The following is a 57,671-nucleotide window of genomic DNA, read 5'->3' on the forward strand; positions in this document are numbered from 1 at the left end:
AAGACTAACCCACCCTACGAGCTACGAGACCTACACGTCCCCGTAGGCCGTCTCGACCGAGCGCGTGGCGCGGCCATAGCCCATGATCATGAAAAGCGCACCAATGATCGAGAGATTCTTCAGCGCGTCGACCAGCATCTTGGCGTTGTCAGGCGCCGGCTGATTCCAGAAATCGTAGAACAGGACGGTCGACACCACCATGTAGATGATCATCAGCATCGCAAAGAAGCGCGCACCGAAATTCAGCGCAATCATCAGCCCCGCAATAATCTCGAGCCCACCGAGCCCGATCGCCAGAAGCTGCGGTGTGGTCATCGCGGTCGCCGTCTCGACCTGCTTGGCGTAGGGCGCGATCACGTCAGGCACCACGACCTTGGTGGCGATGAAGTCAGCGGTCGCCTGGATGGCAAAGAACTTGGTCGCGCCCGTGTAGATGAACAGCACGGCGAACAGGATTCGCCCGAAAGTCACGAACGCTGGCATGGTCGGCCTCTTGGCTCAGGCTTTTTGAAATCGGCGTCTTGACGGGAACACCGAGCGATTATGAAGAGTCGTGCGGCGGTTTACAAACGGGGAAATGGCGAACTGTTTTGAAAAGATCGAGGTGCGGATGCGCCGGAGGTGCGCTCCCTCGCCCGCTTGCGGGGAGAGGGTTGGGGTGAGGGGGAGCCTCCGCGNNCGCGGAGGCTCCCCCTCACCCGGATCGCATCTTACGATGCGATCCGACCTCTCCCCGCAAGCGGGGCGAGGTGAAGAACCGCCGCCCTTACGTGAACAACGTCGGCTGCTGCCGGGCCGCGCGCTCCTGCGCTTCGACCACGGCGACCGCTGTCATGTTGAGGATGCCGCGCGCGGTGACCGAGGGGGTGAGGATGTGGGCGGGCCGCGCCGGGCCGATCAGGATCGGGCCGACGGGCAGCGCGTCCGCCAGCGACTTGATCATCTGATAGGCGACGTTGGCGGTGTCCAGCGTCGGCATGATCATGATGTTGGCCTCGCCCTCGAGCTTGGAGTGCGGCAGCACCATCTTTCGCGCCGCAGCCGAAAGCGCGGTGTCGCCCTGCATCTCGCCGTCGGCCTCGATCTCCGGATGCTTTTCCTTCAGCAACTGGGTCGCGCGGCGCATCTTGCGCGAGGAATCGGTGTCGTAGCTGCCGAAATCGGAGTGCGAGACGAAGGCGATCTTCGGCTTGATGTTGAAGCGCTGGACGTGGACCGCGGCGAGCGAGGCGATCTCGGCGAGCTCTTCGGCGCTCGGATTGGGCCGCACTTGCGTGTCGGCGATGAAGAACGCGCCCTTGCTGGTGATCAGCAGCGCCAGCGCGGCATAATCGCTAACGCCGGCCTGGAAGCCCACGATCTCGCGGACATGACGCAGATGATGCATGTAGCGGCCTTCGACGCCGCAGAGCATGGCGTCCGCCTCCCCGCGCATCACCGCCAGCGCCGCGATCACTGTGTTGTTGGTGCGCACCACCGTGCGTGCCGCATCCGGCGTCACGCCGCGACGGCCGGCGACCTCGACATAGGACTGCACGTAGGAACGGTAGCGCGGATCGTCTTCGGGATTGACGAGATCGAAATCCTTGCCGGCGCGGATCTGGAGGCCGAAGCGCTTGATGCGGGCTTCCACCACCGAGGGACGGCCGACCAGGATCGGCCGCGCCAGCTTCTCTTCCAGCACCACCTGCGTGGCACGCAGCACGCGCTCGTCCTCACCTTCGGCGTAGATCACACGCACCGGCTGGGTCTTGGCCTTGGCGAACATCGGCTTCATGACGAGGCCGGAGCGGAAGGCGAAGCGCTCGAGCAGCGCGGTGTATTCGTCGAAATTGGTGATCTGCCGCGTCGCGACGCCGGACTCCATCGCAGCCTTGGCCACAGCGGGCGCGATGCGCAGGATCAGCCGCGGGTCGAACGGGCTTGGGATCAGCGAGCCGGGGCCGAAGCCCTGCGTCTCGCCGGTGTCAAAGCCTTGCGCGACCGCATCCGACGGCGCCTCGCGCGCAAGCTGCGCGATGGCCTCGACGGCGGCGTGCTTCATCTCCTCGTTGATGGCGCTGGCACCGACATCGAGCGCGCCGCGGAAGATGAAGGGAAAGCACAGGACGTTGTTGACCTGGTTCGGGTAGTCGGAGCGGCCGGTGCAGATCATCGCGTCGGGACGCACCTTGCGCGCCTCTTCCGGCATGATCTCCGGGGTCGGATTGGCGAGCGCCATGATCAGCGGCTTGTCGCCCATCGCCTTGGCCATCTCGGGCTTGAGCACGCCCGGGGCCGACAGGCCGATGAAGATGTCGGCGCCGCCGATGACGTCGCCGAGCGTGCGCTTGTCGGTCTTCTGCGCATAGACCGCCTTCCAGCGGTCCATCGTGGTGTTGCGGCCCTCATGCACCAGGCCGTCGATGTCGCAGACCCAGATGTTCTTGCGCTGCGCGCCCATCGAGACCAGCAGATTGAGTGTCGCGATGGCGGCAGCCCCTGCCCCCGACGCCACGATCTTGACGTCCGAGAGCTTCTTGCCGTTCAAGCGCAGGCCATTGGTGATGGCGGCGGCGACGATGATCGCGGTGCCGTGCTGATCGTCATGAAAGACCGGGATCTTCATGCGCTCCTTCAGCTGCGCCTCGATCTCGAAACATTCCGGCCCGCGGATGTCTTCCAGATTGATGCCGCCGAAGGTCGGCTCGAGCGCCGCCACGGTCTCGACCACACGCTCGATGGTGTCGGCGGCGATCTCGATATCGAACACGTCGATGCCGGCGAATTTCTTGAACAGGACCGCCTTGCCTTCCATCACCGGCTTGGACGCCAGCGGGCCGATATTGCCGAGGCCCAGCACCGCGGTGCCGTTGGAGACCACGGCGACCAGATTGGCGCGGGCCGTCAGCGTGGCGGCCTCAGACGGGTTCTTGGCGATCTCGGTGCAGGCAGCGGCTACGCCCGGAGAATAGGCCAGCGCCAGGTCGCGCTGGTTGGCGAGCGGCTTGGTCGCCTGGATCTCGAGCTTTCCGGGGCGCGGCAGACGGTGATAGGCCAGTGCCGCTTGGTGGAGATCATCAGAATAGGACGACATGCGGTCTCTGCCTCGCGTTACCGGCCTCAAAATGCATCATCCGGAGCAGCCTTCCAAGCGGAGGGTATTTCCGGCTCATGGAAACGGGATGAAGCACGGCCGGCGCCCCGGTGGCAACATCCGATTGCGGCCCCATCAACAGGGCGCATGGTCAAATGTTTGACAGCGCTAGCTTTCCCTAGACCTCGCGACGTTTCCCGAATATGGCAGGTTGCGCAGTGCACAACGAGCAACTGGAGCTGGGAATGAAGCGGATTCTGATCGGCCTGATCGCAGTCGCCGTGCTTGCCGCGGGCGGATGGTTCGGCTTCAACCTCTACGCAAAGCATCGCGTCACCGCCGAGATCGAGACGGCCTTCGAGCAGATCCGCAAGCAAGGCGGCAAGGCCAGCCACGGCAAGATCGGGTTCGATCTGCCGAGCCGCACCCTCACGATCGAGGACATCGCCGTCGATCCCGGCCAGCAGTCGCAGATGCATATCAAGATTGGCAACGTCAGGGCGACCGGCGTGCGCCAAGGCGACGAGGGCCAGTTTTCTGCCGATACCATCGAGGTCTCGGGCATCGAGTGCGCGATCGACAGTACCGTCGGCCCGTCGCAGATGAAGGCCGGCTATAGAGTCGCGCAGGCCACGATACGGGATTACAGCGGGACGATCAGGGCCCGGGCCTTGCCGCCATCAAACGCCATCACCGATCTCTATCGCTTCGGTCTCGAACAGTTCAGCAGCGTCTCGGCGTCTTCAATTGAGGTGCCGACCGTTGCCGTCACCGTCGTCAGCAAGCCCGATACCGCCAAGCCGGAAGATGGGGATCTCACCTATTCGGGCCTGGTGATGAAAAATCTCAGGCACGGCAAGGTCGAGGCGACCAAGGCGGACCGGCTCACCTTCGCGTTCAAGAAGGTGCAGCCGGGCAAGCCCGGCCAGCTGACGGGAGAACTGTCGAACCTGACGATGAGCGATTTCGATGCCGCCGGCATGCTCGCTGCGTTCGATCCGCAAAAAGCGAATGACGACACCACCCATCAGCTCTACAGGCAGGTTTCGGCGGGACCTTATACGGTGACGTCCGGCGACGTTCGCCTCCAGGTCGACGGCTTCTCTATCGACGATATCGCGGTGCAGCCGTCGAAATTCCGGATGGCCGAGATGCTTGCCATGCTGCCCCAGGACCCGTCGGCGCCGCCAACGCCGGCTCAGGCGCGTGAGATGATGGAGAAACTCGCCGACTTCTATGAGGGCCTCCACATCGGCAAGATCGAGATCGGCAAGACCTCGATCACGACGCCGCAAGGAACAGGCAGCATCAATGTGGTCCGGTACAAGGACGGCGAATTCGCAGTCCAAGGCGTCGACACGCCGTCCCCGCAAGGGCAGTTCAAGATGGAGCGCTTCGCGCTGAAGTCATTCAGCACGACGAACCTGGTACGCTGGGCAGCAAGCCTCACCATGCCCGGGCGGACGCCCTCGCCGGATCAGATGTTTGGGCTTTTCGGCGTGCTCTCAGGTGCAGAGATCAAGGGCGTGACTGCGCCCTTCAAGACCACGAAGAAGCTCGTCACGGTCGACACGCTGAGCCTGGACTGGGGGCAGCTGGTCGGCTCGATCCCGAGCAAGGCGCATCTGGTGGCCAAACTTGTCACGCCCACCGATCCGTCCGATCCGAAGCAGCTTCCATTGATTGCCGCCGGCATCGACAAGCTCGCGATCGACCTCGATCTCGGGGCAGCCTGGACCGAGTCCTCCAACAGTTTCGCTCTGACGCTGGCAACCCTCGACATCGGAGGCATCGCAAAAGCGCAATTGCGTATCGCGCTCGACAATGTGCCACGCGAGCTGTTTTCGACCGACCCCGCTCAGCTTATGGGCCAGGCGGCCCGGATCGAGGCTGACACGCTCGAGTTCTCACTGCGCGACAATGGCGGCGTCGATCTCGTCGTGACGCAGTTCGCGCGCACGCAGAACGTCAGCCGCGACGCCGCACGCGGAGCCATCGTGGAGATGATCCGGGCGCAGGGCGAGAAGGTCGCGGCTTCCAATCTCGATGCGAAGGTAGTGGTCGATGCGATCGCAAGCTTCGTCGCGACCTCGGACCAGACGCTCACCATCAAGCTGACGCCGCTCGGCAAGATGCCGGTGCTTCAGCTCATGGATGCGCTGAACAGCGACCCGATCGTCGCGCTGGCGCAGTTCAGGATCGAGGCATCGACGGGGCTGTAGGGCGCAACTGCCGGTGATCCTCGTAGCCCGGATGGAGCGAAGCGCAATCCGGGACAATTCCGTCCGCGCGCGAGACCCCGGATTACGCTTCGCTCCATCCGGGCTACGTGACTAGCGAAAATCCCTCCTCGTCATTGCGAGCGCAGCGAAGCAATCCAGAGTCTTTCCGCGGAGGGATTCTGGATTGCTTCGCTGCGCTCGCAATGACGACGTTGAAAAACCTAACGTGATATCGGCCTGGCCGACTCGCGGAGAGTCCCCCTCACCCGGATCGCATCTTCGATGCGATCCGGCCTCTCTCCGCACGCGGGGAGAGGCGAAGCAAGATCACTTCTGCGGCAGGTTCACCCGCACATGCAGCTCGCGGAGCTGCTTGGGGGTGGCGTCCGACGGCGCGCCCATCAGCAGGTCCATGGCCTGCTGGTTCATCGGGAACAGCGAGATCTCGCGCAGATTGTTGGTGCCGCACAAGAGCATCACGATGCGGTCGACACCGGCGGCCATGCCGCCATGCGGCGGGGCGCCGTACTGGAAGGCGCGGTACATGCCGCCGAAGCGCTCGACCACTTCCTGCTCGCCATAGCCGGCGATCTCGAACGCCTTCACCATCGCTTCCGGCACGTGGTTGCGGATGCCGCCCGAGGCGATCTCATAGCCGTTGCAGGTGATGTCGTACTGAAACGCCTTGATGGTCAGCGGATCCTGGCCCTTCAATGCGTCGAGGCCGCCTTGCGGCATCGAGAACGGGTTGTGCGAGAAGTCGACCTTCTTGTCGTCCTCGTTGTACTCGTACATCGGGAAGTCGACGATCCAGGCGAGCTCGAACCGCTCCTTGTCGGTGAGGTTCAATTCCTCGCCGACCTTGTTGCGGGCCAGACCTGAAAACTTCCAGAACTTGTCGGGATCGCCGGCGACGAAGAAGGCGGCATCGCCCTCCTTGGTACCGATCTGCGCGCGGATTGCAGCGGTGCGCTCCGACCCGATGTTGTTCGCAAGCGGGCCGGCGCCCTCGCCGCCTTCGCGCCACATGATGTAGCCGAGGCCGGGCTGGCCCTCGCCCTGCGCCCACGAGTTCATGCGGTCGCAGAAGGCGCGGCTGCCGCCGCCCGCCGCCGGGATCGCCCAGACCTGGTTCTTGGGGTCTTCGAGCATGCGCGCGAACACCTTGAAGCCGGAGCCGCGGAAGTGCTCGGAGACGTCCTGCATCTCGATGGGGTTGCGCAGGTCCGGCTTGTCGCTGCCGTATTTGCGCAGCGCTTCGGCGAACGGAATCCGCCGCCAGTTCTTGCTCACCGGCTTGCCCTTGGCGAACTCCTCGAACACGCCGGTGATGACGGGCTCCATCGCCGCGAAGACGTCTTCCTGCGTCACAAAGCTCATCTCGACGTCGAGCTGGTAGAACTCGCCGGGCAGACGGTCGGCACGCGGGTCCTCGTCGCGGAAGCACGGCGCGATCTGGAAGTAGCGGTCGAAGCCCGACATCATCAAGAGCTGCTTGTACTGCTGCGGCGCCTGCGGCAGCGCGTAGAACTTGCCGGGATGGATGCGCGACGGCACCAGGAAGTCACGCGCGCCTTCCGGCGAGGACGCGGTCAGGATCGGCGTGTTGAACTCGAAGAAGCCCTGCCCCTCCATGCGCCGGCGCATCGACTTGATGATCTCGACGCGCGTCATGATGTTCTGATGCAGCTTTTCGCGGCGCAAATCGAGGAAGCGATACTTCAGGCGGATGTCCTCGGGATATTCCTGGTCGCCGAACACCGGCAGCGGCAGGTCGCCGGCCGGACCCAGCACCTCGATCTCGCTGACATAGATCTCGATCTTTCCGGTCGGCAGATCGTCATTGTCGGTGCCTTCGGGGCGGCGGCGGACCTTGCCGTCCATCTTGACCACGAATTCCGAGCGCAGCTTTTCGGCCTGCGAAAACGCCGGCGAGTCCGGGTCGACCACGCACTGGGTCAGGCCGTAATGGTCGCGCAAATCGATGAACAGCACGCCGCCATGGTCGCGCACGCGATGGACCCAGCCCGAGAGGCGGATGGTCTCGCCGATGTTGCTCTCGCGGAGCGCGCCGCATGTATGTGACCGGTAGCGATGCATGGTCGTCCCAAAATGATGTCGGAGGATCGAATCGGACGACTGAGCCAGCCGGTCCGACGTTGCGGCAGGGTTTACCCGACGAGACCGGGGGCGGCAACCGAGGGAACGGCCTGTTTTGGGGTCGGAAGCGCCCATTTTTGGCCAATCCAGGCCCGAGCCTTTGCCGATCAGCGTTCCAGCCCTATCTTGAGGCCATGACAGTCCATTTCCCGTTCCAGAACTCGTATTCGGCGCTGCCGGACAGCTTCTTTGCCCGCGTCGCGCCGACCCCCGTATCCGCACCCCGGCTGATCAAGCTCAACCGGCCGCTGGCGGTCCAGCTCGGGCTCGATCCGGACCTGCTGGAGACCCCGGAGGGCGCCGAGATCCTGGCCGGAAAGACGGTTCCCGCGGGAGCCGACCCCATCGCCATGGCCTATGCCGGCCACCAGTTCGGAAATTTCGTGCCCCAGCTCGGCGACGGAAGGGCGATCCTGCTCGGCGAGGTCATCGACAAGAGCGGCCTCCGCCGCGACATCCAGCTCAAGGGCTCGGGCCCCACCCCGTTCTCCCGCCGCGGCGACGGCCGCGCGGCGCTCGGGCCCGTGCTGCGTGAATACATCGTCAGCGAGGCGATGTTTGCGCTGGGCATCCCGACCACGCGCTCGCTCGCAGCCGTCATCACTGGAGAGCCCGTGATCCGCGAGACCGTGCTGCCCGGCGCGGTGCTGACGCGCGTCGCCTCGAGCCATATCCGGGTCGGCACCTTCCAGTTCTTCGCGGTCCGTCGCGACACCGACGCGATCCGCCGGCTCGCCGATCACGTCATCGCCCGCCACTATCCGGACCTGCTTCACGCCGAGCGGCCCTATCACGCCCTGCTCGCCGGTGTCGTGGCACGCCAGGCCGAGCTGGTCGCGCGCTGGCTGCTGGTCGGCTTCATCCACGGCGTGATGAACACCGACAATTCATCGATCTCGGGCGAGACCATTGATTACGGCCCCTGCGCCTTCATGGACGCCTACAATCCTGCGCAGGTGTTCTCGTCGATCGACGAGATGGGCCGCTACGCCTATGCCAACCAGCCGCGCATCGCGCTGTGGAATCTGACGCGGCTCGCCGAATGCCTGCTGCCGCTGTTCGGAGACGAGCAGGAGAAGGCGGTCGCGGAAGCGCAGGACATTCTCGGCGCCTTCTCTGAGACATTCAGCGCGGCCTATCAGGCGGGCCTGCGCAAGAAGGTCGGCCTGTTCACCGAGCGCGACGGCGATGAGGCCCTGATCCAGGATTTGCTCGACGCCATGGCCAAGAACCAGGCCGACTTCACCCTCACCTTCCGCAAGCTCGGCGATGCCGCAGGCGATCCGGCCGCCGACGATGCTCGCGCACAATTCATGGACCCCGCAGCCTTCGACGACTGGGCCAAGCGCTGGCACGAACGCACGGCTCTGGAGCCGCAGAGCGCCGCCGTGCGGCAAAGCGCGATGCACGCCGTCAATCCCGTCTTCATCCCGCGCAACCACCGCGTCGAGGCCGTGATCCAGGCTGCCGTGAATGACGACAATTACGCGCCGTTCGAGGAATTGGTGAAGGTGCTGGCGACGCCGTATCAGGACCAGCCGGAGTACGCCGCCTACGCCGATCCGCCGCTGCCGGATCAGCGGGTGTTGCAGACGTTTTGCGGGACGTGAGGCGGGCGCAGGCTCGCCGCTACCTATAATTGGTTCAACGGTGGATTTCGCTTTCGGCTAATCCACCATGCATATGCTCGCGCTGTGGACACGTCCGGTCCCCGGGAACCGCTGTCATCAAACTGAAACACACGCGCTCTAACGGCCTGTCAGGGCCGTCTTGCCGGAGGCGCCCATCCTCCAAAACCCTGACAAGCGCGCCATGCCTTTCAAATTCATCCACATCACCGACACGCATCTCGCGAACCCCGGGCTGAAGCTCTACGGCCTCGACCCGCGCGCGCGGCTGGATGCGGCGATTGCCGACATCAACAAGCACCAGTCGGACGCCGCCTTCGCGGTCGTGACCGGCGACCTCACCCATTGGGGCGAAGCGGAGTCCTACGCGAACTTCGCAGACGCGATGGCGGCGCTGAAAATGCCGTACATCGCCATGGTCGGCAATCACGACAAGCGCGTGGCCTGTCTCGACGGTCTGAAGGCCGCGCCGCGCGATCCCAACGGCTTTGTGCAGGGCACCCGCACCACCGAGCACGGCCTGTTCGTGTTCCTCGACACGCTGGACGAGACCAGTCACGCCGGCGAGATGTGCGCAAAACGCTTCGACTGGCTTTCGAAGACGCTCGCCGCGGCGCCCGCTGACACGCCGTTCGTCGTGTTCATGCACCATCCGCCGTTCCCGGTCGGCGTGCACGCGATGGACGAGATTGCACTGGCGCAGAGCGCGGAGTTCGCCGAGGTGATCGCGCCGTATCGTTCGCGCATCCGCCATCTCTTCTTCGGCCATGTGCACCGTCCGATCTTCGGCAGCTACGGCAAGATCCCGTTCTCGACGCTGCGCGGCACCAACCACCAGGTCTGGTTCGAGCTCGATGCCACCGCCACCGACCATCTGGCGAGCCACGAGCCGCCGGCTTACGGCGTCGTGCTGATCGACGATCAAAACCTCGTCGTGCACAGCCACGACTTCCTCGACACCAGTCTGCGCTTTCCCTTCGAGCCCCCCGCGGGCGTGGACGGCCGCGACTATGCGCTCAACTTCCCGGCGCGGTGACATGAGCCTCGCTGAACCCGCGGCTCTCCCGGTCGCGGCTGCGGTGCCGCCGCGCCTGCATATCGTGACGCGGTTCACCACCCGTTTCAAAGCTTCGCTGCCGGCCTATCTGCTGCTGCTGCCCTCGCTGGTCTTCCTCGCGCTGTTCACCTATGGCGCGATGGGGCGCGTGCTGATCGACGCGCTCTACCAGCGCGCCACGCCGAAGGCACCGCTGCGCTTCGTCGGCCTCGACAATATCACCGCGGTGCTGGCGGACCCCGCCTTCACCGGCGCTGTCATCAACAACCTCATCTACGCCATCGGTACCGCCGTCCCGAGCATCGGCCTCGCGCTGCTGTTTGCGCTGGCGTTGGCGCGCACCAACGTCGTGACCAGCGCGCTGCGCGCCGCGCTGTTCCTGCCGGTGCTGATCCCGATGGTCGCGGCCTCGGCGCTGTTTCTCTTCATCTTCCTGCCCAATGTCGGCCTGCTCGACTATTACATCGGCCGGCTGCTGCCGGTGGTGCCGAACTGGCTCGGCGATCCCGACATCGCGCTTTATGCGATCATGATCATCACGATCTGGAAGAACGCCGGCTACTACATGCTGTTCTTCCTCGCCGGCCTCCAGTCCGTGCCCGAGGACGTGATGGAAGCAGCCCACCTCGACGGCGCCGGGCCATTCACGCGCTTTCGCCACATCATCCTGCCGGAGCTCAAGCCCACCTTCCTGTTCGTCACCGTGATCGCCATCCTCAATGCCGTGACGCAGGTCGACCATGTCTTCGTCATGACCAAGGGCGGCCCGTCGAACGCCACCAATCTCGTGCTGTTCTACATCTACCAGCAGGCGGTCGAGCATTACGACATCGGCAAGGCCTCGGCGGCGACGCTGCTGACGCTTGCGGCCTTGATGGCCCTCACCGCGCTCTCGTTCCGCACCATGGCCAACCGCGAGGGCGGCGCATGAAGCTGATCGACCAGCTCTACAAGGATGCCCCGCTCGCCACCCGCAACGAGATCACGCCAAAGCTCGGCTTCGCGCTGACCCTGCTGCTCGCGCTCGCCTGGCTGATCCCGTTCCTGTGGATGGGCGTGGCAACGCTGCGCCCGGCCTCCGACGGCATCAATTTGATGGCCGAGCTGATGCCGAGCCTCAAACCCACGCTCGACAATATCAGGGATGCCTGGGAGATCGGCGATTTCCCGCGATACTTCCTCAACACCACGATCATCTGCACCGGCATTTTGCTCGTGCAGTTCGTCACGATCACGCTCGCAGGCTTCGCCTTTGCGCGGCTCGACTTCGCCGGCAAATCGCTGATCTTCTATCTCTTCCTCATGCAGCTCATGCTGGTGCCGGTGCTGCTGATCGTGCCGAATTTGCGGATCATCGCGCAGTTCGGCCTCTATGACACGCTTGCCGGCGTCATGATGCCGTTCTTCGCCTCGGCCTTCGGCACCTTCCTGATGCGCCAGGCGTTCGAGGCCATTCCGACCGAGCTGGAAGACGCCGCGCTGATCGATGGTGCCAGCCTGATCCAGCGCATACGCCACATCTACGTGCCGCTGTCGATCCCGAGCTTCTCGGCCTTCGCCATCATCTCCGTCACCAGCCACTGGAACGACTTCCTGTGGCCGCTGATGGTGATCAATTCGCCGGACAAGCGGCCGCTCACGGTTGGCCTCTCCGTCTTCACCGCGACCGCGGAAGGCACGCAGGCCTGGGGCACCATCGCCGCCGGCACGCTGATGGTGATCGCGCCGCTGCTCATCACCTTCCTCGTTTTCCAGAAGCGCTTCATCAGCTCTTTTGTCACCTCAGGCATCAAATAGGAGATTTCTCGATGCTGTTCTCCCGCAGGCTCATGCTCGGCCTCGCCATCGCAGGCACTTTCGCCAGTGCCATCGCCGTCCCGGCGATGGCCGAAGGTCCGACCGAGATCGACCTGTTCTTCCCCGTTCCCGTCGACGGCAAGCTCGCCCGCGACATGGGCACCTTGATCAAGGAGTTCAACGACGGTCATCCCGATATCAAGGCGACCGCCGTCTACACCGGCTCCTACGACGACACGCTGATCAAGACGCGCGCCTCGATCAAGGCCGGCAAGCCGCCGTCCGCCGTGATCATGTCGGCGAACTTCCTGCTCGACATGCAGATCGAGAACGAGCTCACCAATCTCGACAGCCTGATCGCCGCCGACGGCAGCACCAAGGACAAGTTCCTCGGCCAGTTCTTCCCGGCGCTGCAGGGCAACGCGGTGATCGACCGCTCGGTCTATGGCGTGCCCTTCCACAATTCGACGCCGTTGCTCTACATCAACGCCGACCAGGCCAAGGAAGCCGGCCTCGATCCGAACAAGCCGCCGCAGACCTGGGCCGAACTCACCGACTGGGCCAAGAAGCTGACCAAGCGCGAGGGCGACAAGGTCACGCGCTGGGGCATCGCGATCCCCTGCGCCTACGACTATTGCGGCTGGATGATGGAAACGCTCACCATGACCAATGGCGGGCGCTACTACAACGAGGAGTTCGGCGGCGAGGTCTATTACGACACGCCCTCGATGCTCGGCGCGCTGACCTGGTGGAGCGACCTCGTCAACAAGCACAAGGTCCACGCCCCCGGCGCCACGCCTGGACCTGCCGTCAGCACCTCCTTCATCTCCGGCAACGCCGCGATGATGATGCTGTCGACGGGCTCGCTGACCTATGTGCGCGAGAACGCCAAGTTCAACTACAAGGTCGCCTTCATCCCGCGCAACGTCCGCAACGCCGTGCCGATCGGCGGCGCATCGCTGATCATTCCGGCCGGCGTCGAAGCCGACAAGCAGAAGGCCGCCTGGACGCTGATCAAGTGGATGACCTCGCCCGAGAAGAGCGCCTGGTGGAGCCGCGCCACCGGCTACTTCGCGCCCAACATGGCCGCCTACAAGACGCCTGACATGGTCGACTTCCTCAACAAGAACCCGGACGCCAAGACCGCCGTCGAGCAGCTCGACGTCGCAAAACCCTGGTTTGCGACCTACAAGACCGTGCCGGTGCGCAAGACGCTGGAGGACGAGGTGATGCTGGTCCTCAACGGCAAGAAGCAGCCGAAGGAAGCCCTCGTCGCCGCCCAGAAGGCCGCCGACGAGACGCTCAAGCCGTACAATGCGGAGACGTCGCTGAAGCTGCCCTGAGCGCTGGCGAACTAGATCAGAAAGCTTCGGCGTCCCGTCATGCGGGGCGCCGAAGTCGTTTCGGTGGCCGCCGCGCCGGGTCAGTAGAGTTTTGTGCCGTTGCTCTTCACAACCGTCACATCATGGCCCTTGGCGGTCATGCACTGCTTGTAGACTGCCCCCTGCGCGTACGTTGCCTTGCGCGCCGAGAAGATTGCCTCTGTAGTGCCCGCTTCAGCAAGGCAGGCAGCCCGAGCGCTCGCGTAACCTTTGCCCGCAGCAAGTGCCGACGAACCAGTGCAGCCGATTGCAGCCAGGATCAACACGATCGAAATCAACTTCTTCTTCATTTCCATCCCCTGAATCAAAACGCGCGCAAAGCTATTCGTTCAATCAACGCGTGTAAAGACGACGCGGGCGATAAGGTCGTGGTCAATCAATCCCCGTCGGGACTGCCCGAAGGCCTCGTCTAGCTGCGCTTCCCGTCGAGCCTGAAGACCATCTGGGCTCAGATCGTCACGACGATCTTGCCGAACTGCTCGCTCGACTCCAGGAAGCGATGTGCTTCGACAATGTCCTCGAACCGAAACGTTCGGGCGATGATCGGCTGCAACGCGCCGTCCGCCAACCCGTCGAGGATGAAAGCCTTGGCCCGCGCGAGCCGTTCGGAATCGCGGGTGATCTCGTGCACGAGGTAGCCGCGCAAGATCAGGCTCTTGGTCAGCACGCTTAAGAGCGGAAACGGCGTCGGCTCGGGGCTCAACCCGCCATATTCGATCAAAATGCCGCCCGGCGACATCGACGCCGTCAGCGGCTCGAACGCGGGTCCACCGACCGCGTCGAAGACCACATGGACACCGTTTGGTCCGGCGATCTCTTCCAGTCGCGCGAGGATGTCCTCTTCATCCGAGACAACGACGTGAGCCGCGCCGGCATCGAGCAGCGCGCGCCGCTTGGCCGAGTTCCGTGTCAGCGCAATTGGGATAGCGCCGATCCGGTTGGCGATCTGAATGGCCGCGAGCCCAACGCTGCTCGATGCCGCCGTGATGATGACGACGTCACCTCGTCCAAGGCCAGCGATGTCGATCAGCGCGCCGTAGGCCGTGAGATATTGCATCCACACCGCAGCCGCCGTCTCGAAGCCAAGCTCTGGCGGATTCTTCACGACGAGCTCGGCGGGAAACGTCGCGAGCTCGGCATAGGCCGGCCATCGCACCATCGACAGCGGCGGCACGATGGTGACGGCATCGCCCGGCACGAAGCCGGCGACATCCTCTCCGACAGCCTCGACGATGCCCGACGCCTCCAGCCCAAGGCCGGACGGAAACGTCGCGGTCTCGATATAGGTCCCCCTCCGCAACAGGGCCTCCGCACGGTTGAGGCCGAGCGCCTTGACCCGGATCTGCACCTCTCCGCGTCCCGGCGGCGCGACGTCGACAGTCTCGATATGCAGCACTTCGGGGCCGCCATGCCGGTGAAAGCGAACGATTCGCGCCATGGGATCCACTCCAAAACAATTGAACTGAATGGAGCTATGCCGCGCGTTGGGAAGCGGATAAATCGCAGAACGAAGCGAACAGTCGAAACCAGGAGTTTTCAATCATGGACCGCCTGACCAGCATGGCCGTGTTCGTCAAGGCGGTCGATCTTGGCTCGTTCGCGGCCGCGGCCGACGCCTTCGAGATGTCCGGGCCGATGGTCGGCAAGCATGTGCGCTTCCTCGAAGAGCGCCTTGGTGTCCGCCTCCTCAACCGCACCACACGCCGCCAGAGCCTGACTGACGCAGGGCAAGCCTATTACGAACGCTGCCGCGCCGTGCTCAGCGAAGCCGAGGCCGCCGACGCCGTCGTCGCCGACGAACTCTCCGAGCCGCGCGGCCGGCTGCGCGTGACCATGCCCGCCCTGCTCGGACGGCACTGCATCGCTCCCTTGCTGATGAAGCTCGCGCGCAAATATCCGCATCTCGAGCTCGATCTTTCATTCGGCGACCCGATCGCCGACATCATCGAGGCCGGCTACGATCTTGCGATCCGGACCGGCGATCTCGACGACCAGTCCGGCCTGATCACGCGGCGCATCGCGAGCCAGCGCATGGTGGTGTGCGGCGCGCGCTCGTATCTGCGCGCCAGCGGCAAGCCGAAAACGCTCGACGATCTCGCCGCGCATCAGGCGATCATCTATCGCCGCTCCGGGCGCGTCCGACCTTGGCTATTCCCGCAAGCGGGCCAGCCTCCGCGAGAGATCATGCCTTCAGGCAGGCTGAGGCTCGATGATCTGGAGGCGATCGCCGATGCCGCCGCGCAGGGCATGGGTCTGGCCTGGCTGCCCTACTGGCTGGCCCGCGACCGACTCGACGCCGGCGCGCTGGTCGGCCTCTTCCGCGGACAACCAGAATTCCTGTACGACTGCCACGCGCTGTGGCCACGCTCGCCCCGCTTGCCACCAAAGGTTCGCGCCGCTGTGGATACCTTGGCCGCGGCCCTGCCGAAGCTCATGACGTGACGGTGGGCCCCTGCACCGTTAACCCCCCGTCCACCATCCGGGTCGACCCGCCGGCGGTAACCATTTGAATTAACAGACCCTCAACGCGCAGCCGACAAATCTAACGGTGTTTCTGGAGATTTCCGCCGTGGATTTGCTGGTTTTCGAGTTCCTGGGGCTGGCGCTGGTTGGCATGTGCCTGATCGTCGTGGCGGTGCCCCGCGCCCGCAAATCCTCGCACCGGATCCGCTACGAATAGGAATTTCGGCGGAAAAGAGCGATTCCAGTCCGAATGCAAGGCTCGAATTCGCTTAGAGCCCCTTGACATCACAGCGCTTTCGGCAGAACGGCTGATACCAAGTGTCATGGGCCGTTCATGGATTTGATTACCACCACCGCTGACCTCGCGGCTGCCTGCAGCCGGCTGGCCAAGCACCCCGTCATTACCGTCGATACCGAGTTCCTGCGCGAGACCACCTATTACCCGCTGTTGTGCGTGGTGCAGATGGCCAGCCCCGAGGAAGCGATCGTCATCGACACCCTGGCCGAGGGCATCGACCTCAAGCCGTTCTTCGAGCTGATGGCCAATGAGAGCGTGCTGAAGGTGTTTCACGCCGCGCGCCAGGACATCGAGATCATCTGGCACCAGGCCAACATCATCCCGCATCCGGTGTTCGACACCCAGGTCGCGGCGATGGTGCTCGGCTATGGCGACAGCATCGCCTATGATGCCCTGGTCGAGAAGGTCACCGGCCACCGCCCGGACAAGACCCATCGCTTCACCGACTGGTCGCGCCGGCCGCTGACCAAGGAGCAGATGCATTACGCGGTCTCCGACGTCACGCACTTACGCGACGTCTTCGCCGCGCTCGACGCCGATTTGAAGAAGCGCCGCCGGAGCGAATGGGTCTCCATCGAGATGGAGGTCCTGACCTCGCCCAAGACTTACGACTTCCATCCCGAGCGTGCCTGGGAACGGCTGAAGACGCGGGTGCGCAAGCCGAAGGACCTTGCCGTACTGATGGAGGTCGCCGCCTGGCGCGAGCAGGAGGCCCAGAGCCGCGACGTGCCGCGCGGCCGCGTGCTGCGCGACGAAGCCATCAGCGACATCGCCACCCACGCGCCGAACACGCTGGAGAAGCTTGCCCATCTGCGCTCGGTGCCGAAGGGTTTTGAGAAGTCCAAATGGGGCGCGGACATCGTCGCCGCGGTCGAGCGCGGGCTGGCGCGGGACCATTCCACGCTGCCGAAGCTGGAGAAGCCGCGCAACAACAACAATGGTGCTGCGACCGTCGAGCTGTTGAAGGTGCTGCTGCGCATGACCGCCGAGCGCCATGCCGTGGCAAGCAAGGTGATCGCGACCGTCGATGATCTCGAGGAGATCGCAGCCGATGACGAGGCCGACGTGCCGGCGCTCCGCGGCTGGCGCCGCGAGCTGTTCGGCGACAACGCGCTGAAGCTGAAGCGCGGCGAGCTGGCGCTGGCGATCGAGAAGGGTCGCGTGATCGGGGTTCAGCGGGTCGAGGCGGTTAGCTCCCGAACCGCCGACGCGAAATAGCCGTTAGCCCGTCAGGTGCGAGGCGTGCGGTGCAAAGCACCGCGCGGGGAGCCTCGAAGGATGAACGCCCCCGTTCCTGCCATCTGGGCCGTCGCCCTTCGAGGCTCGCCGAAGAGGCGAGCACCTCCAGCGACAACGGCTTCGCCGTTGCGCGGGGGTGACGGTGATAGACTGAACGCTCGGGCTAGGCGCTCCCTTACGCCGGCGTCAGCTTCGCCACTTCCGGCTTCATGTCGTTCAACACCCCAGTGATCGCAGCGATCAGCTCGTCGATCTGGGTCTTGGTGACGATCAGTGGCGGGCAGATGGCGATGGCGTCCAGCATGTTGCGCGAGATCACTCCGCGCTCCTGCAGCATGCGGCTCGCCATGCCGCCGACGGCGCCAGGCGTCGCGGCTGCGGTCTTGCGGCCCTTGTCGAGCACGAGCTCGAGCGCTGCGATCATGCCGACGCCGCGGACCTCGCCGACCAGCGGATGGCTGGTGAGCTCGCGCAGCTTGCCCTGCATGTAGCCGCCGAGCTCGGCGGCATGCGCGACCAGGCCGCGCTCCTCGATGATCTTGAGGTTTTCCAGCGCAATCGCCGAGCCGACCGGATGGCCGCCCGCGGTGAAGCCGTGGCCGAGCACGCCGATCTTGTTGCTCTCGTCTGCGATCGGCTCGAACATGCGGTCGTTCATGATGATCGCCGAAAGCGGGAAGTAGCTCGAGGTGATCTGCTTGGAAACCACGATCGCATCCGGCTTGATGCCGTAGGTTTCGCAGCCGAACATCTTGCCGGTGCGGCCGAAGCCGCAGATCACCTCGTCGGCAATCAGCAGGATGTCGTACTTCGTCAAAACCTTCTGGATCTTGTCCCAATAGGTTGCCGGCGGCACGATCACGCCGCCCGCCCCCATCACCGGCTCGCCGAAGAAGGCCGCGATCGTATCAGGCCCTTCCTTCTGGATCAGCGCATCGAGCTCCTCGGCCCGGCGCGTGGCGAAGGCTTCCTCGCTCTCGCCGGGCGCGCCGTCCTTGTAGAAATGCGGCGAGCCCGTGTGCAGGATGTTCGGCAGCGGCAGATCGAACGAACGGTGGTTGTTGGGCAGGCCCGTGAGGCTCGCCGAGGCAATGGTGACGCCGTGATAGGCGCGCATGCGGCTGATGATCTTCTTGCGCTGGGGCTGACCGAGCGAATTCGAACGATAGGCGATCAGCTTCAGGACGGTGTCGTTCGCCTCCGAGCCGGAATTGGTGAAGAACACCTTGCTCATCGGCACCGGCGCGAGCGCGACCAGCTTCTCGGCGAGGTCGATCGAGGGCCCGTGCGATTTGGCCGAGAAGGTGTGATAGAACGGCAGCGCCAGCATCTGCTTGTGCGCGGCCTCGACCAGCCGCTTCTCGTTGAAGCCGAGCCCGACGCTCCACAAGCCCGCCATCGCCTCGAAATAGCGCTTGCCCGACGCATCGAACACGTAGGGCCCCTCGCCGCGCTCGATTACCAGGGGACCTGCCTGCTGATGTGCGCGCGCATTGGTGTAGGCGTGGAGCTGGTAGGCCACATCCCGGGCTTCTTGCGAATTGGGCAGCATGGACATTTGCGGGATTCCTTACGTCATCACTTGGCCGGCGCGGCCAGCATCATCACTTGATTGTCAGGTTACTTGGCTATTGCGACGGGTCGAAACTTGCAACGTCAATTCGTCGGCAGCAAGCGCTCAGCAGCGATGCACAAAGCCGCACACAAGACAGCGCTCAGGCCGCGCCGTCGTCATTTCCCGCGTTGTCGGCCGCGGCTTCCCGCACCTCGACCAGCGCCATCGACAGCAGATAGACGGTCGTGGACAATCCTACCCGGCGCGCCGTCTCGACGGCACGCGACAGGTCGCTGGCCAGCTCCTTGAGCTCGTCCTCCCGAGACAATGTCCCACCCATCCATCCGCCGATCGCGTCTTTCTCAGACTGCGACGGCGCCGCTGGTTCTGATCAGTTCGGCGCTGGACTGGAGTGTAGCAAAGTTGGCGATGACATTCACCACCGACTGCCTGTAGGCGGCCGCCTCGCTTGTTCCCGGCTGCCGGCAGGCCACGGCATCGACGACCACCTGATAGCGGTGGCTGCGGTGGAATCCTTCGACCACGGTGGCCAGGATGGTCTCGTCGAGGGAAAAGCCTGTGACCACGCAGCGCACATTGCGGATGCTGGACATGTAATCCACGAAACGCGACGAGCTGTAGGCCGACGGCAATGGGTGCTCGAACGTCATCTCGCCCGGACGCGGCCTCGTCTCCGCGATCCAATCGGTCAGCCTGGATGACGGATTGAACCACGTCGCCTGCGCGATGCGCTTCAAATGCATCACCGGCCAGAGGTTGTGGCGCCACAGCGTCAACAATTCAAGGCAGTGCAAAGTGGCGGCGTCGCCATCGAGAATAACGTGGCGACGCCTGGGGGTCAGATATTCAACCTGGAGATCCGCGCAGACCAGGACCAGCGGATCGTCGGGGATGGAGGCCGGCATCGTTTTGCGTAGAGCTGCACCAGTTTCAGCGGTCGGCGAGTGCGAGGTCCCGCAGCGGCGACGTCACCGCCCGCCCCGCCGAGGCATCGAGCACGCCCGGACGGTCCCAGTCGCCCTCGGGGCGGATGATCACGTAGGGATCGCTGTCCAGCGTGATGGCGTCCGGTCCTGGCTCGATCTCCAGCAGCATTTCCGTGTAGGAGAAATCCGAGAAGGTGATCTTGCGATTGTGGCCGAGCGGCTTGGCGCCGAAATGAGCCCAGAAATCGACCAGCCGGTCCTGCGCCTGACCATAGATCTTGCGGAACCCCTTGCGCTTCACATAATCGACGCTGGCCTGCACCAGCTTGAACGCGATGCGCGAGCGCCGATATTGGTGACGCACCGCAAGCCGCTCGACCTTGGCGAAGTCGCCGAAGAAGCGCACCCGCAAACAGCCGGCCGGCTCATTGCCGATGTAGCCGATGAAATGTGCGGCGACCATGTCGTTGCCGTCGAACTCCTCATCGAACGGACAATCCTGCTCGGCGAGATAGACCGCGGAGCGAATGGCCGTGACCAGCATGAGGTCGTTCGGATCGCGCGCAAGGCGAATGGTGATGGCGCGGGAGTCAGGCTTGGCGAGAGGAATCCTAGTGCCGTGCATCTGAAAAACTCCTTGCTTGGATGATCGCGCCCGGCATGAGCATCGGCTGCCGGTGCCAGGGGCGCTCGTAACACCAGAGGTCGGGCTGGAAGCTCGAAATAGGCGCGAAGCCCGTCGCCTTCATGATTTCACGTCCGGCCACGGTTGACGGCTGCGCATAGCAATCCGCGCCGCGAAACCTTATCTGCCGGAGATGAGCCGCGGCCTTGCCGAGACCGGCGATGCCGCGGCCGGTCGTCGCAATCGCCCAGATGTAGATCGCCGAAACACCCTCATTCGGGGAAGCGAGGTATTGCGTCTCGGGCGCCGTCAGACCGATATCGTCGAGCAGCAATGCATCATGCCCGCGGTCGTTGAGAAACAGGAAGGCCATGCCGCCGAGCAGATGGCCGTTCCGACTGAACGTCAGGATGCTCTCGGGATCGAAGGCGAAATACTTCGCAAGCTCCATCGCCCCGATCTGCACGCCCGGCACCAGGCGGTGCGCCATTTCCGAGAGCGCGGCGATTTCCCCGAATTGCGCGCAACGGACCTCCACCTCGTCGCTCAGCGGCAAGGCGTCGAAATCATGCCTTGCGGCAAACGAGCCCCTTTCCATACTCATGTCGTCCCTCTATCGTTCGGGGGTTTTGTACGCCGCTATGAGGAGAAGCTTAGCGGGTGGAGATCAGGAGTATGCAGCAACTATTGCACCGGGGTGCTGCATTGATGCAGCACCATGAAGAAGCGCTAAATGCGTCTTGGGACGATTTGAAGCTATTTTTAGCCTGCGCGAAATTTAAAAGTTTCCGTAATGCGGCCGAAGAGCTCGGGCTCACCTCCACCACATTGATGCGCCGGATCGACCGGCTCGAAGAGAGCATCGGCTGCAAGCTATTCCTGCGCGACCAGAGCGGGCTCACGCTCAGCGACGAAGGCACCGCGATGATCGCCGACGTCGCGCATATGGAGCGTCACGCCTTCAACGTCTTCCGCCGCGCCTCGCGATCCCACAACGACACGTCGGGCACGGTGCGCGTCGCGGTGACGGAGGGCCCCGGCAATTTCTGGATCCTGCCGCGGCTGATCGATTTCCAGAAGACCTACCGCAAGATCACCGTCGACCTGCGTTGTGCGATGGAGCAGGCCGACGTCGCGCGGCTGGAGTCGGACATTGCGATCCAGCTCGAGCCGCCGACCAATCCCGATCTCATCGTCGCCAAGCTCGGCCGGCTGCACATCTATCCCTTCGTCTCCAGGGACTATGCGGACCTCTACGGCGTGCCGGCGACGCTCGCCGACTTGCCGAGCCACCGCATCATCAAGCAGAGCGCGCCGCAGGTCGACGACGGCGCCTATGCCCGCGTGCTCGGGTTAAAATCGCTGGAAGGCATCGTCGGGATCAAGACCAATTCGTCCGTCGGCGTGCTCTACGCAGTCGAACGCGGCGCCGGCATCGGCTTCCTGCCGACGGTGTCGATCGCGCTCGGTGCACCGCTCGTCGCCGTCGACCTCGGCGTCAGCCACCACGCCGATCTCTGGCTGACCTATCACAAGGAGTTCCGCGGCTCCGAGCGGCACAAGATCGTGGTCGACTGGCTGAAGCGGATCTTCGACCCCAAGACCCATCCCTGCTTCCGCGACGAGTTCATCCATCCGAACGCGCTGGTGCCGATGATGACGGCCGCGCGCGAAGGCTTTGGATTGTCCGGATACGTTGCAGCGACGCCGAAATAAGCGAAGCAATTATTTGAGCATGATCTCCGCGCAAACGCGTTCCGCATTTGTCGCGAGGGAAAACCGCTGCACACTTTTCCGGATCATGCTTGTCACCACCGATATTCGAAGCCGATCGTGCCCTGGTGCGACGTCAGCTCGTTGCGGAACTTGCCGTCGTAGTTGACGTAGAGCCGCGCGGTGTTGGTCAGGCTGAGTGATGCCGAGGCGCCGGCGTCCATGCCGTATCGGCTCTCGCCGATGCCGGGGACGATGATGTTCTGGGTGCCGAGGCTGACCTGGACCGCGCCCAGATCCTGATAGAAATTGTCGACGAACTTGCCGTAGGCCGAGAGGTCCAGGATCTTCTGGTCGAAGATGAAGTAGCGCCCGATCTCGGCGCCGATCATGACGCGCGCGCGCGCGATCGCGCTCGAGCCGACGTTGAGCGGATCGAGTCCGCCCGCCTCCTGGAACGCCGCGCCGGTGGCCCGCACATATTCGAGCGCGCCCTTGGGCACGACGCGCATCTGGTCCTTGGTCCAGTAATAGCTGATCTCGGTCAGCGCGCCGTCGACCGCGGCGCGATAGCCCGCCGTCGCCAGGCCAAAGCCGGTGTCGCGGCTGGAATGGACCTTGCCGAAACCGTGCACCACCGCAAAGGCCCAGGTCCACGGTCCCTTGTCGACGGAGCCGTTGAAGCCGATCTGGGTCAGGTCGAGCGTCGCCGACTGCAGCGCGAGCGGCACATCGATGTCGGTATGGCTCTGGTCGACGGAGAAGCCGAGATTGACGCCCGGCGCCACCCGCGCACCGAACCCGGCGACGCCGCCGAACGTCTTGCGCTTGTCGCCGACGAAATCGCCCTGCGGATCGGTCCGGACCGAAACGCCGTAGCCCTCATACCAGGTGCGGTAACGCGGATCCTCCGTGCTCAGCGAGGCTCCGCCACCGCCAGAATTGGTGCGTGACGTCCGGTTGAAACCGTTCGACGCCTGGTTGCCGAGCCGCTCCAGAAATCCCGAACCAAGATTGAGCGTGGCATTGCCGGCGGACTGGTCGTAATTGATCGACGTCGGGACCGGGATCGGGGTCGGAGACGGCGTGGGCGTTGGCGTTGGTGTTGGCGTCGGAGTAGGCGTCGGGCTCTGCGCAAAAGCCGGCGTCGCCGCCGACATCATCACGACGAATGCCAAGGCCATCGCAATCGCGGCCGCGACCCGGCGGACGCGGTCCAGCCCGATCGTCTGCCGTGTTCCGGAGGGCTGCGAGGGGCAGCTCATGATGACAAATCCTGAAGCGAATGACGGCGCGCAAAAATGCAACACGAGCTGAAGCGCATGCGGCGATTTGTGCTGAAGTGCCACGGAGGGTCAACCGGTTGCTACGCCTTGGCCGGGGCGATTGCCCCTGATTGTGCTTCCGCGGCCACAGGTCGAAATTAGCGCGTGGGACATCCGCGGTGCGGTCTTGAAATTCGCGCGCGGCTTGCTAGCGCGCGGTTTTCGTGTTGGAATACCGCACACAATCGGAATTGGCCGCTCGGCTGTGCGTTTCGCGACAGACTCAAGACTCGAACAGACTTCCGGAAGCCCGTTTGTGACGTGGCACGCGAAAAGCGGCCGCGTCCTTTTTGTATCTAGCGGAGGAGACTAACGATGCCACAAAAGGGCACCGTCAAATGGTTCAACCCGACCAAGGGCTATGGGTTCATCAAGCCGAACGGCAGCGATAAGGACGTGTTCGTCCACATCTCCGCCGTCGAGCGCGCCGGACTCTCCACCCTCAATGAAAACCAGGTGGTTGAATACGACCTCGTGGAGAACCGCGGCAAAGCATCTGCGGAGAACCTCAAGGTCTCCTGATTTCTCTCAAAGCCAAAGCGCGAGAGATCATGACGTTGCCCCCGGCTCTGCCGGGGGATTTTGTTTGAGGGCCACCGAAACGCGGCCGCGCTTCAGCTCGCCACCGGCGCGACGAGAAAATTTTCCGACGCCGAACTGCCCGCCGTCCTGCAGACATCGCCCTCGATCTTGACCTTGCCGGTCGCAAGCAGGCTCAGCGCTGCGGGATAGATGCGATGCTCGACTTCGAGGATGCGCTCCGACAGCGTCTGCGCCGTGTCGTGATCGCTGACGGGAACCGCGCCCTGCATCACGATCGGACCGGCGTCGGTCTCGGGGATCACGAAGTGCACCGTCGCGCCAGACAGTTTGACGCCGGCGCGCAAGGCCTGGCCATGCGGGTCGAGGCCGGGGAAGGACGGCAGCAGGGAGGGATGGATGTTGAGCATCCGTCCGTACCAGGCCCTGGCGAATTCGGCGGTGAACAGGCGCATGAAGCCGCCGAGGCAAATCAGCTCGATGCCGTGCTGGTCGAGCGCGGCCTGCAGCACCGCCTCGAAACCGGCGCGGTCCTTGCCGAACGGCTTGCTCTCGATCACCTGCGTTTTCACGCCGGCCGCCTTGGCCCGTTCGAGGCCGAGCGCATCGGCCTTGTTGGAGATGACGAGCGAAATCTCCGCCGGGAAATCCGCAGCAGCCGCTGCCTTGATCAGCGCGGACATGTTGGAGCCGCGGCCGGAGATCAGGATGGCGACGCGGCGCTTCATCACAGCGCCAGTCATCACAATGCCATGTCGAGATGGCCGTTATAGACGACGCGGTGCTCGCCCTCGGCCGGGATCACGCTGCCGAGCTGCGCCACGGTCTCGCCGGCATCGGTGAAGACCCGCACGACCTCGTCGACCTTCTCAGGCTCGACGATCGCGATCATGCCGATGCCGCAGTTGAAGGTCCTGAGCATTTCGAGCTCGGCGATGCCGGCTTGCGCCGCCAGCCATTTGAACACCGGCAGCACCGGCAGGCGCGCCAGATCGATGCCGACGCCGAGATGGTTCGGCAGCACGCGCGGGATGTTGTCGGTGAAGCCGCCACCGGTGATGTGGGCGAGGCCCTTCACCGCGGCCGTTTCGCGGATCGCGCGCAGGCAGGATTTGACGTAGAGCCGCGTCGGCGTCAGCAGCGCGCCGCCGAGCGTCATCACGGGCGCGAACGGCGCCTGCGCCTCGAAGCCGAGGCCGGACTGTTCCACGATCTTGCGCACCAGCGAGAAGCCGTTGGAGTGCACGCCCGATGAGGCGAGGCCAATCACGGCATCACCTACGGCGATATCCTTGCGCGGCAACAGCGTGCCCCGCTCGGCGGCGCCGACGGCAAAACCGCCGAGATCATAGTCGCCGTCCTTGTAGAGGCCGGGCATCTCAGCGGTCTCGCCCCCGATCAGGGCGCAGCCGGACTCGCGGCAGCCTTCGGCGACGCCGGCGACGATCGAGGCCGTGGCCTCCGGGTCGAGCTTGCCGCAGGCGAAATAGTCGAGGAAGAACAGCGGTTCGGCGCCCTGCACCACGAGGTCGTTGACGCTCATGGCGACGAGGTCGATGCCGATCCCGCCATGCAGGCCGGTCTCGATCGCGATCTTGACCTTGGTGCCGACGCCGTCGGTGGCCGCGACCAGGATGGGGTCCTTGAAGCCGGCCGCCTTGAGGTCGAACAGGCCACCGAATCCGCCGATCTCGGCGTCAGCGCCCGGCCGTGCGGTGGCGCGCACCAATGGCTTGATCAGGTCGACCAGGCGGTTGCCCGCGTCGATATCGACGCCTGAATCGGCGTAAGTGAGGCCGTTTTTGCGGTCGGTCATGCCCGATTTCCAGTGGGTTTGCGGCTGGTTACGTCGAATTCCGGGGACGCGCAATGGCAAGCGTGGCGCCCCGCCCTATACTATGTAGATATCAACCGGTTCAGCCCCCAAGGGGCCGGAATTCGAGGTCAGGCCGGGTGCCGGGAAGCGCCGCGTGAGTATTCCGAACATCATTACCCTGGGCCGCATCATGCTGGTCCCGATCATCGTCTGGGCCATCGTGTCGAGCCAAATGGAGGTGGCGTTTGCCGTCTTCCTGGTCGCCGGCATCAGCGACGCCGTCGACGGCTTCCTGGCCAAGCGCTTCAACATGACCAGCGAGCTCGGCGCGCTGCTCGACCCCCTGGCCGACAAGGCGCTACTGGTGTCGATCTACCTCGCGCTCGGCATCTGGGGCGACATTCCGCGCTGGATCGTGATCCTCGTGGTGTCACGCGACATCATGATCGTCACGGCGGTGATCGTGTCCTGGCTGTTCGACAAGCCGGTCGAGATGAAGCCGTCGATGGTCTCCAAGCTCAACACGACGGCCCAGGTGGCCTATGCAGCGCTGGTGCTGGCCTCGCTCGCCTTCGGCTTCAAGCCGGGACCGTATGATATAATCCTGATGGGCTTCGTTACGGTGTTCACGCTGTCCTCGGTGTCGCTCTATCTCGTCGAGTGGCTGCGGCACATGAGTACGATCGACGCCAAATGAGTTCGGGTGCGGCCCTGCAAAAGGCCAACTCCCGATCGAATAGGTCTATCCTCTTCAAACACAGCCGGCGCGCCGGCACGGAGCAAAGCAAGCGTGGCAGGCCGCGTTCATCCCCGACAATTGGCATTTTCGCTTCCGCACGCGGAGAGCCTCAGCCGGGACAATTTCCTCGAGGGCCCTGCCAATGCCGCCGGTCTCGCTCTGATCGACGGCTGGCCGGAATGGCCGAACCGGGCCATGTGGCTCGCCGGCCCCGAAGGCTCAGGCAAGAGCCACCTCGCCGCGATCTGGGCCGAGGAGGCCGGCGCACGCTCGACCACGGCCAATGCGCTGACCGCAGCCAGCGTCCCCGGCGCGCTCGCGACCGGCGCGCTGGTGGTCGAGGACATTAAGGCCGGGGATTTTGACGAGCGTGCCCTCTTCCATCTGATGAACCTCGCCCGCGAGGATGGCGCCTATGTGCTGTTCACCGGGCGCGAGGCACCGGCGGCGATCGAGGCCGAGCTCCGCGACCTCCGCTCCCGGCTGCGGACGATTCCCGTGATTTCGCTGGCGCCGCCGGACGACCAGCTGTTCCGCGGCCTGATCGTCAAGTTCTGCGCCGACCGCCAGCTTTCCGTGGACGAAAGCGTGGTGAGCTACCTCGCGACCCGGCTGGAGCGGTCGTCGGCCGCCGCCCGGCGCGCCGTCGAACTGCTCGACGGCGAGGCGCTGCGGCTCGGTCGCCCCGTCACCCGGGCGCTCGCTGCCGAGCTGCTCCGGGATGCCTGACCGCCAAGGTCCCTTCGCGCCCGCTTGACGCGGCGGGCGCGCGGAACATCAATGTCATCGAAACGTCATCGCACTAACACATGCTCCGGGCGGTTTTGCGCATAAGTCGCAAATTGGGGCGAACTGGATGGACCGACTTCTCATGGATTCCGTGCAAGCTATTGAAACGAAAGAGAAAGCCACGGAAGCCGAGGGCCTGCCGGCGATCGCCTCGAGCCCCGAGCGATTCATCAATCGCGAGCTCTCCTGGCTGCATTTCAACCGCCGTGTCCTGGAGGAATCGGTCAACGCCAACCACCCCGTGCTGGAGCGGGTGCGATTCCTGTCGATTTCCGCAAATAACCTCGACGAGTTCTTCATGGTCCGCGTCGCCGGCATCAAGGCGCAGGTCCGCGAGGGCATCGCCGAGCGTGCCCCCGATGGCCTGACGCCGTCCGAGCAACTCGTGCTGATCAACCGCACCGTCTCGCAGCTCGCCTCCGACCAGCAGGCGATCTGGGCCGCTTTGCGTGGCACGCTCGCCGAGGTCGGCATCGTGCTGGTCGACGGCAAGGAGGTCACCAAGGCGGAGCGTACCTGGCTGGAGGATTATTTCCTCAACAACGTATTCCCGCTGCTGACGCCGCTGGCGATCGATCCGGCCCACCCCTTCCCGTTCATCCCGAGCCTCGGCTTCACCATCGCGCTCCAGCTCACGCGCGAGGCCGACGGCAAGCCGATGAACGCGCTGATCCGCATGCCCGGCAAGATCGACCGGTTCATCCGTCTGCCGACCGAGGGCAAAGCCGTGCGCCTGATCTCGCTGGAGCAGGTGACCGGTCTTTTCATCAACCGCCTGTTCCCCGGCTACAGCCTCCACGGCCAGGGCGCCTTCCGCATCATCCGCGACTCCGAGCTCGAAATCGAGGAAGAGGCCGAAGACCTCGTCCGCCTGTTCGAGACTGCGCTGAAACGCCGCCGCCGCGGATCGGTGATCCGGCTCGAGATCGACGCCAAGATGCCGGAGCAGCTGCGCAGCTTCGTGCAGCACGCACTGTCGGCCGCCGACGACGAAGTGTTCCTGGTCAACGGCGTGCTCGCCATGAACGAGCTTTCGCAGCTGACCCGGCTCGACCGGCCCGACCTCGAATTCACCCCTTACGTGCCGCGCCATCCCGAGCGCGTGCGCGAGCATGGCGGCGACATCTTTGCCGCGATCCGGCAGAAGGACCTCGTCGTCCATCACCCCTACGAATCCTTCGACGTGGTGGTGCAGTTCCTGCAGCAGGCGACGCGCGACCCCGACGTCGTTGCCATCAAGCAGACACTCTACCGCACCTCCAGCAACTCGCCGATCGTGCGCGCGTTGGTGGAAGCCGCCGAAGCCGGCAAATCCGTCACCGCGCTGATCGAATTGAAGGCGCGCTTCGACGAAGAGGCCAACATCCGCTGGGCGCGCGACCTCGAACGCGCCGGCGTGCAGGTGGTCTACGGCTTCCTCGAGCTGAAGACCCACGCAAAACTCTCGATGGTGGTGCGCCGCGAAGGCGGCAGCCTCACCACTTACGTCCATACCGGCACCGGCAATTATCACCCGGTCACCGCGCGTATTTATACGGACCTCTCCTACTTCACCTCGGAACCGACCATCGGCCGCGACGCCGCGCGCGTGTTCAACTTCATCACCGGCTACGCGGCGCCGAGCGATCTGGAAAAGATGGCGGTGTCGCCGCTGACCCTGCGCAAGCGCATCATCGAGCACATCCAGGGCGAGACCGAGCACGCGCGTCACGGCAAGCCCGGCGCGGTCTGGATGAAGATGAATGCGCTGGTCGACCCCGATATCATCGACGCGCTCTATGAGGCGTCGCAGGCGGGCGTGCAGGTCGAGCTCGTGGTCCGCGGTATCTGCTGCCTACGCCCCGGCATTCCCGGCCTGTCGGAGAACATCCGCGTCAAATCGATCATCGGACGCTTCCTGGAACATGGCCGAATCTACTGCTTCGGCATGGGCCAGGGCCTGCCGAGCGCGAAAGCGGCTGTGTATATCTCGTCGGCCGATATGATGCCGCGCAACCTCGACCGCCGTGTCGAGGTGCTGTGCCCGCTGCAAAATCCCACGGTGCATCAGCAGGTTCTCGAACAGATCATGGTCGCGAATTTGAAGGACAATGAGCAGAGCTGGCAATTGTTGCCGGACGGGTCCTCAACGCGTATGAAGACCGCGAAAGGCGAGGAGCCTTTCAACGTGCACAACTACTTCATGACAAATCCGAGTCTGTCTGGCCGTGGAAAGTCGCTCAAGGAATCCTCGCCGCGCCGTCTCACGCGCCGAAACGAACGCCATCAGTCCTGACCGGAGATCCTTGCCGTGAAACGGCCGCGCAAGCGTGGCGCTAGCGTCGCGGTCATCGACATCGGCTCCAATTCGGTTCGTCTCGTCGTCTACGAGGGGCTGACACGGAGCCTGATTCCGATCTTCAACGAGAAGACGCTGTGCGGCCTCGGGCGCGAGGTGCAGAGCACGGGTCTGCTCGCCCCCGACGCCGTCGACAAGGCGCTGACCTCGCTGAAGCGTTTTCGCGCGCTGTGCCGCGTGATGCAGGTCGGCCGCGTGTTTGCGATTGCGACGGCTGCGTGCCGCGACGCGTCCAACGGTCCCGACTTCATCACGAAAGCCGAGCGCATCTGCGCCGTGAAGATCGAAATCCTGTCAGGACCGCGCGAAGCAAAACTGTCGGCGCTCGGCGTGATCTCGGGCATTCACCATCCCGACGGCATCGTCGGCGATCTCGGCGGCGGCTCGCTCGAGCTGATCGACGTGCGCAGGAACACCGTGCGCAGCGGCGTGACGCTGCCGCTCGGCGGCCTCGCGCTACAGGACCTCGCGCACAAATCGCTGAAGCGCGCCGACCGCATCGTGCGTGAGGCAATCGACGAGGTGCCGCTGCTCAAGGCAGGCAGCGGCCGCAGCTTCTACGCCGTCGGCGGCACCTGGCGCGCGCTTGCGCGCATCCACATCATCCAGAGCGGCTACCCGCTCCAGGTGATGCACGGCTATTCGATTTCGGCCGCCGAAGCGCTCGACTTTTCGCGTCGTCTGCGTCGCCTTGCAGCCGCCAACATGCTCGCCGACATCGAGATCGTCGCGGATGCGCGGCGCCCTCTCCTCACCTATGCCGCGCTGGTGCTCGAGCACATCATCCGGGTGGCGAAGCCGAAGACCATCGTGTTTTCGACCTTCGGGGTGCGCGAAGGCCTGCTGCACGAGAAGCTGTCGGAGAGCGAGCGCAACAAGGACGGGCTGATCTGCGCGGCAGAAGAGCTGAACCAACTGCTGTCCCGCTCGGCCAAACATGCCCGCGAGCTGATCGCCTGGACCGACCGCCTCGCGCGCGTGGTCAAGCTGCGCGAGACCGAGGAGGACCGCCGGCTTCGCCACGCCGCCTGCCTGCTCTCCGACATCGGCTGGCGCGTGCATCCCGACCATCGCGGCGAGCAAACGCTGAGTCTTGTTGTCAACGGCAATTTCGGTGCAATCACGCACACCGAGCGCGCCTTTGTCGGCCTGTCGGTATTCTACCGCTACGCGGGTCTCAGCGAGGAAAACCAGCCGCCGCTGACCATGCAGGAACTGCTGACACCGGCGCAGCTCGAACGCGCCCGTCTCCTCGGCGCAGCGTTCCGTGTCGCACATCTGATCTCGGCGGCGCGCCCGGGCGTGCTCCCCGCCACACATTTCCGTAGCCAGGGCCGCAATCTGATGCTGGTGTTTGAGCACAGGCTCGGCGACATCGTCGCCGACCGCGTCGGCAGCCGCTTCAAGCAGCTCGCCCGCCTGATCGGACGCAGCGGATCGATCGTGCGACGCTAGAGCTTATTCAGCGGCTTTTGCGTGCTCGATCGCGGCGTGGCTAAGCCTGCGCCGGCGCCAGATCGAGCCGACCAGCAGCACGACGACGACGCCGAGCGCCGCGCAGAGATATTCGGCGCCACCGCCGCCATGGGCGAATTGCGGCGGGATGTGCAGATTGGCGAGCATCTTGTCCAGCGAGGCGCCGAACGGACCTTCGGATAGCGTGTGCAGCTTCGGCGCGATGCCGGGATCGGTCGCGATCACCTCGCCCGCGATCCAGCCGAGCAGCGCCGCACCGGCCCAGACCAGGATCGGCAGTTTCGACAGCAGTGCCATGATCAGCGCCGCGCCGGCGACGATCAGGGGCACGCTTATGGCAAGGCCGAGCACCAGGAGCGGCACGCTGCCATTGGCCGCAGCGGCGACCGCAATGACGTTGTCCAGACTCATGACGATGTCGGCGACGACGACGATCTGAACCGCCTGCCACAGATGCGAGGCCGACTCGACGCCGTCCTCGTCCTCGCTTTCCGGCACCAGCAGTTTTGCCGCGATCACAATCAGCGCGAGACCGCCGACCAGCTTGAGGTACGGCAGCTCCATCAGGCTTACGACAATGCCGGTGAAGATGATCCGCAGCAGTACCGCGGCGCCCGCGCCGAGCACCATGCCCCACAGCCGATGCCGCGGCTTCAGGCCGCGGCAGGCAAGCGCGATCACCAGCGCGTTGTCGCCGGACAAAAGGATGTTGATCCAGATGATTTTGCCGACCGCAACCCAGAAGGTCGGCTCGGCCATCTCATTGCGGAACTGGGTGAAGAATGCCCCGATCGTGGCGGGATCGAAGATCTGCCAGAGCCAGTTCACAATCAGTCCTTTCGCCCCATCGCCTTAACTTGTCGGCTTTTAGCCGACGATCTCGTTGCCCGAGAAGAACTGCGCGATCTCGATCGCGGCGGTCTCCGTGGCGTCCGAGCCGTGAGCCGAGTTCTCGCCGATCGACTTTGCGTAGAGCTTGCGGATGGTGCCGTCGGCCGCCTTCGACGGATCGGTCGCGCCCATCGCGTCGCGGTACTTGGCAACGGCACCCTCGCCTTCCAGCACCTGGACCACGACCGGGCCCGAGGTCATGAACTCGACGAGCTCGCCGAAGAACGGGCGGGCCTTGTGGACGGCATAGAACGTCTCGGCCTGTTCCTTGGTCATGCGGATGCGCTTCTGCGCGACGATGCGCAGGCCCGCCTTCTCGATCACGGCGTTCACGGCGCCGGTCAGGTTACGCGCGGTCGCGTCGGGCTTGATGATCGAGAAAGTGCGTTCGATGGCCATGATCTTGTCCTTGAAGAGAAAAGGGTGGTTCGGAGTTGCGGGGCTTATATCGGCGCCGTTGCGATACGGCAAGCGACCGCCGGAACAGCCCACGGGCGCTTCGCCGCAGGTGCCAGGGGAAGAGGCCACGCCGATTCCAGCATGGATTACAACGATTTCACGCAGATGAACCCAATCTGAAGGCCGCATGAGGGGTTGGTTCAGCCTCGCTGGCGTAACGTCAGGTCCATCGAAACCAAAGCCTCCTCCCGAGGCGGACCGTTTCGGCGGCCTTTCCATCGACGCGATAGCCCCGCGCCGGCAGTTTTGAGGAGATCATCATGTTGAGGAAACTTTCGCTCGCTGCAGTCGCCGCGGTCGCGCTGGGTGCCGCGCTGGCCCCCACCTCCGCCTCCGCCCACTGGCATGGTGGCGGCTGGGGCTGGCACGGCGGTGGCGGCTGGCATCACGGCGGTTGGGGCTGGGGCGGACCGCGCTTCTACGCCGCCCCCGTCTCCTACGGTTATGGCGGCTGCTATGTGCGCCGGCTGGTCCCGACCCCCTGGGGACCCCGCTGGCGGCTGGTCAACCGCTGCTACTGAGCCCGCAAGCACGTTCCTGAAGTGCGTTCCTAAAATACCTTCCTGAGGTGCCGTTCCCCCCCTGCGGTACCTTCCAAGAGAGGCCCCGGCGTTCCCCCCGCCGGGGCCTTGTATTTGGGCAGATACGTCGAATTCATACAATTTTTACTAGAATGCCAGGCATTCCCAACGCTTCGCGAAACCATTTCGGGGGGCAATGACTTGGTACCGTGTCGTTACCCTGCACACACGGAACCCTGAGATGGCTGGCCTTTTTGCCAATGAGAGCGAACAGATCGACCGGCGCACCAGCCGCTCGATTTGCGATGCCGTGGGCGAGCGGCTTCAGCAAAGCCTTCGTCCCGAACCCGAGCTGCCGACACATCTCGAGCAGCTGATGGACGAGCTGAAGAGGCGCGAGCGCGACTCGCACTGACGCAAAATCGGCTTGCGAAAAATCGGGTTGCGTTTGATCCCGGCTGCGGTGACAAGGCCGCATGCTCTCCATCACCGACCTCTCCATCCGCCTCGCCGGACGCCTTCTGATCGATAATAGCTCCGTGCAGATCACGCCCGGCTCGCGCGTCGGCATGGTCGGACGCAACGGCACCGGCAAATCGACGCTGTTCAAGGTGATCCGCGGCGAGCTTGCCGCCGAGCACGGCTCGGTGACGCTGCCGCCGCGCTGGCGGGTGGGCAGCCTGGCCCAGGAAGCGCCGAACGGCCCCGAAAGCCTGATTTCGGTCGTGCTCAAGGCCGACCTCGAGCGCGACGCGCTGCTTCACGAAGCCGAGAGCGCCACCGATCCGCACCGGATCGCCGAGATCCAGACCCGGCTTGTCGACATCGACGCGCATTCGGCCCCGAGCCGTGCCGCGGCGATCCTGTCCGGCCTCGGCTTTTCCGCCACCGACCAGCTGCGTCCCTGTGCCGAATTCTCCGGCGGCTGGCGCATGCGCGTCGCGCTGGCCGCGACGCTGTTTGCGACCCCTGACTTGCTGCTGCTCGACGAGCCCACCAACTATCTCGACCTCGAAGGCACGCTGTGGCTCGAGGATCATCTCGCGCATTATCCGCGCACGGTGATCGTGATCAGCCATGACCGCGACCTCCTGGAGAGCTCGGTCGACCAGATCCTGCATCTGGAGCGCGGCAAGCTCACGCTCTACAAAGGTACCTACTCATCCTTCGAGGAGCAGCGCGCCGCGCGCGAGCTGCTCGATGCCAAGGCGGTCAAGCGCCAGGAGGCCGAGCGCGCCCGCCTGCAGGCCTTCGTCGACCGCTTCAAGGCCAAGGCCTCGAAGGCCCGGCAGGCGCAGTCGCGCGTGAAAATGCTGGAGCGGCTGAAGCCGATCACGGCGCTGGTGACGGAGGACGTGCGCGAGATCACCTTCCCGGCACCGGAGAAGCTGCTGTCGCCGCCGATCATCGCCGTCGACAACGCGTCCGTCGGCTACGATCCGGCCACGCCGGTGCTGAGCCGCGTGACGCTACGCATCGATAACGACGACCGCATTGCGCTGCTGGGTGCCAACGGCAACGGCAAGTCGACACTCGTCAAACTGCTCGCCGCGCGTCTCGCCCCCTTCTCCGGCAAGGTGACGCGCGCCGACAAGCTGTCCATCGCCTATTTCGCGCAGCATCAGCTCGACGAGCTGAACGAGGACGCCTCCGCCTACGACCACGTCCGCAAGCTGATGGGCGATGCGCCCGAAGCCAAAGTGCGGGGACGCGCCGGCGCGATCGGCTTTTCCGGCAAGGCGGCCGATACCAAAGTTGGAAAACTGTCTGGCGGCGAGAAGGCGCGGCTGCTGTTGGGGCTGGCAACGTTCTACGGCCCCAACATGATCATCCTGGACGAGCCGACCAACCATCTCGACATCGACAGCCGCGCGGCGCTGGCCGAAGCCATCAACGAGTTTCCCGGCGCGATCATCATGGTCTCGCATGACCGCTATCTGATCGAGGCCTGCGCCGACCAGCTCTGGATCGTCGCCGACCGCACCGTGACCAATTACGACGGCGACCTCGACGAGTACCGCCGCCTGGTGCTGTCCTCGCGCAACGGCGAGCCCGCCCCGCGCGAGCGCAGTGCGCCAAGCGAGAAGCCGCAGCGCCCGAAATCGGACAATCGCGGCTCGCTGAAGAAACGCATCGCGGAGGCCGAGAGCGAGATCGCGCGTGTCAGCGACATCATCGCCAAGATCGACACCGCGCTCGCGCTGCCCGACATTTTTACGCGCGATCCCAAGCAGGCCGCGCAACTGTCGAAGGCGCGTGCCAATGCGGCCGACGCGCTGGCGCGCGCGGAAGAGCAATGGCTCGAGGCGAGCGCGCAGTTCGATGAGGCGGCGGGCTAGCTTCAAAAGCCGAAAACAACCCCATGCACAGTAGCGAAGTTATTGAAAGAGATGAGCTAATCGGAACGCCCTAACGCTCCCGCATGATGTCGTGCCGGTAGCGCTGCAGCGGCGACAGCAGATAGCTCAGAATGGTGCGCGAGCCGGTCCTGATCTCCACGGTCACCGCCATTCCCGGCGACAGGCTGACGAGGCGGTCGTCCACCTGCATTTGCGTGCGATCGAGCGCGATGCGGGCGCTGTAGCTGAGCTCCTGTCCGCTGGGCTCGCTGCTGTCGTGTTGCGCGCCCGGCGCGCGGTCGCCGCCGCGCTCCGGCGGACGGTCGCGAATGATGGCGTCCTGCGAGACGCTCACGACCCGGCCTTCCAAGAGGCCGTAGCGGGTGAAGTTGAAGGTGTCGATCTTGATCGCGGCGCCCTGCCCGGCCTCGACGAAGCCGATGTCGCGGTTGGAGATCATCGCCTCGATCTCGAGCCGGGTGTCTGACGGCACGATCACGAGCAGCGACTGCGCCGGCGTGACCACGCCGCCGACGGTGTGGACCGCAAGCTGCTGCACGACGCCGTCGACCGGCGACGTCAGCTGCTGAAGCTGTGTCCGCTGCTGCGCCTTGATCAGATCGCGCGCGAGACCATTGGCCTTCTGCTCGCTCTTGGCGAGATCGTCGGACAGGCTTTTGCGATACTCGGCCACCGCCTGGATGCGGGTCTCCCGGATTGCGGCGACGGCTGCCTCGGCTTCCTTCAGATGGCTGCGTTGGACACCGAGCTCCTCCTGCTGCTCGATCTGGAGCTGAAGCGTCTCGTAATAGGTCAGCTTCGAGCCGATCTCCTTTTCCATCAGCGTCCTGCGGATATCGACGCGCTGCTCGGTCACGGGCAGCAATGCACCGAGCTTGTGGATCGTCGCCGCGATGGTCTGATGCTCGGCGTCCTTCTGCGCCTCCTGGCGTTCAAGAGCCGCGAGCTTGGCGCGGTGCTCGCCGACCTGGCTGGCGAGAAGCTGCTGCTGCGTCGCGACCAGCGATGGATCGGCATCCGCGGGCGGAACGAAATCGGCGGAGCCGTCTTCGCCGGCGGCCCGCGCCGCGCGGAGGCGCGCGCTGTTGAGCCGTTCGGCCATGAGATCGTCATGCAGGTGATCGCGCTCCGCCGCATTCACGGTCGGATCGAGCTCGATCAGCACGTCGCCTGATTTGACCGCCTGCCCGTCCTGCACATGAATGGCGCGGACGACACCGGTCTCGAACGGCTGCACCACTTTGCTGCGCCCGCTCGACACGACCTTGCCGGTCGCGGACGCCACGATGTCGATCGTGCCCCATGCAGACCATGCGAGCGCCGCGCAGACGAGGGCCATCAGCGCAAATGCGATGGCGCGGCCGATCGGCGACGGCGGGGTTTCCGTGATCTCCAGCGCCGCGGGCAGGAAGGCGGTTTCCTCGGCGCGCCGGCTGTTCGCGTTCCGGAAGGGAACAACGGTCTGATCCGGCTTTCGGGCCGCCGCGGTGCTAGCCGACCTCATAGATCCCTCCCTGGAGCCGGTGCAGAGTTGCATAGCGGCCGCCGTTCCTGATCAAGGCGTCATGCGTGCCGTCCTCGACCAGACGGCCGCGCTCGAGCGTGAAGATGCGGTCGGCGCCGCGCACGGTGGAGAGCCGATGCGCGATGATCAGGACGGTGCGGCCCTTCGCGATGTCCTTCATGTTGTCATGGATGATCCGCTCGCTCTCGTAATCGAGCGCGCTGGTGGCTTCGTCGAAGATCAGGATGCGCGGATTGGTCACGAGCGCACGGGCGATCGCGATGCGCTGGCGCTGCCCGCCCGAGAGCGTCGAGCCGCGCTCGCCGACCACGGTGTCGTAGCCCTCGGGCAGCTCCAGAATGAACTCATGCGCGCCGGCGAGCTTCGCCGCCTCCATGATCCGGTCCATCGGCAGGGTCGGATCGGCGAGCGCGATGTTGTCGCGCACCGAACGGTTGAACAGCATGTTCTCCTGGAGCACGACACCGATCTGCCGCCGCAGCCAGGCCGGATCGGTCATCACCAGATCCATGCCGTCGATCAGCACGCGGCCGCCTTGCGGCACATAGAGCCGCTGCACCAGTTTGGCGAAGGTGCTCTTGCCCGAGCCCGAGGAGCCGACGATGCCGACGGTTTGGCCCGCCGGAATATCGAACGAGACGTCGTGCAGGATCTCCGGCCCGTCGAGCCGGTAGCGGAACGCGACGTGCTCGAAGCGGATGTTGCCCCGCAGTGACGGCAGCCCGGCGCGGCCGGCGGAGTAAGCCGGCTCCGCGGCGCTGTTGAGGATGTCGCCGAGCCGCGCGATCGAGAGCCGCGCCTGGTGGAAATCCTGCCAGACCTGCGCCAACCGCAGCACCGGGGCCGAGACGCGGCCGGCAAAGATGTTGAACGCCACGAGCTCGCCGACGGTCAAGCCGTCCCCGATCACGAGCCGCGCGCCGACATAAAGGATCGCGGCGGTCACGACCTTGCTGACGAACTGCACGAGTTGGCTCGCGGTGTTGCCGAGGCTGGTGACGCCAAAACTCGCCGAGACATAGCCCGCGAGCTGCTCTTCCCAGCGGCGCTGCATCTGCGGCTCGACCGCCATCGCCTTCAGCGTCTCGATGCCGCTGACGCTCTCGACCAGAAAAGCCTGGTTCTCGGCGCCGCGGCGGAATTTCTCCTCCAGCCTGCGGCGGAACAGCGGCGTCGCCACCGCCGAGATCGCGATGTAGAACGGGAACGATCCGAGCACGATACAGGTCATCATCGGCGAATAGGCGAACATCACCGCCAGAAACACCGAGGTGAAGACCAGGTCGATCAGAAGCGTCAGCGACGATGAGGTGATGAAATTGCGGATGTTCTCGAGCTCCCGGACCCGGGCCACGGAATCGCCGACGCGCCTGGCCTGAAACCAGGCCATCGGCAGCGCCAGCAGATGATGAAACAGCCGCGCGCCCAGCTCGACGTCGATGCGGTTGGTGGTGTGCGAGAACAAATAGTTGCGCAAAATTCCGAGCACGGTGTCGAACAGCGACACGACGACGAGGCCGATCACGAGCACGTCGAGCGTCGACAGCGAGCGGTGCACCAGCACCTTGTCGATCACGACCTGGAAGAACAGCGGCGAGACCAGCGCAAACAGCTGGAGGAAGAACGAGGCCGTCAGCACCTCGCCGAACAGGCGCCGGTATTTGCCGATCGCGCCGATGAACCAGGTGATATCGAACTGGCGTCCGAGGTCGGATAGACCGGCGCGCCGGGTCATCAGGATCAATCCGCCGTCCCAGATCGCGCACAACTCGTCGCGCTCCATGAACACCGGCCGCAGCGCCACCGGCGACTGCACCAGCACCTTGTCGGCGGAGGCTTTTGCGATGACCATGAAGCTGCCGTCACGCAGCATCGCGATCGCCGGCAATGGGCTATCCGACAGACGGCCCCACTGCGTTCGATAGGTTCGTGCTTTCAAACCAAGGGATTTGGCGCAGCGGATGATGTCCGTTGCGCCAAAATTTGCAGTGCCTTGCCGGTGCCTGAGCTGATCGCGGTCGGCCGCCACGCCTTGCAGGTGAAGCAAGGTCTGGAGCGCGTCGAGCCCCGTATCGGTCGCGACCGCGTGCGTCGTCATGAGCGTTCTCCAGGCCGGAGCGTCAGGCGTGCTGCGGCGGAGCGAGCGTCTGGGTCTGCGCCGTGTGCGGATCGGCCAGCGGCATCGCGCCATGGCCGTCGCCTGTGGGAACGAAGCTCGCCGCCATGGCCTGGTTGAGCAGCATCGTGGCCGCCATTGCCGCCCCGTCCTGGATGAGGACGTTGTTGCCAGTACCGCCATCGAGGATGTCCTGGCCGGGGCCGCCGATGAGCACATCGTCACCCGCGCCGCCCGTCAACGTATCGTTGCCGGAGCCGCCGATCAGCACGTCATCGCCATTGCCGCCATTGGCAACGAGCTGGATGCCGCCATGCAGGCCGGAGGCCGTGATGACATCGTCGCCGTCGAGGCCGTTGATGACGAGCCTGTCGCCCGCACCGGCGTCGGCGATGTTGATGTCCTGGCCAAGGCCCGACACCGTGATGATGCCGTCGTGCTCGGTCACCGTGATGACGTCGCTGCCGGCGGTTCCGTTGATGGTCACGGTATCAGCGGCGCCGTCATTGGCGCCGAGGTCGAGATTGACCTGGTTCACCCCGGTGCCGGAGAGATCATTGACGGTGATGTTGTCAGCACCGCCGAGGGCGTTGAAGTCGATATGCTCGACCCCGTTCACATCCATCGCGATGGCGGCGACGTCGCGGGTGAACAGCACCCTTCCGCCATTGGCCGAGATGTTGATGTTCTCGTTGACGTTGGCGCCGTTGAACAGCAGCGTATCGGTGCCCTTACCGCCTTCGACGGTGTCGCTGCCGTCGCCGGGGTTCCAGACAAAGGTGTCATCGCCAGCGCCGAGATTGGCGATGTCGTTGCCGCGGCCGCCATTCACGATGTCATTGCCGGCGCTGCCGGTGATGGTGTCGTTGCCGTCGCCGCCGTTGATGTTCAGGCTGACGAGCTGCCCGGCCTTGATCGCGGAGGCATCGATGACATCGTTGCCGGCGCCGCCATTGACGGCGAGCACGTCGCCCGCATCGGCGTGCGCGATCGTGACCTGCGCCGCCAGGCCGTTGACATCGATCGATCCACCAGAGGTGACGACCTTGATGTTGTCGTCGCCGGCGCTGCCATTCACCGTCACGCGGTCCGCCGCGCCGTCACCGCTCTGGCTGCCGGGGCCGGCGCTGAGGTCGATCGCGACCTGTGTCACGCCGGTGCCGGTGAGGTCGTTGACGGTGATATTGTCGGCGCCGCCGGCGGCAGCGATCTGCACATGTTCGATGCCATTGAGATCCATGGTGATGGCGCCGACGTCGCGGGTCAGAAGCGCACGGCTTCCATTCGCCGAGATCGACATGTTCTCGGCCGCATTGGAGCCGTTGAACACCAGCGTATCGGTTCCCGTGCCGCCTTCGACGGTGTCGCTGCCGTCACCGGGATTCCACGTGAAGAGGTCGTCACCCGCGCCGAGAAGAGCGACGTCGTTGCCGCGGCCGCCGGTGACCTTGTCGTTGCCGTCGCCGCCGATCAGGGTGTCGTTGCCCTGGCTGCCGGTGATGGTGTCGTTGCCCGCGCCACCATCGATCGTCAGCCCGATCACCGCAGCGAGCGTGGATGCATCGATGACGTCATTGCCGCCGAGCGCCTGGATCACCAGCCGGTCGTTGGCAGCCTCTGCATTGGCGATCGTCACGACTTCCGGCAGGCCGGTCACCGTGACCGTGGTGCCGACTGCTGTGACCTGGATGTGCTGATTGCCGTTGGTCCCATTGACGGTGACCGTATCGGCTGCGCCGTCGCCTTGTGTGCCGCCGGGAACGGCTCCGAGATCGACGAGGATCTGCTTGACGCCGGTGCCGGTGAGGTCGCCGACGGTGATGTTGTCGGCCCCGCCCCGCGCATCGAACTCGATCTGCTCGATGCTGTTGAGGTCCATCGTGATGTTGGCGACATCGCGGGTGAAGCGCACCCGGCCGCCGTTGGCCGAGATGTTGATGTTCTCGTTGATGTTGGCGCCGTTGAACAAGAGCTTGTCGTTGCCCGATCCGCCTTCCACGGTGTCGCTGCCATCGCCGGGATTCCAGATGAAGGTGTCGTCGCCGCTCCCGAGCTGGGCGACGTCGTTGCCGCGGCCGCCGTTGACGATGTCGTTGCCGGAACCGCCGATCAGGAGATCGTTGCCGTCACCACCGGTGATCGTGTCGTTTCCTGCGCCGCCGTCGAGCGTCAGCGAGATCAGGCTGCCGAGCCCGTTACCCGCAGTGATGACATCGTCGCCACCACCGGCATGCAGTACGAGATTCTCCGTGGTGCCGATGTCGAGCGAAAATGGCGCCGGGCCCGTTTCGTCGAACCGCACGCGGGTGCCGTTCGCGGTGATGGTGAAGGTCTCGGAGGCATTGCTTCCGTTGATCTGCACGGTGTCATTGCCGTCGCCGCCTTCGACAACGTTGCTGCCGCCGCCAGGATTCCAGATCATGAGATCGTTGCCGGCTTCGCCAAACAATTGGTTGTCGCCGCTGCCACCGTCCAGGATATCGTTGCCCGCGCCGCCGAACAGCAGATCATTGCCGCCGCCGCCCTTGATCACATCGTCGCCGGCCTGACCGAACAGCAAATCGGCGCCCGAGCCGCCGGTGATTTTGTCATTGCCGTCGCCACCAAAGATATGCACCGCGGGCATCGGACCGTGGGCTTCGTTGACGGTGATCGTGTCGTCACCGCTCTGACCGAAGACATCGATCTCGTTGGTGTTGGCGACGGTGGGATCGCCGCCGAGCGTCTTCACGTGCCCGTTATTGATCAGAATGCGGCCGGACTTGTCGCGGCCGATCACGAGGCCGTTATTGGCGCTGTCGCCGAAAATCGTCAGCTGCCCCGTAACCGGGGAAAAAACAGAGGTAATAGACATCCAAATAATCCTTCGATCGATCTAGCCCCTCCTCTCGAGGCGTAGCAGCCGCCAACATGACAATCTTGAAGCGTTGCTTGAGACGCGCGTGATTATTCTGGAGATTTCCTCCAGATTTCCTGCGGGCGGGTCTTGGACAGCAACTGATGTGGCGCGCACATTGCATTGCGGAATTATGACGGCACGCTCCGCACGGATGCCTTGGCGGAATTCGATTGGGCGACTTTCCGGCTGCATTCGATAAAGCGCTCCGCGAGCGGCGTCAGCGTGCGATCCCTGAGCCGGATAAAGCCGATGGGCGACGGAGGCGACGTGACCTCGATCGGCAGGGCTTTGATATGAAGCCGCATCCGCTTGCCGCCGAACCGCACGACGGATGCGGGAACGAGACCCAGCCAGCGACCGCTCTCGATCAGGCGCAGGTGAAGATGCAGCGACACCGTCAGGACTCTTGCCGACGGCACCGCGAGGCCGTTGCTGCGGAAGACCTCTTCGTGCAGCGTCCGGGCCAAACTGCCGGGCTGCGCCAGGATCCACGGTTCTTCGATCAAATCGGCCAGCTTCAGCTTGCGCCGCTTGGCCCAACGGCTCTCCGTCCCGGCGACGATGATATTGGGCTCGTCGAGCAACGACTCCGCCACCAGGTCGGGTTCGTTCATGACGGCAGGAAGCCGCCCGAACACCAGCTCCGCCTCCCGGTTGCGCAGATTGTGATACTGCTGCACGGCGATGTTTTCGTGCAGCACGTGAAGTACGGCGCGCGGAAAATCCTGCGTGAACTGCTCGATGATCGCGGGCAGCAGCCCGGCGTCCGTCACGATCGACGAACCGATCCGCAGCTCGCCGGCATCCGGCTGCTTGATGAACTCGATCTGCTGCAATCCCTTGCGGATCTCGTCGAACACGGCGACGCCGGACTTGAGCAGTGCGCGGCCGTAATGCGTCGGCTCGACCCCGGCCGCACTGCGGTCGAACAGTTTGACGCCCAGCGTTTGCTCCAGCTCCGAGATGGTCTTGGACACGACGGGATAGGACACGGCGAGGTCTTCCGCCGCGCGCGTCATGCTGCCGGCCTCTGCGACGGCGAGCACGATGTGATAGTCGCGCAGCTTGACGCGACGACCGATCCGATCCGTCCATTTCATCGGGCACCTAGCTGATTGGTTAGGGGTATCCGCTCAAAATGGAACTAATCAGCTATGGCGAAATCGGGCAAGAAGAACCCGCGAAATTCAAGCGCTGATCGCGCAGCAACCCGAAGGGAGACCTACCATGGCTGAGACTTCAAAACCCACGATCGTCCTCGTGCACGGCGGCTTCGTCGACGGTGCCGGCTGGGAAGGCGTCTACAACCTCCTCAAGAAGGACGGCTTCAACGTCGGCATCGTGCAGAATCCGACGACATCGCTCGCCGACGACGTCGCCGCGACCCGGCAGATCATCGCACAGGCCGAGGGACCGGTCGTGCTGGTCGGACACTCCTATGGCGGCGTGGTGATCACGGAAGCCGGCAACGACCCGAAAGTGTCGAAGCTCGTCTACATCGCCGCCTTCGCGGCGGACAAAGGCGAGTCCGTCGCCTCCCTGATCAAGGACCCGCCCCCCGGCGCCGCCGTGCCGCCGATCCTGCCGCCGCAGGACGGCTACCTGTTCCTCGACAAGGCGAAGTTCGCGGCTTCTTTCGCGGCCGACGTCGAGCCGGCGAAGGCGGAGTTCATGGCGAACTCGCAGGTGCCGTGGGGCCTCAAGGCGCTCGAAGGCGCGGTCAGCGAACCGTCATGGCGGACAAAGCCGAGCTGGTATCTTGTGGCAACCGATGACCGCATGATCCCTCCCCCGGCCCAGCAGTTCATGGCCAAGCGTGCCGGCGCGACAGTGGTCGAGAGCAAGGGCAGCCACGCCGTCTACGTGTCGCGGCCGGAGGCCGTCGCCTCGGTCATCAAGAGCGCTGCGCTCGCCTGATGCGTGCGGACATCTGCCGCCGGCAGCGCCCGGCGGCAGATGAGGTCCGGCTATTCCACTCCCGACCACTGAAATGCCCGTGTCGCTTCTGCGCATTTGGTATTAAGCTCAGCGAGGTTTGCGTCAGCGCTTGACGGACGATCCGGCTTCATCATTGAGAGTGACCGACATTTTCGACCGCACGATTTCCAACCCGCGCGATCCCAAACAAGAAATTTTCGAGGGAGGTCTCAGATGTCGTCACCCGAACCGATCAAATTCACCGACGGCGCGGCTTATGAACGCTTCATGGCGCCCTGGAGTCGGTCGGCCGGGACGCTGTTCCTCGACTGGCTGGCGCCACGACCCGGACTGGCCTGGGCGGATGTCGGTGCGGGCAATGGCGCGTTCACCGAACTCCTGCTTGCGAAGTCCGCCCCCTCATCAGTTTGCGCGATCGATCCCTCCGACGCGCAGATCGCGACTGCGCGCGAGAAAATATCGGCCAAGCAGGTCGAGTTTTCGATTGGCGATGCGATGGCCCTTCCCTACGACGCCAACCGCTTCGACGTCGCGGTGATGGCGCTGGTGCTGTTCTTCGTTCCCGACTCTCGCAAAGGCGCCTCGGAAATGGTCCGCGTCACCAAGCGCGGCGGCATGGTCGCGTCCTATACTTGGGACATTTTGCGCGGCGGCACGCCGACGCAGCCGCTGTGGGAAGAGATGGACGCCATGGGCAAACCGGCGGCGCGCCCACCGAGTGCGGACATCTCGCGCTTCGAAGCGCTGAAGGCGCTTTGGACGGAGCTTGGTCTGCGCGATATCGAAACCCGCGAGCTGGTCGTCGAGCGAACGTTTGCGAATTTCGATGACTACTGGCTGTCGATGGTCGTCAGCAGCCCGGCCGGCGTATTGGGAAGGCTGTCGGAGACAGAGAGCGCGGAGCTCAAACGCCGGCTGCAGGCGAGACTGCCGGCGAGCGCGAGCGGAGAGATCACGGTTCATGCCTCGGCCACCGCAATCAAGGGACGCAAGGCCGCTTGATGGTCGGGGCGCGCATCCGCGGCTGATCGCGTTGAGAGAGGCAACCGGCTTCAGGGCGGAAGGCCGACGACGTGTTACGTCGCCGCCTTCTTTTTCGCCTTCGGCTTCACCGGCTTCGGAGCGACCTGCGGCTCGGGCGAGCCCTCGATCGCGGACAGGCGTCCGGACGTAAACGTGTAGATGCCCGCGCGCGGACCCGTGGTCCAGGTGACCACCGCGACGCGACGGCCGGCGGCATCGCTGGAAAGATTGACGTTGGAGGGCGCGCCGATGCCGCGCACCACGTCACATTCGGTGTGGCCGAGTGCGACCGTGCCGCCCATCGGCGCAGGCGCCGTGCTCGAGGCATTGGCGTCGGCAGGTCCAGGCGGCGGCGCCATGCCGGGGCAACCGCCATCGGCGCTGACGAGATCCTCAGCGCCCACCGGCTTGTCGGGGGTCAGCGGCGGCGATTCGATCGAGATGTTCTTGATGAACAGTCGGCTCGGCTTGTTGAACCATTCGGCGTCTTTGGCGGACGCCAGCATATCGGTTGCGCCCGAGCAGCCCGCAAGCAGCGGCGCGACGGCGGCAAACGCAACTATGAGCGACTTTGGAAGCTTTTGATGTCGCACGATAAACTAAGTTCCCCACGTCAAGGAGTAGCCCTAAGCGCTTGTCCCAACATCACTTTGCGGCACGAAGGTGGCCGAAAACAGTTTGCCCGAGAAAGTCCAAATTATCATTAATTGCAAGCGACCGCTAATTCCGCCGCTGCCACCGGCCCCGTTCGTCCGCCTGCCAATAGGTGACCTCAAATCCGCGCGTCTTGCAATCCGTCCATGTGCTGCGGGCCGCCGCAAGCGCGTCCGGATCGTCGCCGTTGAACAGCAGCACCATGCGCTCATAGGCCTCCGTGTCCTGCGGCAACGCGGCGTTGTCGACCAGGAAGCGGACATTGGCGCCGTTCGGATTGTCCGCCTCGATCACCAGCACGATCGGCTGCTCGGCCACATCGTTCACGCGCCATGTCGCGTGCGGCAGGAAGGAATCGTCGCGATAGGTCCATAGATGCGCGTCGAGTGCATCGGCGCGCTCCGGCGAGGTCGACTGCACCACGACGCGCCAGCCGCGCTCGAGCGATTTCTCGAGAAGCGGCGGCAAGACGTTCTCAACCGTCATGTTTTGCAGATGGTAGAAGAGTACTTCAGTCATCTTGCGTCATTTGCGCTCGTAATGATCTGCCACCAGGCGATCGAGCAGCCGGACCCCGTAGCCCGAAGCCCAGCTCTGGTTGATGTCGGTCTTGGGTGCGCCCATCGCGGTGCCGGCGATGTCGAGATGCGCCCAGGGCGTGCCGTCGACGAAGCGCTGCAGGAACTGGGCAGCCGTGATCGAGCCGCCGTGCCGGCCGCCGGTGTTCTTCATGTCGGCAAACTGGGAATCGATCAGCTTGTCGTATTCGGGACCGAGCGGCAGGCGCCAGACCTTCTCGCCGCTCTCGATGCCGGCCGCGTGCAGGCGCTCGGCAAGCTCGTCATTGTTGGAGAACATGCCGGCATGATCGGTCCCAAGCGCGACCACGATCGCACCGGTCAGCGTCGCCAGATCCACCATGAATTTCGGCTTGGTCTTCTTGGCGACATACCAGAGCACGTCGGCCAGCACGAGACGGCCTTCCGCATCGGTGTTGATGATCTCGATGGTCTGGCCCGACATCGAGGTGACGATGTCGCCCGGCCGTTGCGCGTTGCCGTCGGGCATGTTCTCGACGAGGCCGATGGCGCCGACCGCATTGACCTTGGCTTTGCGCGCCGCGAGCGCGTGCATCAGGCCGACGACGCAGGCCGCACCGCCCATGTCGCCCTTCATGTCCTCCATGCTGCCGGCCGGCTTGATCGAAATGCCGCCGGTGTCAAAGCAGACGCCCTTGCCGACGAAGGCGACCGGCGCCTCGCCTTTTTTGCCGCCGTCCCAGCGCATGATCACGGTGCGGCTCGGCCGCGCCGAGCCCTGGCCGACGCCGAGCAGCGCACCCATGCCGAGCTTCTGCATCGCCTTGACGTCGAGCACCTCGATCTTGACGCCGAGCTTGCGCAGCTGGCTCGCGCGGCGCGCAAACTCCTCGGGAAACAGCACGTTGGGCGGCTCGTTGACGAGATCGCGCGCGATGATGACGCCGTCGACGACCGCACCCGCCGAGGCAAAGGCCTTCTTCGCCGCGGCGGCATCGCCGACCGCCAGCGAGACGTCGGCGCGCAGGGCGCCCTCCTCGCCGTCCTTCTTTTTGGTCTTGTAGCGGTCGAACTTGTAGGCGCGCAGCCGCAGGCCGGAGGCGATCAGAACCGCCTGCTCGCTGGTCATGGCGCCGGTCGTCAGTTCCGCCACGATGGTCATGGCAGCGGATCCCGCCTTGAGCTTGCTGGCGGCGATACCGCCGAATTTCAGGAAGTCGTTGCCCTTCAGGCTTGATTCCTTGCCGGTCCCGATCACGATCAGGCGCTCGGCCTTCAGACCCTCGGGTGCCAGGATATCCAGGGCGGCGCCGGTTTTGCCCTTGAATGAGCCGGCCGCCGCCGCCCGCTTCACGAGCTCGGCTGCCCCGCCGAGCGCCTTGGCCGTCGCCGGGCCGACCTTCAGAGCGTCGTCGCAGAACACGATCAGGATGCCACGGGCGGCACTGGCCAACGGGACGAAGCCGACCTTGATGGCATCGGACATGGGTAACTCCTCGAAAAAATGGGACTTTTTGCCGATCCGCTGGCCTGGCCGAAGGCCGGACCTGAACGGCGATTCACTCGTCTCTGCCCACTATGGGCGAGAAGCGCGGTCGATGCCAAGCACCGCCCGTGGCAGCGAGGCCACAACGAGGGAAATATTAACCATATGTTGAGGGTGCCATGGGTCGGCCATTTTGTTGACGGATCAAGGGGATGGTAGTGAGAATGTAAGCCTCCGGAAGAGGTGGTTGGCCGGACCTTGGGGATCCCTGTCACGGGATTGGTCGGACAGCCGGAATTCCGGTGCGCACGTTGGGGCTTTGGTGGGATTCGTGCGGTAGCGCATGGGGTCAATCGACAGGTATATTTTCCGCACGACGCTGGCGTCGTTTGCGCTCGTCCTGGTCAGCCTCACCGGCGTGATCTGGATTACGCAGGCGTTGCGCGGCATCGACCTGATGACGAGCCAGGGTCAGACCATCCTGACCTTCCTCGGCATCACCAGCCTCGTGATCCCGGCGCTGATCCTGATCATCTCGCCGATCGCGCTGATGATCGCGATCTCGCACACGCTGAACAAGCTCGCGACCGATTCCGAAATCATCGTGATGAATGCCGCCGGCTTCTCGCCGTTCCGGCTGTTCTATCCGTTCTTCTACGCCACCTGCGTGGTGGCGCTGCTGGTCGCCTTCATCTCGGCCTATCTCGCCCCCGACGGCATGCGGCGGATCAAGCAATGGGACGCCGAGATCACCGCCGACGTGCTCACCAACGTCCTGCAACCGGGCCGCTTCGCCCAGCTCGACAAGAATCTCACGATCCGGATTCGCGAGCGGCTGCCCGGCGGCATCCTCGCCGGCATCTTCATCGACGACCGCCGCGATCCGAACGAGCGTGTCTCGATCGTCGCCGAGCACGGCGATGTCGTGAAGAACGAGAACGGAACGTTCCTGGTGCTGAGAGATGGCAATCTGCAGCGTTTCGAGTTGGGCAAGCGCGACCCCGCGCTGGTGACATTCGTCAGCAACGCCTTCGACATGTCGAAGTTCGGCAACCAGGGCCACGACGTCACCCTCGGCATTCGCGAACGCTATCTCTGGGAGCTGTTCTCGCCGTCCGAGGACGATCCCGTCTACAAGGCGGTACCCGGCCAGTTCTGGTCCGAGCTGCATGACCGCCTGATGGCGCCGCTCTATCCGTTCGCGTTTGCAGCACTGACCTTCGCGTTCCTCGGCGCGCCGCGCACCACGCGCCAGAGCCGCAACTTCTCGATCGGCGGCTCGGTGGTCGCGGTGTTCGGGCTGCGCATGGCCGGATTTGCCTGCTCGGTGATGGCGGTGAAGTCGCCGGCCGCCGCCGCCGTGCAATACGCGATGCTAGTGGCCGCGATCGGCGCCGGCATGTGGCTGATCGTCGGCGGTATCGTGGTCGAGCCGCCTGCCGGCCTGATGGAGGCCATCAACAGATCGAATGCGCGGATCGCGCGGCTGTTCGGACGGCCGGCCGCCGCATGAGCATGCTCACCAACACGCTCGGGCGCTATTTCGCCGGCCGCTTCGTGGTCGCCGCACTCGGCGTGTTCGCGAGCATTTTCCTGCTGCTGGTGCTGGTCGACTACATCGAGATGGTGCGCAAGACCTCAGGGCTGGCGTCGGCGTCCGCGATCATGGTGGCCGAGACCTCGCTGTTCCGGGTGCCGCAACTGCTGGAGAAGCTGACGCCGTTCTGCATGCTGATCGGCGCCATGACCTGCTATCTCGCCCTCTCCCGCCGGCTCGAGCTCGTGGTGGCGCGCGCCGCCGGCATCTCGGCCTGGCAGTTCATCTCGCCCGCGCTTGGCAGCGCGCTCCTGATCGGCGTGATCGCCACCGTCGCTTACAATCCGATGTCGGCTAACCTGCGCGAGCTCTCCAAGCGCATGGAAGCCGAGCTGTTCGGCTCGGCGCCCGGCGGCGGCATCCAGGACGCCTCGGGCTTCTGGCTCAACCAGGTGACCAGCGACGGCCAGACCATCATCAACGCTGCGCGCAGCGAGCAGCAGGGCGTTCGGCTGACGGGGCTCACGCTGTTCCGGTTTGACACAGGGCAGCATTTCAAGGAGCGGGTCGAGGCGCGCGAGGCGACGCTCGAGTCTGGCCATTGGCTGTTCAAGGGCGTGCGCCGCTTCTCGCTCGATGCTCCGCCGATCGACCAGGCCAGCCTCGAGATTCCGACGACGTTGACCGAAGCGCAGGTCCGCAACAGCTTTTCCACACCCGAGACTGTGTCCTTTTGGCAACTACCGACCTACATCCGCTCATCGGAGAGCTCGGGGTTCGCGACAGCCGGATATCGACTCCAGTATCACAAGCTGCTGGCACAGCCGTTTTTGCTCGCCGCCATGGTGATGCTCGCGGCTTCCGTGTCGCTGCGCTTCTTCCGGATGGGCGGCGTACAGAAGATGGTTTTGAGTGGCGTGGGCGCAGGCTTTCTGCTCTACGTTTTGTCGAAAGTGACTGAAGACTTGAGCAAGGCTGAGTTGATGCATCCGATCGCTGCGGCGTGGTTGCCCGTGGTGGTGGGCGGCCTCACCGGCTTTTTGGCCTTGTTGTATCAGGAGGACGGATAGTGACGGCCGTCCGCCGAGGACACGTATCTGGTTTGGCGTTGCGCACCCTCGTGCGCGCGAACGGATATGGCTTGTCTGCCCGCAGGCTCCTGCTCGCCCTGATCGCGACCGTATCGCTCGCCGGCATGATTGATCTTGCCGCGGTGACGCCGGCTGGCGCCCAGAGCTACACCTACAATCCGCGGCCGCCGCGTCCGACGCCGCCGAAGGCCGCCAATGACGGGCAGATGCTCGTGCAGGCGACCGAGGTCGATTACGACTACAACAATTCGCGCGTCTCCGCGGTCGGCAACGTCCAGCTGTTCTACAACGGCACCAGCGTCGAGGCCGACCGGGTCATCTACGATCAGAAGACCAAGCGGCTCCATGCCGAAGGCAACATCCGCATGACGGATGCCGACGGCAAGATCACCTATGCCGAGATCCTGGATCTCTCCGACGATTACCGCGATGGCTTCGTCGATTCGCTGCGCGTGGACACCGCCGACCAGACCCGCATGGCCGCGACCCGCGCCGACCGCTCAAGCGGCAACTACACGGTGTTCGAGAACGGCGTCTACACGGCCTGCGCGCCGTGTAAGGACGATCCGAAGAAGCCCCCGCTCTGGCAGGTCAAGGGTGCCCGCATCATCCACGACCAGCAGGAGAAGATGCTGTATTTCGAGACGGCGCAGCTCGAATTCTTCGGCGTGCCGCTCGCCTACATGCCCTATTTCTCGACGCCCGATCCCACCGTGAAGCGCAAGACCGGCTTCCTGATGCCGGGCTTCACCTCCTACACGGCGTTCGGCTACGGCGTCGAAGTCCCGTTCTACTGGGCGATCGCGCCCGACATGGACGCGACCTTCAGTCCGCGCATCACCTCCAAGCAGGGCGTGCTGTTCCAGGCCGAGTTCCGCCAGCGCCTGATGGACGGCGCCTACCAGGTTCGCGTCTACGGCATCGATCAGCTCAACCCCGGCAATTTCGCTGGCCAGCCGGGCGACCGCCAGTTCCGCGGCGGTGTCGAGACCAAGGGCCAGTTCGCGCTGAACGACAAATGGGTCTGGGGCTGGGACGGGGTCATCCTCTCCGACTATTATTTCATGTCGGATTACCGCCTGTCGGCATACCGCGATCCGCTCGGATCGTTCCTGAACCTGCCGACGGATGCGCTGTCGCAGCTCTATCTGACCGGCGTCGGCAATCGCAGCTTCTTCGACGCGCGCACGATGTACTGGCTGAGCTTCTCGGGCAACCAGCAGCAGGTCCCGGTCGTCTATCCCGTGATCGACTACTCGAACGTGCTCAACTATCCGATCTTCGGCGGCGAGGTCTCCTACAAGACGAACTTCGTCAATCTGACGCGCAACGACGCGGTGTTCGATCCGATCACGACGGCTGCCAACACCAACAGCCTGTGCACGACGACCTCCGCCGATCCGCTCGCGCGCACGCCGTCGCAGTGCCTGCTGCGCGGCTTCCCCGGCACCTACACCCGCCTGACGGCGGAGGCGCAGTGGCGCAAGTCCTTTACCGATCCGTTCGGCGAGATCTGGACGCCATTCGCGATCCTGCGGGCCGATGCGATCAATTCGGACGTCTCCAACCAGCCGGGCGTGTCGAACTACCTGCCCGTCGGCGACACCCAGGCGTTCCGCCTGATGCCGACCGTCGGCCTCGAATATCGCTATCCCTTCATCAACATTCAGCCCTGGGGCTCGACCACCATCGAGCCGATCGCGCAGATCATCATCCGCCCGAACGAGACCTATGCCGGCAAGCTTCCGAACGAGGATGCGCAGAGCATGGTGTTCGACGCCTCCAACCTGTTCAGCGTCGACAAGTTCTCCGGCTATGACCGCGTCGAAGGCGGCGGACGCGCCAATGTCGGCGTGCAGGCGACCACGCAATTCGACAAGGGCGGCGCCGTCAAGGTGGTGTTCGGCCAGTCCTACCAGCTGTTCGGCATGAACTCCTACGCGGTGCAGGACTCCATCAATACCGGCATCAATTCCGGCCTCGACAAGCCGCGTTCGGACTACGTGGCGAGCGCCAGCTACTCTCCGAACAGCACCTATACGTTCAGCGTCCGCTCCCGCATGGACGAGCAGACCTGGAACATCCAGCGCTTCGAAGCGGAAGGCCGCGCCAACTTCAATCGCTGGTCCGTCAGCATGTTGTACGGCAATTACGCGCCGCAGCCGGAACTCGGCTATTTGACCCGCCGCGAGGGCATCCTGACATCAGGCTCGATCAAGGTCGCGACCAATTGGGTGGTGACGGGCTCGGCGCGCTGGGACCTCGAGGCCAACAAGATCAACCAATATGTGCTCGGCGCCGGCTACGTCGACGATTGCTTCGTGCTGGCGGCGAACTATGTAACTTCGTATAGCTATTCCGCGGGCACCACGCCGCCCGTGCTGAGCCACGCGTTCATGTTCCAGATCGGCCTGCGCACGCTGGCGACCTCGACCGGGTCCAGCAATTCCGCCGGCTACCAGTGAACGATTTGAAGTGCCGGCCGCCTCCTGTTCCCGATCACAGGACCATCTCGGCTGACATGCGAGCGACAACCATGACGACCCGATTGCCTGTCTTCCGCCTCCCCCTTCTCGTGCTGGCCTCCGTACTGGTTCTCGCGGGCGCCCCCGCGCGCGCGCAGAACATCGTCGTCATGGTCAATGGCGATCCCATCACCGATTTCGACATCGAGCAGCGCTCCAAGCTCGAGCAGCTGACGACGCAGAAGATCCCGGGCCGGCAGGACGTCATCAACGTGCTGATCGACGACAAGATCAAGCTGAAGGAAGGCAAGAAATACGGTGTCGATCCCGGCGCTTCCGACATCGGCCAGTCCTACGATGGCATGGCGCAGCGCATGCGCATCTCGCCCGATCAGCTCACCAAATCGCTCGAGAGCAAGGGCGTGCGCCCCGATACACTCAAGAACCGCATGAGGTCCGAGATGGTCTGGACCAGCCTCGTGCGCGGCCGCTTCAAGGAGAAGCTGCTGATCAGCGAGAAGGACGTCGCCGACAAGGTGCGCGAAGGCGGCGACGAGAAGCTGCAGATCGAGGGCACCGAATACAAGATGCAGCCGATCGTGCTGATCGTGCCGCGCGGCTCGTCCGCGGCTTTCCAGGAGACGCGCATGAAGGAAGCCGAGCAATATCGCTCGCGTGTCGGAAGCTGCGAGGAAGCCAATTCGCTGTTCCGTTCGACGCCGAACGCCACCATCCGCGATAGCGTCACCAAGACCACCGCCGACCTGCCGGAGGGGCTGCGCAAGGTTCTCGATGACACCGCGATCGGCCACCTCACGGCACCCGAAGTGACCAAGTCCGGCATCGAGATGGTCGTGCTTTGCTCGCGCAAGCCGACCACGATCGATACGCCGAAGAAGCGCGAGATCCGCGAGAAGATGTATACGGAGAAATACGAGAAGACCCAGAGGGCCTATCTCGACGAGCTCCGCAAAGCGGCGATGATCGAATATCGCAACCACTGATGGCCGCTCCCGCAAAGCCCCTTGCACTGACGCTCGGAGAGCCCGCCGGCATCGGCCCCGACATCACCATTGCGGCCTGGCTCAGGCGGCGCGAGCTCGGCCTTCCCGCCTTCTATTTGCTCGGTGACGAGGCGCTGATCGCGCAGCGCGCCAAGGAACTGGCCAAGACGCTGGGCGCCGAGATCAGGATCGCCACGGTGAGCCCGGGCGATGCCGAGACCGCCTTTGCCGACGCCCTGCCCGTGGTTGCGACCGGCGAGCGTGCAACCGCTGCGCCCGGTAAGCCCGACGCCTCGAGCGCACCGGCAGCCCTCGCCTCGATCCGCCAGGCGGTCAGCGACGTCCGCGCCGGCCGCGCCAGTGCCGTCGTCACCAATCCGATCGCCAAGAGCGTGCTTTACCGCGCGGGCTTCCGTCATCCCGGCCACACCGAATTCCTCGCCGAGCTCGCGAGCCTCGATGGCCACCTGCCGCAGCCGGTGATGATGCTGTGGTCGCCGCGGCTCGCCGTGGTGCCGGTGACGATCCACGTTTCCTTGCGGGAAGCCCTCACCCAGCTCACCAGCGAGCTCATCGTCTCGACCGTGCGCATCGTCGCGACCGAACTCACATCCCGCTTCGGCATTGCGCGGCCGCGGATCGCGATCTCCGGCCTCAATCCGCACGCCGGCGAGGACGGCTCGCTCGGCCATGAGGAGCAGACCGTGATCGCCCCGGCGCTCAAAGTCCTGCGCAATGACGGCATCGACGCCAGGGGACCGCTGCCCGCCGACACCATGTTCCATGAAGCCGCGCGAAACACCTATGACTGCGCGGTCTGCATGTATCACGACCAGGCGCTGATCCCGATCAAGACGGTGGCGTTCGACGACGCCGTCAATGTCACGCTCGGCCTGCCCTTCATCCGCACCTCGCCCGATCACGGCACCGCCTTCGACATCGCCGGCACCGGCAAAGCCAATCCGGCGAGCCTGATCGCGGCGCTCAAGCTTGCCAGCCGCATGGCGGCTGCAAACAGCTGATGAGTGCGATCGACGACCTCCCGCCGCTCCGCGAGGTCATTCGCCAGCACGCGCTGTCGGCGCGCAAATCGCTGGGCCAGAACTTTCTGCTCGATCTCAATCTCACCGCGCGCATCGCGCGCGCGGCAGCGCCGCTCGAAGACAGCACCATCGTCGAGATCGGCCCGGGCCCGGGTGGGCTGACACGGGCGCTGCTCGCGATCGGCGCCAAACGCGTCATCGCGATCGAGCATGACGAGCGCGCGATCCCGGCGCTGAATGATATCTCCGCGCGCTATCCCGGCCGGCTCGAGATCGTGCATGGCGATGCCATGACCTTCGATCCGCGTCCGCTGCTTGGCGGCGAGCGCGCGAAGATCGTCGCCAACCTGCCCTATAACATCGGAACGCAGCTCCTGATCGGCTGGCTCACCACCGAGCCCTGGCCGCCCTGGTACGACATGATGGTGCTGATGTTTCAGCGCGAGGTCGGCGAGCGCATCGTCGCGCGCGAGGACGAGGAGGCCTATGGTCGGCTCGGCCTGCTCGCCAACTGGCGCTGCGAGACGAAGATCCTGTTCGATATCTCACCATCCGCCTTCGTGCCGCCGCCGAAGGTCACCTCCTCCGTCGTGCGCCTGGTGCCGCGCGCAGCGCCGCTACCCTGCGATCGCAAGATGCTCGAACAGGTCGCGGCCGCGGCCTTCGGCCAGCGCCGGAAAATGCTGCGCCAAAGCCTGAAATCACTCGGTGTCGATCCCGCGCGGCTTGCGGCAGCCGCCGGCGTCGATGCGACGCGGCGTGCCGAGACCATCCCCATCTCCGGCTTTGTTGCCATGGCGCGTGAATTGGCGGATATACGCAGCGAGGCTCAATAATCGGAATTTCGGAGGAAGGAATATGGCGTTGATGCGTCGGCAGTCGCTGGTCAAGTTCGATGCGCCCTTGTGCGAGACCATCGTCGATACGCCCAAGCCGCAAGAACGCGAGGTGCTGGTGCGCATCGAGCGCTGCGGCCTCTGCCATTCCGACCTGCACATCCAGGACGGCTATGCCGATCTCGGCGGCGGCAAGAAGCTCGACACCACGCGCGGCATGATGCTGCCTTTCACGCTCGGCCACGAGATCGCCGGCGTCGTCGACGAAGTCGGCCCCGACGTGCCGGCGGGTCTCGTCGGTTCGAAGAAGGCGGTGTTTCCCTGGATCGGCTGCGGCCAGTGCCGCGACTGCAAGAACGGCGACGAGAACCTCTGCGCCAGGCAGCGCTTCCTCGGCGTCTCCATCGACGGCGGCTTCGCCACCCACGTGCTGGTGCCCGACGCAAAATATCTGCTCGACTACGATCCGCTGCCCGTCAACCAAGCCGCGACCTTGATGTGTTCCGGCGTCACCGCTTACGGCGCGCTCAAGCGCCTGGTCGATCGTCCGCGTCAGCGCAATCTGCTGCTGATCGGTCTCGGCGGCGTCGGCATGATGGGCCTGTCGTTCGCGCAAGCCATGTTCAAGCAGCCGATCACGGTCGCCGATCTCTCGCCGGCCGCGCGCGAGACTGCGCTGAAGAACGGCGCGGCCAACGCCTACGATCCGTCCGAGCCCGACGTGATCAAGCGCATCCTGAAGGAGACCGACGGCGGGTTTGACGAGGTCGTCGATTTCGCCGGCAACGAAAAGTCGATGGCGTTCGCGGTCGCGGTTGCCGCGCGCGGCGGCAAGGTCGTGGTCTCCGGCCTGATGGGTGGCCAGTTCACGCTGCCGATGGTGCAATGGGTCTACAAGCGCCTCACGGTCGAAGGCTTTATGGTCGGCACGCTTGCCGAGGCGCATGAGCTGATGGCGCTCGCCCGCGCCGGCAAGATCAAGCCGACGCCGATGCGCGAAGAGCCGATGGGCGATGTCCAGAAATGGATCGACGAGCTGCGCGCAGGCCACGTGGTCGGCCGCATCGTGCTGAAGAACTGAGTTTCGATCGGCGGCGGGATACGCGTCCCGCCGCCGCTTTCGTTTACGCAATTTAACCCGGAATTCACGCAAGGCCCGGTTCCAAATAGAGGAACCCTGACCTTGCGGACTATCGTCCTCACCATCCTCCTTCGGAATTTTGGTGTGACCATGCAGACCATTCGCCGCTTCCTGGCCGACGAATCCGGCGCGACTGCGATCGAGTACGGTCTGATCGCTGCCGGCATCGCGCTGGCCATCATCGCTGTGGTCAACAATCTCGGTTCGGCGCTGAAGCTGAAGTTCGGTTCGATCAGCTCGTCGCTGAAGTAGAGCACGCCGTCGCACGAAGCCCGGCGCGGAACGGCTGCGGCTGCACCGCGTTGGCAGCCCATGTCCATTCGCTGCACCGTCGAAAGCGCATTCTTCATCGCCTGGAGCTTCCTCGAGAAGAGCGGCGAGCTTGGCCCGCCTGACAATTCCGCCAACATCCTTCTCGATGCGATCGAAGCGCAGCTCAAAACCGGCGAGCGCCGGCCGTTGATGCTCGGCAACCGGGCGATCGACACCTACCGCGACCAGATGGCCTACAACCGCCTGTCGGCTGCACGCACCGCCCGCCTCCGCTAGCGGCGTCAGGCGACGCCCTTGGACCCGCCGGCCTGGCGGCAGCGAGAGGGTGAAAGCCGGCGGTCCGTCGGGCAGAGCGCACGGGGCGCGCACTCGGCAGCGGTGACGCTGGTCCAATCCGCCCCCGCCCTATGTTCACTCCTGAACAGAGCGCGCTCTGTTTCGAAATTCCGTAGTTCTCCGGCCAAGAACAAAGTTCGAGGCGTGGCTTGCGTGCAACGCGGGAGGCTCTTCCGCGTTCGGCGTCAATTTTTCGATTTCCCGTAACCCCTTGTGTGCACTTTGGAACCGTCGGTTCTTGCGCGGAAACGTAGGGTTCGCTCCGGTGCCGATTCCCGGCAGGTAAGAGAACGAGTGTGACCGGCCGGCCCAGGAACGAGCTCCTTCAGAAGCTCAGCACCCACGATTT

51 protein-coding genes (1 of these 51 running past the window's edge) are annotated in these 57,671 nt (G+C 64.6%); 29 read left to right on the forward strand and 22 right to left on the reverse strand.

The annotated features are described in order from the left end of the window. Positions 1-30 precede the first annotated feature (30 nt). Entirely contained in the window at positions 31-483 is a 453-nt protein-coding gene (locus FXB40_RS12740; protein ID WP_148772539.1) for a DoxX family protein, read from the reverse strand. Between the two features lie 283 nt (positions 484-766). Further along, a complete protein-coding gene (locus tag FXB40_RS12745; protein ID WP_148772540.1) occupies positions 767-3,076 on the reverse strand; it encodes an NADP-dependent malic enzyme in 2,310 nt (769 codons plus the stop codon). Positions 3,077-3,321: 245 nt separating this feature from the next. On the opposite strand from FXB40_RS12745, the gene FXB40_RS12750 reads away from it, so the two are divergent. Then, positions 3,322-5,298, forward strand: a complete 1,977-nt coding sequence (locus FXB40_RS12750) for a hypothetical protein (protein WP_148772541.1) — start codon at positions 3,322-3,324, stop codon at positions 5,296-5,298. Between the two features lie 327 nt (positions 5,299-5,625). Here FXB40_RS12750 and aspS read toward each other — a convergent pair whose 3' ends face one another. After that, a complete protein-coding gene (gene aspS, locus FXB40_RS12760; RefSeq protein WP_148772543.1) occupies positions 5,626-7,398 on the reverse strand; it encodes an aspartate--tRNA ligase in 1,773 nt (590 codons plus the stop codon). Between the two features lie 194 nt (positions 7,399-7,592). On the opposite strand from aspS, the gene FXB40_RS12765 reads away from it, so the two are divergent. The 5 genes from FXB40_RS12765 to FXB40_RS12785 all read left to right on the forward strand — a co-directional run bounded on the left by FXB40_RS12765 (position 7,593) and on the right by FXB40_RS12785 (position 13,283). Beyond that, the gene (locus FXB40_RS12765; RefSeq protein WP_148772544.1) at positions 7,593-9,068 is read left to right on the forward strand and encodes a protein adenylyltransferase SelO; all 1,476 of its coding nucleotides are present in this window, start codon (positions 7,593-7,595) and stop codon (positions 9,066-9,068) included. Between the two features lie 202 nt (positions 9,069-9,270). Beyond that, on the forward strand, positions 9,271-10,122 hold the full coding sequence (locus tag FXB40_RS12770; protein ID WP_148772545.1) for a phosphodiesterase: 852 nt from the start codon (positions 9,271-9,273) through the stop codon (positions 10,120-10,122). Between the two features lies 1 nt (position 10,123). Then, on the forward strand, positions 10,124-11,074 hold the full coding sequence (locus tag FXB40_RS12775) for a carbohydrate ABC transporter permease (RefSeq protein WP_187436848.1): 951 nt from the start codon (positions 10,124-10,126) through the stop codon (positions 11,072-11,074). After that, entirely contained in the window at positions 11,071-11,940 is an 870-nt protein-coding gene (locus tag FXB40_RS12780) for a carbohydrate ABC transporter permease (RefSeq protein ID WP_148772547.1), read from the forward strand. The genes FXB40_RS12775 and FXB40_RS12780 overlap by 4 nt, the downstream gene beginning before the upstream one ends. An 11-nt stretch (positions 11,941-11,951) precedes the next feature. After that, positions 11,952-13,283 carry an ABC transporter substrate-binding protein gene (locus tag FXB40_RS12785; protein ID WP_148772548.1) on the forward strand — a complete coding sequence of 444 codons (1,332 nt, stop codon included), beginning with the start codon at positions 11,952-11,954 and terminating at the stop codon, positions 13,281-13,283. An 80-nt stretch (positions 13,284-13,363) separates the two neighbouring features. On the opposite strand, the gene FXB40_RS12790 is transcribed toward FXB40_RS12785, so the two are convergent. Next, positions 13,364-13,612 (reverse strand): hypothetical protein, encoded by a 249-nt coding sequence (locus FXB40_RS12790; RefSeq protein WP_148772549.1) that lies wholly within the window; start codon positions 13,610-13,612, stop codon positions 13,364-13,366. A gap of 158 nt (positions 13,613-13,770) precedes the next feature. Next, complete coding sequence (locus tag FXB40_RS12795) at positions 13,771-14,760, reverse strand: zinc-dependent alcohol dehydrogenase family protein (protein WP_148772550.1); 990 nt, start codon at positions 14,758-14,760, stop codon at positions 13,771-13,773. Between the two features lie 104 nt (positions 14,761-14,864). Between FXB40_RS12795 and FXB40_RS12800 the strand changes: the two genes are divergently transcribed. Beyond that, positions 14,865-15,764: a LysR family transcriptional regulator gene (locus FXB40_RS12800; RefSeq protein WP_148772551.1), complete on the forward strand. Its 900-nt coding sequence runs from the start codon at positions 14,865-14,867 to the stop codon at positions 15,762-15,764. 355 nt (positions 15,765-16,119) lie between these two features. Beyond that, positions 16,120-17,301 (forward strand): ribonuclease D, encoded by a 1,182-nt coding sequence (rnd, locus tag FXB40_RS12805; protein WP_148772552.1) that lies wholly within the window; start codon positions 16,120-16,122, stop codon positions 17,299-17,301. A 196-nt stretch (positions 17,302-17,497) separates the two neighbouring features. Here rnd and FXB40_RS12810 read toward each other — a convergent pair whose 3' ends face one another. From FXB40_RS12810 to FXB40_RS12830, 5 genes are all read right to left on the reverse strand, one after another. Further along, on the reverse strand, positions 17,498-18,880 hold the full coding sequence (locus FXB40_RS12810) for an aspartate aminotransferase family protein (protein ID WP_148772553.1): 1,383 nt from the start codon (positions 18,878-18,880) through the stop codon (positions 17,498-17,500). Positions 18,881-19,037: 157 nt separating this feature from the next. Next, positions 19,038-19,217: a hypothetical protein gene (locus FXB40_RS12815; RefSeq protein WP_148772554.1), complete on the reverse strand. Its 180-nt coding sequence runs from the start codon at positions 19,215-19,217 to the stop codon at positions 19,038-19,040. A gap of 22 nt (positions 19,218-19,239) precedes the next feature. Further along, on the reverse strand, positions 19,240-19,803 hold the full coding sequence (locus FXB40_RS12820; RefSeq protein WP_148772555.1) for an isochorismatase family protein: 564 nt from the start codon (positions 19,801-19,803) through the stop codon (positions 19,240-19,242). A 25-nt stretch (positions 19,804-19,828) separates the two neighbouring features. Beyond that, positions 19,829-20,449 (reverse strand): GNAT family N-acetyltransferase, encoded by a 621-nt coding sequence (locus FXB40_RS12825; RefSeq protein WP_148772556.1) that lies wholly within the window; start codon positions 20,447-20,449, stop codon positions 19,829-19,831. After that, positions 20,436-21,053, reverse strand: coding sequence for a hypothetical protein (locus FXB40_RS12830; protein WP_187436849.1), 618 nt, complete (start codon positions 21,051-21,053; stop codon positions 20,436-20,438). Before FXB40_RS12830 ends, FXB40_RS12825 begins: the two co-directional genes overlap by 14 nt. A 71-nt stretch (positions 21,054-21,124) precedes the next feature. Here FXB40_RS12830 and FXB40_RS12835 point away from each other — a divergent pair, with 71 nt between their 5' ends. Next, positions 21,125-22,165 (forward strand): LysR family transcriptional regulator, encoded by a 1,041-nt coding sequence (locus FXB40_RS12835; RefSeq protein WP_148772557.1) that lies wholly within the window; start codon positions 21,125-21,127, stop codon positions 22,163-22,165. A 92-nt stretch (positions 22,166-22,257) separates the two neighbouring features. Here the strand turns inward: FXB40_RS12835 and FXB40_RS12840 are convergent, their stop codons facing one another. Next, complete coding sequence (locus FXB40_RS12840; protein ID WP_148772558.1) at positions 22,258-23,427, reverse strand: autotransporter outer membrane beta-barrel domain-containing protein; 1,170 nt, start codon at positions 23,425-23,427, stop codon at positions 22,258-22,260. A 375-nt stretch (positions 23,428-23,802) separates the two neighbouring features. Between FXB40_RS12840 and FXB40_RS12850 the strand changes: the two genes are divergently transcribed. Continuing rightward, on the forward strand, positions 23,803-24,009 hold the full coding sequence (locus tag FXB40_RS12850) for a cold-shock protein (protein WP_007591938.1): 207 nt from the start codon (positions 23,803-23,805) through the stop codon (positions 24,007-24,009). A gap of 92 nt (positions 24,010-24,101) precedes the next feature. Here the strand turns inward: FXB40_RS12850 and purN are convergent, their stop codons facing one another. After that, complete coding sequence (gene purN / locus FXB40_RS12855) at positions 24,102-24,755, reverse strand: phosphoribosylglycinamide formyltransferase (protein ID WP_187436854.1); 654 nt, start codon at positions 24,753-24,755, stop codon at positions 24,102-24,104. A 14-nt stretch (positions 24,756-24,769) separates the two neighbouring features. Continuing rightward, a complete protein-coding gene (gene purM, locus FXB40_RS12860; protein ID WP_148772559.1) occupies positions 24,770-25,843 on the reverse strand; it encodes a phosphoribosylformylglycinamidine cyclo-ligase in 1,074 nt (357 codons plus the stop codon). 154 nt (positions 25,844-25,997) lie between these two features. Here purM and FXB40_RS12865 point away from each other — a divergent pair, with 154 nt between their 5' ends. The 4 genes from FXB40_RS12865 (at position 25,998) to ppx (ending at position 31,164) form a co-directional block, all read left to right on the forward strand. Beyond that, the gene (locus FXB40_RS12865) at positions 25,998-26,540 is read left to right on the forward strand and encodes a CDP-alcohol phosphatidyltransferase family protein (RefSeq protein ID WP_148772560.1); all 543 of its coding nucleotides are present in this window, start codon (positions 25,998-26,000) and stop codon (positions 26,538-26,540) included. Positions 26,541-26,633: 93 nt separating this feature from the next. Beyond that, a complete protein-coding gene (locus FXB40_RS12870; protein WP_148772561.1) occupies positions 26,634-27,311 on the forward strand; it encodes a P-loop NTPase family protein in 678 nt (225 codons plus the stop codon). A gap of 142 nt (positions 27,312-27,453) precedes the next feature. Continuing rightward, positions 27,454-29,646 carry an RNA degradosome polyphosphate kinase gene (locus tag FXB40_RS12875; protein ID WP_187436855.1) on the forward strand — a complete coding sequence of 731 codons (2,193 nt, stop codon included), beginning with the start codon at positions 27,454-27,456 and terminating at the stop codon, positions 29,644-29,646. A 15-nt stretch (positions 29,647-29,661) separates the two neighbouring features. After that, positions 29,662-31,164, forward strand: coding sequence for an exopolyphosphatase (gene ppx, locus FXB40_RS12880; RefSeq protein WP_148772562.1), 1,503 nt, complete (start codon positions 29,662-29,664; stop codon positions 31,162-31,164). 3 nt (positions 31,165-31,167) lie between these two features. On the opposite strand, the gene FXB40_RS12885 is transcribed toward ppx, so the two are convergent. Both FXB40_RS12885 and ndk read right to left on the reverse strand, forming a co-directional pair. Continuing rightward, positions 31,168-32,013, reverse strand: coding sequence for a TerC family protein (locus FXB40_RS12885; RefSeq protein ID WP_148772563.1), 846 nt, complete (start codon positions 32,011-32,013; stop codon positions 31,168-31,170). A gap of 39 nt (positions 32,014-32,052) precedes the next feature. After that, positions 32,053-32,475 carry a nucleoside-diphosphate kinase gene (gene ndk, locus FXB40_RS12890; RefSeq protein WP_045000301.1) on the reverse strand — a complete coding sequence of 141 codons (423 nt, stop codon included), beginning with the start codon at positions 32,473-32,475 and terminating at the stop codon, positions 32,053-32,055. A 320-nt stretch (positions 32,476-32,795) separates the two neighbouring features. Here ndk and FXB40_RS12895 point away from each other — a divergent pair, with 320 nt between their 5' ends. From FXB40_RS12895 to FXB40_RS12900, 3 genes are all read left to right on the forward strand, one after another. Then, positions 32,796-33,056, forward strand: coding sequence for a sulfur globule protein precursor (locus FXB40_RS12895; protein WP_148772564.1), 261 nt, complete (start codon positions 32,796-32,798; stop codon positions 33,054-33,056). 241 nt (positions 33,057-33,297) lie between these two features. Further along, the gene (locus FXB40_RS47880; RefSeq protein ID WP_187436850.1) at positions 33,298-33,471 is read left to right on the forward strand and encodes a hypothetical protein; all 174 of its coding nucleotides are present in this window, start codon (positions 33,298-33,300) and stop codon (positions 33,469-33,471) included. 61 nt (positions 33,472-33,532) lie between these two features. Beyond that, a complete protein-coding gene (locus FXB40_RS12900) occupies positions 33,533-35,395 on the forward strand; it encodes an ABC-F family ATP-binding cassette domain-containing protein (RefSeq protein WP_148772565.1) in 1,863 nt (620 codons plus the stop codon). Between the two features lie 70 nt (positions 35,396-35,465). On the opposite strand, the gene FXB40_RS12905 is transcribed toward FXB40_RS12900, so the two are convergent. From FXB40_RS12905 to FXB40_RS12920, 4 genes are all read right to left on the reverse strand, one after another. After that, complete coding sequence (locus FXB40_RS12905; RefSeq protein WP_148772566.1) at positions 35,466-36,920, reverse strand: HlyD family type I secretion periplasmic adaptor subunit; 1,455 nt, start codon at positions 36,918-36,920, stop codon at positions 35,466-35,468. Beyond that, positions 36,907-39,039, reverse strand: a complete 2,133-nt coding sequence (locus tag FXB40_RS12910; protein WP_148772567.1) for a type I secretion system permease/ATPase — start codon at positions 39,037-39,039, stop codon at positions 36,907-36,909. Before FXB40_RS12910 ends, FXB40_RS12905 begins: the two co-directional genes overlap by 14 nt. 22 nt (positions 39,040-39,061) lie before the next feature. Then, a complete protein-coding gene (locus tag FXB40_RS12915; RefSeq protein WP_148772568.1) occupies positions 39,062-41,911 on the reverse strand; it encodes a beta strand repeat-containing protein in 2,850 nt (949 codons plus the stop codon). A 173-nt stretch (positions 41,912-42,084) separates the two neighbouring features. Beyond that, complete coding sequence (locus FXB40_RS12920) at positions 42,085-43,056, reverse strand: LysR family transcriptional regulator (RefSeq protein WP_148772569.1); 972 nt, start codon at positions 43,054-43,056, stop codon at positions 42,085-42,087. Positions 43,057-43,183: 127 nt separating this feature from the next. Between FXB40_RS12920 and FXB40_RS12925 the strand changes: the two genes are divergently transcribed. After that, positions 43,184-43,873 (forward strand): alpha/beta hydrolase, encoded by a 690-nt coding sequence (locus tag FXB40_RS12925; protein ID WP_148772570.1) that lies wholly within the window; start codon positions 43,184-43,186, stop codon positions 43,871-43,873. Positions 43,874-44,107: 234 nt separating this feature from the next. Then, positions 44,108-44,896 carry a class I SAM-dependent methyltransferase gene (locus FXB40_RS12930; RefSeq protein ID WP_148772571.1) on the forward strand — a complete coding sequence of 263 codons (789 nt, stop codon included), beginning with the start codon at positions 44,108-44,110 and terminating at the stop codon, positions 44,894-44,896. Positions 44,897-44,970: 74 nt separating this feature from the next. Here FXB40_RS12930 and FXB40_RS12935 read toward each other — a convergent pair whose 3' ends face one another. The 3 genes from FXB40_RS12935 to FXB40_RS12945 form a co-directional block, all read right to left on the reverse strand. After that, on the reverse strand, positions 44,971-45,510 hold the full coding sequence (locus tag FXB40_RS12935; RefSeq protein ID WP_148772572.1) for a hypothetical protein: 540 nt from the start codon (positions 45,508-45,510) through the stop codon (positions 44,971-44,973). A 127-nt stretch (positions 45,511-45,637) separates the two neighbouring features. Beyond that, positions 45,638-46,090 (reverse strand): DNA polymerase III subunit chi, encoded by a 453-nt coding sequence (locus FXB40_RS12940; protein WP_148772573.1) that lies wholly within the window; start codon positions 46,088-46,090, stop codon positions 45,638-45,640. A gap of 6 nt (positions 46,091-46,096) precedes the next feature. Further along, a complete protein-coding gene (locus FXB40_RS12945; RefSeq protein WP_148772574.1) occupies positions 46,097-47,596 on the reverse strand; it encodes a leucyl aminopeptidase in 1,500 nt (499 codons plus the stop codon). 343 nt (positions 47,597-47,939) lie between these two features. Between FXB40_RS12945 and lptF the strand changes: the two genes are divergently transcribed. The 10 genes from lptF to FXB40_RS12995 form a co-directional block, all read left to right on the forward strand. After that, entirely contained in the window at positions 47,940-49,109 is a 1,170-nt protein-coding gene (lptF, locus tag FXB40_RS12950; protein ID WP_148772575.1) for an LPS export ABC transporter permease LptF, read from the forward strand. Then, positions 49,106-50,203: an LPS export ABC transporter permease LptG gene (gene lptG / locus FXB40_RS12955; RefSeq protein ID WP_148772576.1), complete on the forward strand. Its 1,098-nt coding sequence runs from the start codon at positions 49,106-49,108 to the stop codon at positions 50,201-50,203. The genes lptF and lptG overlap by 4 nt, the downstream gene beginning before the upstream one ends. Then, positions 50,203-52,689, forward strand: a complete 2,487-nt coding sequence (locus FXB40_RS12960) for an LPS-assembly protein LptD (protein ID WP_187436851.1) — start codon at positions 50,203-50,205, stop codon at positions 52,687-52,689. Before lptG ends, FXB40_RS12960 begins: the two co-directional genes overlap by 1 nt. A 71-nt stretch (positions 52,690-52,760) precedes the next feature. Further along, complete coding sequence (locus FXB40_RS12965; RefSeq protein ID WP_187436852.1) at positions 52,761-53,693, forward strand: peptidylprolyl isomerase family protein; 933 nt, start codon at positions 52,761-52,763, stop codon at positions 53,691-53,693. After that, positions 53,693-54,715 (forward strand): 4-hydroxythreonine-4-phosphate dehydrogenase PdxA, encoded by a 1,023-nt coding sequence (gene pdxA, locus FXB40_RS12970; RefSeq protein ID WP_148772579.1) that lies wholly within the window; start codon positions 53,693-53,695, stop codon positions 54,713-54,715. Before FXB40_RS12965 ends, pdxA begins: the two co-directional genes overlap by 1 nt. Next, on the forward strand, positions 54,715-55,572 hold the full coding sequence (gene rsmA / locus FXB40_RS12975; protein WP_148772580.1) for a 16S rRNA (adenine(1518)-N(6)/adenine(1519)-N(6))-dimethyltransferase RsmA: 858 nt from the start codon (positions 54,715-54,717) through the stop codon (positions 55,570-55,572). Before pdxA ends, rsmA begins: the two co-directional genes overlap by 1 nt. A 22-nt stretch (positions 55,573-55,594) precedes the next feature. Then, positions 55,595-56,653 (forward strand): alcohol dehydrogenase, encoded by a 1,059-nt coding sequence (locus FXB40_RS12980; protein ID WP_148772581.1) that lies wholly within the window; start codon positions 55,595-55,597, stop codon positions 56,651-56,653. A 150-nt stretch (positions 56,654-56,803) separates the two neighbouring features. Next, on the forward strand, positions 56,804-56,965 hold the full coding sequence (locus FXB40_RS12985) for a Flp family type IVb pilin (RefSeq protein WP_148772589.1): 162 nt from the start codon (positions 56,804-56,806) through the stop codon (positions 56,963-56,965). A gap of 60 nt (positions 56,966-57,025) precedes the next feature. Further along, on the forward strand, positions 57,026-57,262 hold the full coding sequence (locus tag FXB40_RS12990) for a hypothetical protein (protein ID WP_148772582.1): 237 nt from the start codon (positions 57,026-57,028) through the stop codon (positions 57,260-57,262). Positions 57,263-57,618: 356 nt separating this feature from the next. Continuing rightward, positions 57,619-57,671, forward strand: partial view of a Crp/Fnr family transcriptional regulator gene (locus tag FXB40_RS12995; protein ID WP_148772583.1) — the 5' portion only. The gene runs 652 nt beyond the window's last position; only the first 53 of its 705 coding nucleotides appear in the window; it begins with the start codon at positions 57,619-57,621; its stop codon lies off the right edge, out of view.

The organism is Bradyrhizobium rifense, from assembly GCF_008123425.1.
Lineage (GTDB): Bacteria > Pseudomonadota > Alphaproteobacteria > Rhizobiales > Xanthobacteraceae > Bradyrhizobium > Bradyrhizobium rifense.

Bases quoted from the DNA above. Each gene is read 5' to 3' on its own strand.
- FXB40_RS12930 (WP_148772571.1), top strand. From the start codon at position 44,108: ATGTCGTCACCCGAACCGATCAAATTCACCGACGGCGCGGCTTATGAA.
- rnd (WP_148772552.1), top strand. From the start codon at position 16,120: ATGGATTTGATTACCACCACCGCTGACCTCGCGGCTGCCTGCAGCCGG.
- lptF (WP_148772575.1), top strand. From the start codon at position 47,940: ATGGGGTCAATCGACAGGTATATTTTCCGCACGACGCTGGCGTCGTTT.
- FXB40_RS12800 (WP_148772551.1), top strand. From the start codon at position 14,865: ATGGACCGCCTGACCAGCATGGCCGTGTTCGTCAAGGCGGTCGATCTT.
- FXB40_RS12850 (WP_007591938.1), top strand. From the start codon at position 23,803: ATGCCACAAAAGGGCACCGTCAAATGGTTCAACCCGACCAAGGGCTAT.
- FXB40_RS12790 (WP_148772549.1), bottom strand. From the start codon at position 13,612: ATGAAGAAGAAGTTGATTTCGATCGTGTTGATCCTGGCTGCAATCGGC.
- FXB40_RS12830 (WP_187436849.1), bottom strand. From the start codon at position 21,053: ATGAGTATGGAAAGGGGCTCGTTTGCCGCAAGGCATGATTTCGACGCC.
- ndk (WP_045000301.1), bottom strand. From the start codon at position 32,475: ATGGCCATCGAACGCACTTTCTCGATCATCAAGCCCGACGCGACCGCG.
- FXB40_RS12945 (WP_148772574.1), bottom strand. From the start codon at position 47,596: ATGTCCGATGCCATCAAGGTCGGCTTCGTCCCGTTGGCCAGTGCCGCC.
- FXB40_RS12940 (WP_148772573.1), bottom strand. From the start codon at position 46,090: ATGACTGAAGTACTCTTCTACCATCTGCAAAACATGACGGTTGAGAAC.
- rsmA (WP_148772580.1), top strand. From the start codon at position 54,715: ATGAGTGCGATCGACGACCTCCCGCCGCTCCGCGAGGTCATTCGCCAG.
- FXB40_RS12825 (WP_148772556.1), bottom strand. From the start codon at position 20,449: ATGCACGGCACTAGGATTCCTCTCGCCAAGCCTGACTCCCGCGCCATC.
- FXB40_RS12905 (WP_148772566.1), bottom strand. From the start codon at position 36,920: ATGAGGTCGGCTAGCACCGCGGCGGCCCGAAAGCCGGATCAGACCGTT.
- FXB40_RS12810 (WP_148772553.1), bottom strand. From the start codon at position 18,880: ATGTCCATGCTGCCCAATTCGCAAGAAGCCCGGGATGTGGCCTACCAG.
- FXB40_RS12780 (WP_148772547.1), top strand. From the start codon at position 11,071: ATGAAGCTGATCGACCAGCTCTACAAGGATGCCCCGCTCGCCACCCGC.
- FXB40_RS12990 (WP_148772582.1), top strand. From the start codon at position 57,026: ATGTCCATTCGCTGCACCGTCGAAAGCGCATTCTTCATCGCCTGGAGC.
- FXB40_RS12965 (WP_187436852.1), top strand. From the start codon at position 52,761: ATGACGACCCGATTGCCTGTCTTCCGCCTCCCCCTTCTCGTGCTGGCC.
- FXB40_RS12875 (WP_187436855.1), top strand. From the start codon at position 27,454: ATGGATTCCGTGCAAGCTATTGAAACGAAAGAGAAAGCCACGGAAGCC.
- FXB40_RS12835 (WP_148772557.1), top strand. From the start codon at position 21,125: ATGCAGCAACTATTGCACCGGGGTGCTGCATTGATGCAGCACCATGAA.
- FXB40_RS12750 (WP_148772541.1), top strand. From the start codon at position 3,322: ATGAAGCGGATTCTGATCGGCCTGATCGCAGTCGCCGTGCTTGCCGCG.
- FXB40_RS12765 (WP_148772544.1), top strand. From the start codon at position 7,593: ATGACAGTCCATTTCCCGTTCCAGAACTCGTATTCGGCGCTGCCGGAC.
- FXB40_RS12840 (WP_148772558.1), bottom strand. From the start codon at position 23,427: ATGAGCTGCCCCTCGCAGCCCTCCGGAACACGGCAGACGATCGGGCTG.
- purM (WP_148772559.1), bottom strand. From the start codon at position 25,843: ATGACCGACCGCAAAAACGGCCTCACTTACGCCGATTCAGGCGTCGAT.
- lptG (WP_148772576.1), top strand. From the start codon at position 49,106: ATGAGCATGCTCACCAACACGCTCGGGCGCTATTTCGCCGGCCGCTTC.
- FXB40_RS12925 (WP_148772570.1), top strand. From the start codon at position 43,184: ATGGCTGAGACTTCAAAACCCACGATCGTCCTCGTGCACGGCGGCTTC.
- FXB40_RS12910 (WP_148772567.1), bottom strand. From the start codon at position 39,039: ATGACGACGCACGCGGTCGCGACCGATACGGGGCTCGACGCGCTCCAG.
- FXB40_RS12900 (WP_148772565.1), top strand. From the start codon at position 33,533: ATGCTCTCCATCACCGACCTCTCCATCCGCCTCGCCGGACGCCTTCTG.
- FXB40_RS12985 (WP_148772589.1), top strand. From the start codon at position 56,804: ATGCAGACCATTCGCCGCTTCCTGGCCGACGAATCCGGCGCGACTGCG.
- FXB40_RS12775 (WP_187436848.1), top strand. From the start codon at position 10,124: ATGAGCCTCGCTGAACCCGCGGCTCTCCCGGTCGCGGCTGCGGTGCCG.
- FXB40_RS12815 (WP_148772554.1), bottom strand. From the start codon at position 19,217: ATGGGTGGGACATTGTCTCGGGAGGACGAGCTCAAGGAGCTGGCCAGC.
- FXB40_RS12820 (WP_148772555.1), bottom strand. From the start codon at position 19,803: ATGCCGGCCTCCATCCCCGACGATCCGCTGGTCCTGGTCTGCGCGGAT.
- FXB40_RS47880 (WP_187436850.1), top strand. From the start codon at position 33,298: ATGGCTGGCCTTTTTGCCAATGAGAGCGAACAGATCGACCGGCGCACC.
- pdxA (WP_148772579.1), top strand. From the start codon at position 53,693: ATGGCCGCTCCCGCAAAGCCCCTTGCACTGACGCTCGGAGAGCCCGCC.
- FXB40_RS12785 (WP_148772548.1), top strand. From the start codon at position 11,952: ATGCTGTTCTCCCGCAGGCTCATGCTCGGCCTCGCCATCGCAGGCACT.
- FXB40_RS12770 (WP_148772545.1), top strand. From the start codon at position 9,271: ATGCCTTTCAAATTCATCCACATCACCGACACGCATCTCGCGAACCCC.
- FXB40_RS12740 (WP_148772539.1), bottom strand. From the start codon at position 483: ATGCCAGCGTTCGTGACTTTCGGGCGAATCCTGTTCGCCGTGCTGTTC.
- purN (WP_187436854.1), bottom strand. From the start codon at position 24,755: ATGAAGCGCCGCGTCGCCATCCTGATCTCCGGCCGCGGCTCCAACATG.
- FXB40_RS12980 (WP_148772581.1), top strand. From the start codon at position 55,595: ATGGCGTTGATGCGTCGGCAGTCGCTGGTCAAGTTCGATGCGCCCTTG.
- aspS (WP_148772543.1), bottom strand. From the start codon at position 7,398: ATGCATCGCTACCGGTCACATACATGCGGCGCGCTCCGCGAGAGCAAC.
- FXB40_RS12920 (WP_148772569.1), bottom strand. From the start codon at position 43,056: ATGAAATGGACGGATCGGATCGGTCGTCGCGTCAAGCTGCGCGACTAT.
- FXB40_RS12795 (WP_148772550.1), bottom strand. From the start codon at position 14,760: ATGGCGCGAATCGTTCGCTTTCACCGGCATGGCGGCCCCGAAGTGCTG.
- FXB40_RS12915 (WP_148772568.1), bottom strand. From the start codon at position 41,911: ATGTCTATTACCTCTGTTTTTTCCCCGGTTACGGGGCAGCTGACGATT.
- FXB40_RS12745 (WP_148772540.1), bottom strand. From the start codon at position 3,076: ATGTCGTCCTATTCTGATGATCTCCACCAAGCGGCACTGGCCTATCAC.
- FXB40_RS12895 (WP_148772564.1), top strand. From the start codon at position 32,796: ATGTTGAGGAAACTTTCGCTCGCTGCAGTCGCCGCGGTCGCGCTGGGT.